This is a genomic window from Flavobacterium lacus (assembly GCF_003268815.1).
GTDB lineage: Bacteria > Bacteroidota > Bacteroidia > Flavobacteriales > Flavobacteriaceae > Flavobacterium > Flavobacterium lacus.
Map to the genome: position 1 here is coordinate 115,343 of NZ_QLSV01000006.1, position 57,671 is coordinate 173,013.

Genomic DNA, 57,671 nt, shown 5'->3' on the forward strand with positions numbered 1-57,671 from the left:
TAATACTTCCTGTTTGTTGTAAACGCATGTGTGTTTTTTGTACGCCATTTTCATCTACTCTTCTCAGTGTGATTATACCACTCAAGCCAGGAGCATTTCGAATGGGGTCTTTAAAACGCAATTTCACTCTTCTTTCATTCAAATTACATTCAGGACAAACAGGAGCTTTTCTTTTATTAATTATTGAATAACCATATATGTTGTAATCATAAATATTTGAAAAGTTTTGATTAAGATTCGACAGGCTATTAACAATGGTTTGATTGTTTACTTCATAATGATATTCACCAACAAGGTAATCTATATAAACATTTCTATCTAAATTAAAAAACTGAGTTTTTTTTACAATTGTTATTGTTAAGGTAGTGTTTGAATCGCTAAATACCCAACTTCCAATGAATTGGTCTAAATCATTGTTTAGATCTTTGTAATAGGCTCCTTGTACATTTATGCTTGCACCATAAAGTGGTAATTCTGGTGCTTGTGCCACGCAAAAACCCGAAAACAAAAGAAATAATAATAAAGTTGCAATTTGTTTCATGGTTTTACTATCAGCTTATATAACGCATTGCTAATATAATCAAAAAAACCAATTGATTTTTTAGATTTATTGCTTGATGAGTTCGTAGAAGCCTACAGGTAAATTATAGAAATCATAAGGACTCACTGTCCCATCAGCATAAGGTAATTTAAAGCCAAATATCGTCATGGTTAAAAAAATTTTTTCAATCCCATTTTCTATTTTATGTCTAAGAACCACCTCAGGTTCATAGCCAAAGATATCTCTTTCAGGATCACTGAAAGGACCTTTGACCATTACATCATTTGGTCCACAATTCGGACAAACAGCAGGATTGTTAGGAACAGGTTTGATGATGATATTAGCTACAATGTTGTATTTAAAAGGCGTAGAGTGGTTGATTAACAAATTGGAGAGTGTGTTAATTTTTTCAATTCCATTTTCAATGTAACGATATTCAGCCACTATAAAGTCCTCATAGACACTAATGTAACCATAATCAATAAATTGCATTTCTTTTTTTATAATTTTAATTATGAGTGTGTCCGATACATGTTCGTATTTCCATTCCCCAACAAACCTATTGAGGTCATCTTGCAAGTCTTTGTAATAGGCTCCTTGTACATTTATGCTTGCACCATAAAGTGGTAATTCTGGTGGTTGAGCCACGCAAAAACCTGAAAACAAAAGAAATAATAATAAAGTTGCAATTTGTTTCATGGTTTTTATCAGCTTATAACTCAATGGCTAATGTAATCAAAAAAATATTTTATTTTTAGATTTATTGCTTGATTAAAATCAGCTCTTGAAACAAGGGTAAGCTAATAGCTAAAGGTGTCGGGCTTCCTGCTACACGAGTTTCCATTCCTCTGAACATTTCTATTTTGATAGCTTCTTGTCCGTTGTGAGTACTTTTTCGCATTCTTAATTCACATGATTTACCAGTAGTAATATCTTTGATATATCCCATTAGCCACCGTTCAGATGAAGGGCACTCTTCACAAAATCCATAACCTCCTCCCGGTAGAATTAAATTGCAACTAATCACATGTTTAATCCCATTCGAAAAATTACTGCTAACATCATCTAAAACATTGGCAATTTCTATTTTGTTAATTTTTAACTGATAGCCACCTATAATCATGTCTTCAAAGTAGAAATTGTTCATGGAAGACACTTCTTTTTTCTGTAAAACAAACTTTAAATAGATGCCGTTCTCATCGTATAAATAAGTTCCAGTAAAATTATCAAAGATATTGTCTAAATCTTTGTAGTAAACACCTGTTTCAGCGTAATCAGGACCATCAATGTTTTTAATCGAGGTGTAGGATTTTGTTTGAGCCACGCAAAAACCCGAAAACAAAAGAAATAATAATAATGTTGCAATTTGTTTCATGGTTTTACTATCAGCTTGTATAACGCATTGCGTCTTCTTGGGCATTAACTCTTTTCATAGTTAACTGTTTTTTTCCAAGATGAACCCCGTTTTCCAACTCAATAGATTCTAAATCCGGTTCTGCACAGTTTGTGAAAGTGAGTATAAAAATTCCTGAAAGTAATAGTAAAGTTTTTTTCATTGAAAGGAATTAATATTATAATTATTAAGAAAAACAAATAATTACAGCTATTCTATTACAATAATATTAATTTTTTTTTCATTAAGCCAAAAAATAGTTAATAATTAATAAAATTATTATTACAAAACTAATCACAAATGATTTTATGATTTCTTGTGAAATCTATTTTAAGTGTTTTTCTTTTAATTATAAACCCGCACAATCGGTCCGTTTACCTCTACTCGGTAACGTTTCATTGGGAACTCCAGACCTTCTCCTCCCAAACCTGTAAATAAATTATATAATTCTTCATCACATGGGCAAAGAGCGTTACTTCCCTGGATAATCATGGTTGAGCATGAACTCAAAGCTTGGTTTGGGCAAGCGGCATCAAAGGCATTGTAGCCACTACCGGTATTAAAAAGAATAACTCCTCTTACGCCGGCATTCGCCTGTGAAATATACACTCCATTTCCGGCAAATTTTAACGAGCTGTAAAGTGGTAAATCCGTATTAATATCTACTGAAAAAGTAAAATTTGGTATATTGGGATTAAAATTATTAAAACGCTCGTTTTCACATCCGGAAACGAAAACACTGGCAATGAGTAGTAGAACAAATTTTTTCATCAACAAATTTTTTGAATTCACAAATTTAATTTAATTACCTTTGAGTATCCTTAAAAAGGAATAAATTTTCAAATAATTAAAAATTATACTATCTTTGTTGTAAGGAATCCTCTCAAAGGGGATTTTTTCTATTTTATATAACGCTAAAAATAACGATTTTATATAGCAAAGTTCAAGTAATATGAATTTTGAAAAAATTGAATTGCAATAAAAAACACATGAAGTTATGAGTACAGTATCGTATTACACCGCAGAGGGTTTAAAAAAACTAAAAGAAGAATTAGAAAACCTTAAACATATTGAACGTCCAAAAGCGTCACAAGCCATTGCAGAAGCAAGAGATAAGGGCGATTTATCTGAAAATGCAGAATATGACGCCGCGAAGGAAGCTCAAGGATTATTGGAAATGCGAATTTCTAAAATGGAAGAGGTTTATTCTAACGCCAGATTGATAGATGAGTCGCAATTGGATTTGACGAAAGCATTGGTTTTATCGAATGTAAAAATTAAAAACCAAGCCAACGGCATGGAAATGAAATATACCTTGGTTGCCGAAAGTGAAGCCGATTTAAAAACCGGTAAAATATCAGTAACTTCTCCAATCGGAAAAGGGTTGTTGGGAAAATCTGTTGGTGATGTAGCTGAAATTACAGTGCCAAACGGTGTTTTAAAATTTGAAGTGTTAGAAATTTCAAGAGACTAATTCTTAAAAATTTTAAGTAATGGCAAGCATTTTTACCAAAATAATCAATGGTGAAATCCCATCGTATAAAATTGCAGAAGATGAGCATTTTATTGCTTTTTTAGATGTGAATCCCAACGCTAGTGGTCATACACTTTGTGTCCCAAAACAAGAAATCAATAAGCTATTCGAAATGGAAGAAGACCATTATTTGGCTTTGATGAAGTTTTCGAGAAAGATTGCTTTGGCTTTGGAAAAAGCAATTTCGTGTAAACGAATTGGTGTTGCCGTGGTTGGATTAGAAGTGCCTCACGTGCATGTACATTTAATTCCATTACAAGAAATGGATGATATGCGATTTCAAAAGAAAGTTACCCTAACTAAAGAAGAATTTGAAGCAACTGTGCAAAAAATACAAAACGAGTTATAATTAAAATCCCGAGTTCATCGGGATTTTTTTTACAGTAAACTTTTCATTTTCACACTTTTTTAAAACTAACCAACATGGTCGTGCCTTTATCTACTTCGGATTGGTAGACTCTAATTTTTCCTTTATGGTATTCTTCCACTATTCTTTTTGTAAGTGATAATCCCAATCCCCAACCGCGTTTTTTGGTGGTAAATCCGGGTTCAAATACTTTTTTAAACTGGTTTTTCGGAATACCTTTTCCGGAATCGGTGACTAAAATTTTTACTTCTTTTTCATCTTCCATAATTGTGAGTGATAGCTTGCCACGACCTTTCATGGCGTCAATCGCATTTTTTACTAAATTTTCAATGGTCCAACTGTGAAGAATTGGATTCAAGTTAACCAATATAGTTTTGGTGGGTGCCGAAAAAGAAAACTCGATTTGCTTGGAAAAACGCGATTTCAAATAATCGAAGGATTGAATGGTTTCCGATACTAAATCTAATTTTTCTAAAACCGGCTCAGAGCCAACTTTCGAAAAACGATCGGCAATGGTTTGCAATCGTGTGATGTCTTTTTCAATTTCTTTAATAGTATTTTCTTCTACATTTTCAATTTTTAATATTTCTAACCAACCAATTAAGGAAGAAAGCGGTGTGCCAATTTGGTGTGCCGTTTCTTTTGCCATTCCTGCCCAAAGTTTGTTCTGCGTGGCAACTTTTGTACTTCTATAGTAATTGTAAACCAAAGCGGTAAATAGGATGATAATCAGAATTAACGCAATGGGATAATATTTTAATTTGTTTAGTAAAGACGAATTTCCATAATACAAATACCAAAACTTACCCGTATTGTATTCAATAACAATGGGATTGTTTTCCTTTTTTAATTTTTCTAGAAATTGAGTTAATTTTTCTTTATTAGAAATGATATTTTCATCAATGTTTCTTTGATTGATAATTGTGTCATTTTCAGTAAGGATAATCGGAATGGTTTTGTTATTGTCAATTATTTGTCGCGGAAGCTCAATGTCATCCGTGTCCGTATTGGCGTTGCTTACAGTTTTTAAACTTTCAGCCCAAAGTTCCATTTTTAATTTTTCTTCGCTTTTAAAAATTTGAAAAAAAGTATACGTATTCCAAAGAATCAGCGAAACAATCACAAAAGAAGTGAGAATCAAAAACCATCGGGTTACATTTCTGCTTTCAGAAAACTGCATAATTCTGTATTTAGGATAAAAGTAGTAAAATCTTGTTGGAATTGAAAAAATCAATCGGCAAATACTTTTCAATTTTATATATTTGTGTAAACTCAGATAAATAATGCTTAGTATTTCTCCAAAAGATGTTTCACCTTTAAAATTACAAGGTTATTTGCAAAGTTCGGTTGGTCCGAGACCCATTGCATTTGCCAGCACAGTTGATCAAAATGGGAATCCGAATTTGTCGCCGTTTAGTTTTTTTAACGTGTTTAGTTCCAATCCGCCGATTTTGGTTTTTTCACCTGCCAGAAGAGTGCGGGATAACACCATCAAACACACTTTAATTAATTGCGAAGCCACAAAAGAAGTGGTAATTAATGTAGTTAATTTTGATATTGTTCAGCAAATGTCACTTTCCAGTACAGAATATGCCGATGGCGTAAATGAGTTTCTAAAATCAGGTTTAACCATGTTGCCGTCAGAGATTGTCAAACCTTTTCGTGTGGCAGAAAGTCCGGTTCAATTTGAATGTAAAGTCAATCAAATTATTAGTTTAGGGACAGAAGGCGGAGCGGGAAATTTAATTATTTGTGAAGTGGTGAAATTGCACATTGATGAATCTATTTTAGATGAAAATGGCAACATCGATCAACATAAAATCGATTTGGTTTCTCGTATGGGAGCCAATTGGTATTCGCGTTCCAATCTTGGGCTTTTTGAAATCCCAAAACCATTGGCAACCTTGGGAATTGGAGTCGATCAAATCCCTGATTTTGTTAAAGAAAGCCCCGTGTTTAGTGGAAATGATTTAGGGATGTTAGGAAATGTAGAAAATTTGCCATCAAGCGAAGAAATTAATATATTTGTAAACGAAAATATTCAGGTGAAAGGAGTTTTGAGTTCTGCCGATGAAATGAAGGTGCATCAAAAAGCAAAAGAATTCTTGAACAAGCAAGATGCTCTTTCGGCCTGGAAAATTTTGTTAGCCAAACGAGTTTAATATAAGCCAAATTAATAATTTTTAAAATCAAGATCATGGAAGTTTCAGGAAAAATCAAAGTCATTAACGCCGAACAACAAGTTAGTGCATCATTTAGAAAAAGAGAATTAGTGGTTACCACAGATGAACAGTATCCACAACATATTATGGTAGAATTCACACAAGATAAGTGTGATTTGCTTAACTCATACAAAGTGGGTGAAGGTGTAAAAGTATCAATTAACATTAGAGGAAGAGAGTGGGTGAGTCCACAAGGCGAAACCAAGTATTTCAACTCTATTCAAGGATGGAGAATTGAGCGTTTGCAAGCAGAAGCTCCGGCAGCTCAAATGCCTCCTGTGCCTGCAGCGGAAGCTTTTGAACCGGCTACCAACTTTAATGAAGAAGAACACGACGATTTACCGTTTTAATTTGTAAAGAAGAGAATGAACAAATTCCAAATTCCAATTTTATTTTTTTTGGGATTTGGAATTTCCTATTTAGACCTTTTAAGTGATGTATTTTTTAAGTAAAGAGTTATATTTTCCACCTGTTTCAGAAGCTTCTTATGAAGGAATTTTGGCTGTGGGCGGAGATTTAAGCACAGAACGATTGCTTTTAGCATACAAAAAAGGCATTTTCCCTTGGTTTGAAGAAGACGAGCCCATTTTATGGTGGAGTCCGCCACAGCGAATGGTGGTGGATCCAAAAGAATATAAAATTGCTAAAAGCCTCCGAAATATCTTAAACCGAAAGATTTTTGAAGTTACGTTCAACCAAAATTTTTCTGAAGTAATTAAAAATTGTCAAATTATAAAACGAAAAGGGCAACAAGGAACCTGGATTACTGATTCGATGTATGAGTCCTATCTAAAACTACATGAATTAGGAATTGCAAAATCAGTTGAAGTGTGGCAAAATGATGAATTGGTCGGCGGTTTGTATGGCGTTGATTTAGGACATATTTTTTGTGGTGAAAGTATGTTTAGCAAAGTGCCCAATGCCAGCAAAGTTGCATTTGTTTCTTTAATTGAAAAGTTAAAGCAAGAAAATTATCTTTTATTAGATTGTCAAGTGCATAACGACCATTTGGAAAAATTAGGGGCGTTTGAAATCTCCAGAGATACTTATTTGAAAATTCTTAAATCTCAACGCTAATTTCTTTTCCAACAATCTAAAAAATGATCGTTTACCATTCCTGTTGCTTGCATGTGAGCATACATGGTAGTTGGTCCGATGAATTTAAAACCTCTTTTTTTAAGATCTTTACTGATTTTTTCAGCTAATGGACTGTAAGCCGGAACTTCCTTAAAGGAAGAGAAATTATTCACGATTGGTTTTCCATCCACATAACCCCAAATAAATTTAGAAAATGAACCAAACTCTTCCTGCACTTTTATAAATGCTTTGGCATTGCTGATGGCGGATTTTATTTTTAACGTATTTCGAATAATTCCGGCATCTTTCATTAATTCTTGCACTTCATAATCGCCAAATAAAGCAATTTGTTGGTAATCAAAATTAAGAAATACTTTTCTGAAATTTTCTCTCTTTTTTAGAATTAAGTGCCAACTCACTCCGGCTTGAAAAGTTTCTAAAATTAAAAATTCAAACAACTTTTGGTCATTATAAACCGGTTCGCCCCATTCTTCATCGTGATAACGGCGGTATAAATCATCTTTTTCGCACCAAGCACACCTTGTTTTAGTTTCCATATTGTTTCATTTATTTAACAAATATAAAAAATCAAAGCCATAATTTACTTTTTACATCAAAATAGGGGGTGTTAACTAATAAATTAACAAAAATAACATATGTTGATACATAAATAGGGGGTTATTAATACATTTGTATGCTAATTAGAAATAATTTAATGATGAAAATAGGGGTTCCAAAGGAAATTAAAAATAATGAAAGCCGAGTTGGGATGACTCCGGCAGGTGTTTTTGAGTTGATTAAAAACAATCATACGGTCTATGTGCAACAAGATGCGGGTTTTGGCAGTGGTTTTTTTGATACGGATTATGCCGTGGTTGGTGCGATTATAGTTCCTACGGTGGCTGAAGTTTATGCACAAGCGGATATGATTGTAAAAGTGAAAGAACCGATTGCGGAAGAATATCCATTGATAAAAAAAGGGCAAATTGTTTTTACTTATTTTCATTTTGCTTCCAGTGAAGAATTGACGATTGCAATGTTGGAATCCAAAGCCATTTGTATTGCTTATGAAACGGTGGAAGAAACAGACGGTTCATTGCCATTGCTCACTCCAATGTCTGAAGTAGCGGGAAGAATGGCGATTCAACAAGGAGCAAAATATTTAGAAAAACCAATTAAGGGAAGAGGTGTTTTGTTGGGAGGAGTTCCCGGAGTCCCACCGGGAAAAGTGTTGGTTTTGGGAGCGGGTATTGTTGGCATTCAAGCGGCAAAAATGGCTGCCGGTTTAGGTGCTCATGTTACGATTTTAGACATCAATATGAAACGTCTTCGTTACGTAAATGATGTGATGCCAAGTCATGTAGTAACTGAATTTTCGAGTGAATATAATATCAGAAGACATATAAAAAACCATGATTTAATTATTGGTGCGGTATTGATTCCAGGCGGAAAAGCTCCAAAATTAATTACAAGAGATATGTTGAAAGAAATGCATCCCGGAACGGTAATGGTGGATGTAGCTGTAGATCAAGGTGGTTGTTTTGAAACAACGGTCGCAACCACACACGAAAATCCGACTTATATTATTGATGATGTCGTGCATTATTGCGTGGCAAATATGCCGGGAGCGGTGCCATATACATCAACGTTAGCCTTAACGAATGTAACGTTGCCGTATGTTTTAAAAATCGCTAATTTAGGTTGGAAAGTTGCCACCGAGCGTTATCCTGATTTAGGCAAAGGACTCAATATTGTTCAGGGAGAAATTGTTTATAAAGAATTAGCCGAAACGTTCAATTTTAGTTAATAGGTTTTATTTGTTTGTTTGTTTAAAAATCCCATCGCAGCCAAGGTGATGGGATTTTGTATTTATTTTAAAATCGTTTCACAATATAATTCTTCCACTTTTTTTCTTGCCCAATCGGTTTTTCTTAGAAAAGTTAAACTGGATTTGATGGAAGGATTTTCGGTAAAACATTTAATTTTTATTTTCTGACCTAAAGTTTCAAAACCATAGATAGCAACTAAATGTTCTACAATGGATTGTAATGTTTTACCGTGAAGCGGGTCGTTATTTTGCATGGTGTAAATTTAATAAAAGTTGAAAGGTAAAATTCAATTATTGGCGGGTTTAATTATAACTAATCAAAATTTAAAGGTTTTTTCTTTGTTAATGATTAAAAAGTTTAATTTTCATAATTTCAAAAGAATTAATCTAAAAGCAAAGATTAATCAATTTAATTGAATTTTATGGTCTTAAAATAAGAAAAAATGAGATAAATTTATGAAGTTTTAAATTTTATACTTTTATGAGTCAAATCACTACAGTTACCTTTTTTAAGGTTGAAAGTTTTTCAAATAAATGGTGGGCATTTACGCAGATGCAATTAGGATATCGAAAATTAATAAACAATGATGGTTTGCTTTTTTATAAATTACTAGGCTCCGGTGCTAAGAACGGATTTAGTGCTACGCCTAATTTTGGCACCTATGCTCTTTTTTTAGTTTGGGAAAATGAAGATAAAGCTCAATTTTTTTTTAATCATAATTCTTTTTTTAATGCCTATAAAAAACGAAGCGTTGAGACGTTTACGGTTTATTTAAAATCAGCAGAAGCACACGGTTATTGGGATGGTGTTCAGCCATTTCAGAAAACGTCAAACTTAGAAATAGACAAACCCATAGTCGTTTTAACTAGAGCAAGAATTCATTTCAATAAACTCTGGTCTTTTTGGAGTAAAGTTGGCATCGTTAGCCAAAGTTTAGAGGGTTACAAAGGAGTTGTATTATCCATTGGAGTTGGTGAGTGGCCATTAATTCAACAAGCTACTATAAGTATATGGAAAACACAAGCAGAAATGCTCGACTATGCTTATAAAAACCCTAAGCATAGGGAAGTGGTTGTGCTAACACGAAAATTAAATTGGTATAAAGAAGAAATGTTTGCCCGTTTTGTTCCTTACAAATTTGAAGGAATTTGGGATGGAAAAAATGTTGTAAATTTTATATAATCAGCTTTTCAACACATTATCCGCTTCAATATGAAGAAGCAATTTTATTTTATATAAACTGATTTTTTCAAAACTATTTTAATGAAATTAAACCTTTATGAAATTCGGATTATGAATTTCTTTAAAAAAGGCCACTAGCTGGCAAACTGTTTTTTTAAAATTTATTGTTAAATGAATTAAATCTTCTTTTTGTTTAATATATTTGCATATAAATTAAACAAAAAAAGTGACTAGCCCAACAAATACTAAAAATGCTATTATTATTGGTTCCGGAATTGCCGGAATTGCGAGTGCTATTCGACTACAAATAAAAGGTTATTCTGTAACTGTACTTGAAAAAAATTCTTATCCTGGCGGGAAATTATCTTCATTTGAACTTGGTGAATACCGTTTTGATGCCGGACCATCGTTGTTTACTATGCCTCATTTTATTGATGAATTGTTTGAATTAGCAGGTAAAAATCCTCGCGACTATTTTCAGTATATCAAGCATGACAAATCGTGTCATTATTTTTGGGATGACGGAACTACCCTTGAGGCAGATAGTGATATTAAAAAGTTATCAAAAAAAGTGAGTGAAACTTTTCAAACGAGTGAAGGTATTATTGAAAAAAAATTAAGTAAAGCGGCTCATATTAATCGAGTAATTGGCGATTTATTTTTAGAACAGAGTTTGCATCAAATTAAGAATTTTTTGAATTTAAAAACGGCAAAAGCAATTTTAAAAATTGGAAGTCTTGACCTACATAAATCATTACACCAAGCTAATCAGGATGATGTAAAACATCCAAAGTTAGTACAGCTTTTTGATCGTTATGCTACTTACAATGGTTCTAATCCGTACAAAACTCCCGGTATTATGGGCATCATTCCCCATTATGAGCACAATGTTGGTACATTTTTTCCTGTAAAAGGCATGAACTCTATCACCACTTCCTTGGTTAAACTAGCGGAAGACTTAGGCGTTGAATTTATATATAATAAACAAGTTGATGAAATACTGCTTGATGCAACACAAAAGCGTGTAAAAGGGGTCATGATTAACGGTAAATGTCTTGAAGCAAACGTAATCGTTAGTAATATGGATGTTTATTTTACTTATAAACAATTACTTCCAAAAATAAAATCGCCTAAAAAAACTTTATCACAAGAGCGTTCAAGCTCGGCTATCATTTTTTATTGGGGAATTAAAAATGAATTCCCTGAGTTAGATTTGCACAATATTTTTTTTACCAAAAATTACAAAGAAGAATTTGATGCCATTTTTCAAAAGAAAACCATGTATAATGATCCAACGGTTTACATAAATATTACTTCTAAAATTTTAAAGTCAGACGCACCGGATAATTCAGAAAACTGGTTTGTAATGGTTAATGCTCCGGCAAATCAAGAACAAGATTGGGACAATTTAATTAGTGAAACGAGGAAAAATATAATTTCAAAAATTAATCATGTTTTAAAAACAAATATTGAAAATCTTATCGCTACCGAAGAAATTCTTGATCCAAGATCAATTGAAAGTAAAACATTATCCTACCAAGGTTCGCTTTATGGCACTTCGAGTAATTCAAAATTTGCTGCATTTTTAAGGCATCCTAATTTTAAAAGAAATATTGATGGTTTATTTTTTGTTGGTGGTAGTGTGCATCCTGGAGGAGGAATACCGCTGTGTTTACTAAGTGCTAAAATTGCTACATCTCATGCTTGATATCTTAAAAAAATATAAATTAAAAATCTCAATCACTTTGTTGATTGCTTTTTATGTTTCGGGATTAATAGGTATTTTAACAAATTCTAGCACTATTGATTTTCTTTCACTCACCCCGCTGAATCTGATTGTTAATATGGTACTGCTTTTAGCTAATCATCAATTTGGAAAAAGAAATCTGTTGCTTATTTTTTTTAGTATTGGTTTATTGGGATTTTTTATTGAATTACTAGGTGTTAATACCGGAATTATTTTTGGAGAATATACCTATGGTGAAACATTAGGATGGAAATTTTTTGAAACGCCTTTAATAATTGGTGTTAATTGGATTATGTTAACCTATGCTGTAGTATATACAATAGGGAATCGAATAATTAATAATGTTGTAAAAGCATTGGTTTGTGCGGCTATATTAGTAGCGTTGGATTTTTTGATTGAACCTGTTGCTATTGCCTATGATTTTTGGTCGTGGGAGAACGAAGTTATCCCATTAAAAAATTACATCGCTTGGTTTTGTATATCGTTTGTTTTTTGTTTTGCAATAGCTAAGTATAAAAACGAGTCAAAAAATGATTTAGCTCCTTTTTTATTATTATTTCAATTTATATTTTTCGGAATTTTTAACTTTGTATTATGGAAATAGTTCTTTACATACTAACTGCAACAGCCACTTTCTTTTTTATGGAATTTATGGCTTGGTTTACTCATAAATATATCATGCATGGTTTTATGTGGTATTTTCACAAAGATCATCACCAACATGAACCGGGATTTTTTGAAAAAAATGATGTATTCTTCTTGATTTTTGCTGTGCCAAGTTGGCTCTGTATTATGTTAGGATTGATGAATGGTAATTATTACATTACCTCTATCGGTTTTGGAATTGCTATTTATGGTTTGTCCTATTTTTTGATGCATGATGTATTCATACACCAACGTTTTAAATGGTTCAGAAACTCGAATAATTTTTATTTACTTGCACTAAGAAAAGCACACAAAATCCACCACAAACATCTTGGAAAGGAAAATGGAGAAGTTTTTGGCATGTTGATTGTTCCTTCAAAATTCTTTAAAGAAGCACGTCGGATTTTGGCAAATAAGAAATGAATTAGCTAAAGTTAGTTACATTTTTTTGTTGCGATGAAATGTAATGGCAAGCAAATCATGAAATTTTATTGATATAGTTTTTAGCTTGTAAAGCCTAATTGAAAACAGATATTTTACGTAGTTACTCTATAAAAAAAGGAAGCCATCTCCAACTTGAGACGGCTTCCTTTTTTATTTAAATCTATTTTGGATTACCCTAAAGCAACTCTTTTGAAACCTGTAATTTCAACGTTGAAACCTTTTACATAATCACTCACTTTTTTACTATCATCTTTGATGAAGTTTTGATCTAATAAAGCTTTTTCTTGATCTAAAGTTGTGTTATCAGAGATAAAACGTTGAATTTTCCCTGGAATAATTTTATCCCAAATTTGTTCTGGTTTGCCTTCCGCTTTTAATTCAGCTTTAGCATCTTCTTCAGCTTGTTTGATAACTTCCTCAGTTAATTGAGAGAAAGAAATATATTTAGGAACATTTTTTAAAGTCTTTCCTAAACGTTTTGCTTCTTCATTTTCTTTTTCGATTATAGCAATACGAGCAGCAAGTTCAGAAGCAACGAAAGCAGGATCAAAATCTTTGTAAGATAATGTATCAGCTCCCATTGAAGCAACTTGCATAGAGATGTCTTTAGTTAAAACGTCACCATTAGAAATTGGTGCAGAAATTGCGGTTAATGCAGCAATTTTGTTAACGTGAACATACGATCCAACGTAAGCACCTTCTAAAATTTCAAAACCACCGATTTCGATTTTTTCACCGATAACACCAGTTTGCTCGATTAATTTTTCGGCTACAGTAATTCCGTTGAAATCTGAAGCTAAAAATTCTTCTTTAGAAGAGAAATTGATAGCTCTCTCAACTAATTGTTTAGCTAAAGTTACAAAAGTTTCATTTTTACCTACGAAATCTGTTTCGCAGTTCAAAGTAATGATAGCTCCTTTAGTTTTGTCAGCATTTACAAAAGAAACAGCAGCTCCTTCACTAGACTCACGGTCAGAGCGGTTAGCAGCAACTTTTTGCCCTTTTTCTCTAAGGTTTTGAATAGCTTTATCGAAATCTCCTTCAGCTTCAACCAAAGCTTTTTTACAGTCCATCATTCCGGCACCTGTAGTTTGTCTTAATTTATTTACGTCTGCAGCAGTAATTGTTGCCATTTTGTATCTATTTTTAAGTTTTAAATTTTTTTTTAAAAAACAAATTCCAATAATCAAATTTCAAATTCCAATTTTATTAAATCATCAATTTTAAAAGAGACAATTTATTGGAACTTGGAATTTTTCCTATTGGAATTTATATTATTTATTCTTCCGAAGTTGTTTTAGCTTCTTCTGCTTCCACTGCTGGAGCTTCTTCCACTGCTGGAGCTTCTTCCACTGCTACTGGAGCAGCTTCTACAGCTACTACTTCTTCTACGGTATCTTCTGAAACTTCACCATCTTTTTCAGATCCTCTTTCAGAAAGACCTTCAATGATAGCACCGGTTACTAAAGATAAAATTTTATCGATTGATTTAGAAGCATCATCATTAGCCGGGATAACGTACTCAACTTGACGTGGGTCAGAGTTGGTGTCAACCATAGCAAAAACTGGAATGTTTAATTTTTGAGCTTCTTTTACTGCGATGTGTTCCGCTTTGATATCTACTACAAATAATGCAGCAGGTAATCTAGACATATCAGCGATAGAACCTAAGTTCTTCTCTAGTTTAGCACGAAGACGATCTACTTGAAGTCTTTCTTTTTTAGAAAGTGTATTAAAAGTGCCATCTTTTTTCATTCTATCAATAGAAGCCATTTTTTTCACGGCTTTACGGATAGTAATGAAGTTAGTAAGCATACCACCTGGCCATCTTTCCGTGATGTACGGCATGTTCGCGGCAGCAGCTTTCTCGGCTACGATATCTTTTGCTTGTTTTTTGGTAGCTACGAAAAGTACTTTTCTACCGGATGCTGCAATTTTTTTCAAGGCTTCGTTAGCCTCTTCTATTTTAGCAGCAGTTTTATATAGGTTAATGATATGAATACCATTACGTTCCATATAAATGTAAGGAGCCATGTTCGGGTCCCATTTACGAGTCATGTGTCCAAAATGAACACCAGCCTCTAGTAAGTCTTTAACTTCAACTTTGTTTGCCATTTTTGTACTAGTTTACGTTCTGTTGATTAGCAATGTGTTTTAAGTTTAAAAGTTTAGGGTTTAAGTGTTTAAAAGTTTAAGAGGATTCTCCATTGACCTTTTACCTATCACCATTTACCTTTTCTCAACCCATTTAGATGCTAAACTAATTTTCCGATCGCATCGGAATAATAACAACAATAACTTTTTTAATAATAATTTTAAATCTTTTACAGTTTTTGCAACTGTTTTTTGAGATACTGAAACAAGTTCAGTATTAACGTTTAGAGAATTGGAATCTCTTACGAGCTTTCTTCTGTCCAAATTTCTTACGTTCTACCATTCTTGGATCTCTTGTTAGCAATCCTTCTGGTTTCAAGATAGCTCTGTTTTCAGCTTCTACCTCACACATTGCTCTTGCAAGAGCCATTCTCACAGCTTCTGCTTGCCCTGTTGAACCACCACCATGTACATTTACTTTTACGTCAAAGTTGGTTGCATTTTCTGTCATAGACATTGGTTGCATTACTTTGTACTGTAAAGTAGCAGTAGGGAAATAGTTTTCAAATTCTCTTTTGTTTACGGTGATTTTTCCTGTTCCTTCTGAAACATAAACACGTGCCACAGCACATTTTCTTCTACCGATTTTGTGAATAACTCCCATTACTTTAGATCGTTTAAGTTAACGGTTTTTGGCTGTTGAGCTCCATGTTTGTGCTCAATACCAACATTTACATTTAAATTGCGGAATAGTTGAGCACCTAATTTGTTTTTAGGTAACATTCCTTTTACAGCCTTTTCTACTAAAGTTGCAGGGTTTTTTTGTTGCAATACTTTAGCCGTTAGGCTTCTTTGTCCACCTGGGTAACCTGTGTGACGGATGTACGTTTTGTCATCCAACTTGTTACCAGTCAGGTTGATTTTTTCTGCGTTGATAACGATTACGTTATCACCACAATCAACGTGCGGGGTATAATCAGGCTTGTATTTACCTCTCAATAGCATCGCTACTTTTGAAGCAAAACGACCTAAGTTATGACCCTCAGCATCTACAACAATCCACTGCTTATCTGCGGTAGCTTTGTTGGCTGAAACTGTCTTGTAGCTTAATGTGTTCACAATAATTTATTTTAATTAAACATTCCATCCCCAATAAAGGGGTTGCAAAAGTACAATTAATTATTATAAAAGCAAATAGCAATTTGAGATTATTTTTAATGACTTATTTTTAAGACAATAATTTTGCTAATACTACTGATTTTAAAGGTGTAAGTAATGCATTTATTTCGTCTTAATTTAGTTCATTTTAGTCTCATTTATTTGAAATTTTGATACAATTATCAATTTTCATCAGTAGATAAACGTCAAACACTATAAATCTATTTATAATTTTACTATTTTTACGTCTAAATTCGAAAGGTATGAAGCCAAAAGCAACATTAAAACAAATTTCAAAAGATTTGGGAATTTCCGTTTCCACGGTTTCTAAAGCGTTGAGCGATAGTCATGAAATTAGTGAGCCTACAAAAATTAGGGTGCAAGAATATGCTAAGCTGCAAAATTATAAGCCAAACACGATGGCTAAGAATTTAAAAAATCAGCGTACCAATACAATAGGTGTAATTATTCCAAATATTTTGAATCCGTTTTTTGCCAAAGTTTTCAGTGGAATTGAAAAAGCTGCCAATGCAAAAGGGTATAATGTGATTACCTATATTTCGAATGAATCGAACAAAAAAGAAAAACAAGCGATGGATTTGTTAAGTAACGGTACGGTTGATGGTTTTATCCTTTCTGTGGCACAAGAAACCCAAACGTTACAAGAATCAACTCATTTTAAAGAAATTCTTCGTGAAGGAATGCCAATTGTGATGTTTGATCGTATTATGGAAGATGTCAATTGCGATAAAGTGATTGTAGATGATTTTGAATCATCTGTGGAAGCGGTAAATCATTTGTTGAAATTGGGGTGTAAAAAAGTCGCCTTACTTTCCTGTATTGATAATTTAAGTGTTGGAAAACACCGTGCATTGGGTTATGAAAGAGCATTACAAGACAATAAAATAAGCATTAACGATATGTATATCATCATTACTGATAGTCAAGAAGATTTTGATGCTCGTTTGGAAAAATTATTAGCATCAAAAGAAGTGGATGGTATTTTGGCTGTAGATGAACATTCTTCCACCATGGCGATGAAAATTGCTATCCAAAAAGGAATAAAAATTCCGGAAGAATTATGCGTCATTGGATTTGCAGATGGTGTTTGGTCAAGACGATTGACACCAAGTTTATCCACCATCAGTCAACACGGACCGGAAATTGGCGAAGAAGCTGCCAAATTATTAATCGAAAAACTCGAACGAAAACAAGAAACACCAACGTATAAAACTACGGTTGTGAAAACGGAGTTGAGACAGAGGGATTCTACTAGGAGGGTTTAAGTTTTATTTGACTGGAATTCGGAAATTTATGCTAAAGCCTTGTTTTACAAGGTTTTTTTATTTGACTGGAATTCGGAAAAGTTGTTTTTTACTCAAATTGATAATTAAAAAGAATATGTAAATCCGAGATTTACAAATCCAGATAATGTATTCATTACTATTTCTTGTATCATAAAGTCATTTTGAATAAAATCATTTTTAAAGTTATTCTCTCTAATGTTTAATACATTATTTGCGTTAAGATATATGTTGATTTTATTGCTAGCTGTATAATTTATTCTTGCACCAATATCTAAGATGTTTTCAGAAGCAAACGTGCTTGATTCAAAAACATGATAAGTTGTATTAATTTTCCAATTCATTTTTTTATTAAAAAAAGTTCCGTCCAACTTTAGGAAAGGACTAATTGTTTGTAATTGATTCTTATTCTCCTCACTTAACGTTTCAAGCTTATTAAAATTACTTAAGTAGGTTAGTCCAAAATCAAAATTTGCTTTATTTTTGAAGTAAGACTTTAAACTAAAATCTATGTTATTTTGATTAAAACTGTTATTATTTATAGTATTGTTTGAAAGAGTTTTGTTTTTAGAAATTGAATTATTTGATGAAAAATTTAAACCAAGAGGAATTTTTTTGAATTTTTTACTAAAATTAGCAATGAAACTTAACGTGTTTCCAAAATCTATATATTGATATTCTTGTATTGAAATTGAGTTGCTATTGTTGGAATTTGTAACTAGTTGTTTTCTGTTTTCAGAATAAGATAAAAATAAGTTTGAAAATAAGCTTTTAGCTACATCAGTATAAAAAAATCCAGTATTGAAACTATCAGCAAGCATTTTTTCACTTATCAAGTTACTGCTTAACCATAGGGTTCTTTGATTCTCAATTAAATTACCGGAGATAAAATTATAAATAGTTGGATTATTAAGTTTTGAATTATATCCAAGGGAGTAGCTTGTTTTGTCAGAAAGTCTATAACTTAAGTGAATGCTGGGTAATACAACATTTATTGTTTCTTTGAAATTACGGTTATGTTCATGGTTGTTGTTCATTAACTCTAAACTCATTGTATATCTTAATTTTTTACCAGTGTCAGATGTGAAAATAGTGCTCAAGCTATTAGAAGTCAATAAAAAATTATCACTGAAATTATAAACTGAGCCAACATTATTTTTATTAGATAAGGTTTCATTGTCAAGGGTAGAAATAAATTTGAAATCTAGTATGTTTTTTTGTAGTTTTAGTGTAGCTTTGGTTTTAATTCCAAAACTAAGGGTTTCAAAATTTGTGTTCTGAATGACTTGGTTTTCATTAAAATCAAATCCAATAAAATTTTGGTTTGATTGATAATCTTTTAAAGATTTAGAAAAATTATAATCATTGAAAAAAACGGCTTCAAATAAAAGTTTTTCAGAATATTTTGTTTTATATTGAGCATTGAATCCGCCCTTAGCACTATTTAGCTGGGTTTTATTTTTAAAAATAGTTTCTTCTTGATTGCTTACAATTAAATTATTCAAATCCTGATTTTGGTTATCTACACTTAAAAAAAAATAGGCATTTGTTTGAAAATAAGACTTTTCATTTAATTTGTTTTCAAATTTAAATACGTTTGAAGAAAATAAAGAATTACCTATTGAAGTATAATTATCTAAGATACTTGAACTATTTCCGTCTAAAAAAGTAAGAAAATTAGAATTTTTTTCATTTAAATCTGTTTCGTTTAATATTGAAACAAACTCTATACGTTTGTTTTTGGTTGGTTTTCTTGTAAAATTTAAAGTAAAATTTTTAGAATTTATCTGTTGAATGTTATCTTGAGCAAATAAAAAGGGAGGAATGTCTTTTTCAACGGTAACTTCACGACCTAAAATCAATTTATCTTTCAATAAATTTTTACCAGTAACCTTTCTCAGCTCTAAATAATCTATTGGAGAAAACACATTTTCATTAAGATTGTTTGTATTAGCAATAAGGCTAAATTTAGTTTTACTACCAAAATTAAACAGATTTGATTGTAATTTAAATCGTTCTTTTATGCCTCCTTCTGCATCAAAATTTCCTCTAAAGGTTTCGCGGAATGATTTTTTTAATTTTATGTTTAATGCAGTTTGACTAGAGTTTTCAAATCCTTCGATACTGGACAGGTCTTGATAGTTTTTTAATAATTCTATTTTTTCTATCATATCAACTGTAATGTTTTCAGTTGCGAGTTGATGATTTTCTCGGAAGAACTCATCACCATTAATAAGTATATTGTCTAATTTATTACCATTAAATCTAATTTTTTTATTGTTGTCAATTGTCAAACCGGGTAATTTATCAATAACATCTTTTAGTTTTAATTCCGAACCAACAAGTAGATTTTTCAAATTGTAAATTAGGGTATCTTTTTTTTCTATGATATCCGGAGATTCAAATTCTAAAATAACCTCTTTGAGTTCTGTAATTCTTGGTTTTAAAACTACTTTTATTTCAATTAAATTGTCAATAGGAAATTCTTGTTTCTCATAGTTAATATGAGTTATTTTGACAATATAAGGAAATGAATATTTTTCAAGTTTGAGTATAAATTCTCCTTTCTCATTCGTTTGCGTAAATGAGATTATCTTATTTGTATTCAGGGTTAGTAACTGAACATTTGCAAGATGAATTGGAGTGTTCGTTTCATCTTTAATTATACCTTTTATCTGTTGACTAAAAATTGTATAGGATGAAAAACAAAAAAAAATCAATAGATAATAATACTTTTGCACTAATCTAATTTTTTAATTAATTTGTTTGGACTTGAAAAAGTTAGTTTCAGATTTGTGGTTATAAGATTAGTAAAGAATTAAAATCGATTTCTTTCTTTATTTTTCTTTTCAATGTATTCTTTTAGTGTTTTATAATTGTAAATTTTACCAGTAAATACAGGAGGACTACTATCAAATGGTTCATTTTTAATTGAAATAGCATGTGCAACTATTTCATTATTCTTTGAACTTGTTTTTAAAATTAAACCGGGTAAGCCCGAATACATAAATGGACCATCTGAAATTGGAATTTCATCCGTAAACCAAGCATAAGTATCTCTTCCATGGATTTTAGTAACAGCTTTTTTACAATTATAACCCAAAATCATTTCACTTTCATCTAAAATTTCCCATTTAAAAATGGCTAAACTATCCACGATACTTATTTTTTCGTCATAAAACTGCTCATTATATGATTTGTTATTTTTAAAATCTTTGTAGTAAATTTTTTCCTTAGATTTTAAATCAATTCCGCTAGATTTTGTTACAGATTTTATTGTGTCTCCAACTTCATTTATTGTTGTAGATTCATACGTTTCATCCTTGATTTTAAGATTGAATTTTGCATTTTGATATAATGAAGACTTACCATCAGTAGTTAATTTAAAAGAAAAAATATTTGCTTCGTAGGCAATTTGAACATTTTTTGGCATTAATTTAAATTGTTCTTGATCTTGAACTTTTAAATTTTCGTAATAGTTGACCTCTATAGTTTGTCCTATTGTGGTAAAACTTAGAAAGACTAAGAATATAAAATATTTTTTCATAGTAAAATTTTAAAAAACTGCCTAAACATAATATTAGGCAGTTGTTGTTTTATTCGCAAGTTGTTTCTACACTTGTACCCTTAGCTGTAATTGTGTAGCAGCTTGTACAAATCATATCAATTATAGTAACTGTTTCCCATACCTCCTCATTAGTATACATACTCATAACTTTTCTGGTTATAGTTCTGTAAAACACTAATGTAGTAGTATAATGACAAGCTACCAATTCATCAGGAGAGTTAATAACTTCTGAGGATTTGATAAAAGAAGATTCTTTTTCAACTTCATTTCCAAAGGTTAAAGTTGAAACTAACAACACTGCGATAAATAATAATTTTTTCATTGTATAAAATTTAAAGTTTATACATGCTAAACAAAAAAAAAAAAAATGATTTGTGCAAATTTTTTTACATTTATTTTTTTAACTCTGTCAAAATTCTAAACTTTCACATAGATTTTAGCAAATTATTTACCACATGAAAATGCCAGTTGAACACTAAAATCAATGAGCCTCCAACCAATTTCTCCCCATTCCCAATTCCACATCCAACGGAACATTCAATTTAAACGCATTTTCCATTTCGTGTTTAATCATGGGTTGAATTTTTTCCAATTCCGAATTGTGTACATCAAACACCAACTCATCATGCACTTGCAATAACATTTTGGATTGCCAGTTTTCTGAAGTCAATTTTTGATGAATGTTTATCATTGCAATTTTGATGATATCGGCGGCAGAACCTTGAATGGGTGCGTTTACTGCATTTCGTTCAGCACCACTTCGCACCATTGCGTTGGCGGAATTGATGTCTTTTAAATAACGTCGTCTTCCTAAAACTGTTTGTACATAGCCATGTTCTCTGGCAAAATCAACTTGGTTTGCCATATAGGCTTTCAATTTCGGATAAGTGGTATAATAGGCATCAATCAACTCCGCACTTTCTTTTCGGGATAAATTGGTTTGGTTGGAAAGTCCGAATGCCGAAACACCATAAATGATTCCGAAGTTAACCGTTTTAGCATTGCTTCGTTGTTCCTTCGTGACCTCTTCCAACGCAACATTGAACACTTTTGCAGCGGTACTTTTGTGAATATCTTCGTTGTTTTGAAACGCTTTAATCATATTTTCTTCGCCTGATAGAGCGGCAATAATTCGCAATTCAATTTGCGAATAATCGGCAGAAACTAACGTATAATCTTCATCTCTGGCAATAAATGCTTTTCGGATTAATCGACCTCTTTCGGTACGAATCGGAATGTTTTGCAAATTAGGATTATTGGAACTCAATCGTCCGGTTGCGGCAACCGTTTGCATATAATCGGTGTGCACACGTTGCGTTTTTGGATCTACTTGATTCGGCAACGCATCAATATAAGTGCTTTGTAATTTCACCATTTGTCGCCATTCTAAAATGTCTTTGACAACTTGGTGTTCGTTCACTAAATAACTCAACACCTCTTCACCGGTGGCATATTGGCCGGTTTTGGTTTTCTTTTGTTTGGCTCCACCGATTTTTAGTTTGTCAAATAAAATATCGCCTAATTGTTTTGGAGAAGCTAAATTGAATTTTTCACCCGCCGTTTCATAGATTTTTTGTTCAAATTCATTGATGTCTTTTTGCATCTCCACCGACATTTTTTTCAAAAATTCCACATCCAATCGAATGCCTTCCGATTCCATGGCGGCTAAAACAGGAACTAGCGGAATTTCAATTTCTTCAAACAATTTCTTTGTTTCGGCTTTATCTAAAATCGAACTGAAAACTTCTTTTAGTTGAAATGTAATATCAGCATCTTCTGCAGCATATTCTTTGATGTCTTCCAAATTGACGTCACGCATCGACAATTGGTTTTTGCCTTTTTTACCGATTAAGGTTTCGATGGATTTTGGCGAATATTTTAAATAGGTTTCTGATAAAATATCCATGTTGTGACGCATATCAGGATTGATCAAATAATGAGCAATCATCGTATCAAATAATTTTCCTTTGACTGAAATGCCATAATTCGCTAAAATTTTCAAATCATATTTAAGATTCTGACCAATTTTTTCAATCGTTTCATTTTCAAAAAAAGGACGGAATTTCTCCAGTAATTGTTGAGCTTCTTGTTGATTTTCCGGAAACGGAACGTAGAACGCTTTTCCTTTTTCCCACGAAAGTGCTAAACCAACTAACTCAGCATTCAAGGCATCAATGCCGGTGGTTTCCGTGTCAAAACAAACCGAAGTTTGATTCATTATATTTTGCAAAAGCAATTTCACAGGCAAATCGCCTTGCACACTTTGGTAAAAATGTTCGGTGGTTTCTAACGTGGCATAAAATGAATTGTTATGTGCTTCATCAGAATCATCATCACTAAAACCAAACAAATCAAATTGCTCTTCGTTTGATTTTTTAGCGGCTGGTTTCTTTTGAATTTGATTTTTGTCATTGTCATTGACCTCTCCATTTCCATTGGTATTAATTTCGTCATATTCTTTTCCGGAGCCAAACCACTTGTCAAATTGTGCTTTCATTTGTCTGAATTCCAATTCTTGAAAAATAGCATCTGTTTTTTCTACATCAGGTTTCGATAACTCAAAATCGGTAGCGTCAAACGTTACCGGACAATCGAGTAGGATAGTGGCTAGTTTTTTAGATAACAATCCTTGTTCGGCATTATCTTCAATCTTTTGTTTGATGGCTCCTTTGAGTTTGTCGGTATTGGCTAGAAGATTTTCCATGGAACCAAACTCCTTCAATAGTTTTTTAGCGGTCACATCACCAACACCCGGAAACCCTGGTATGTTATCGACGGCATCACCCTTCATTCCTAAAAAGTCTATCACTTGTAACGGATGTTCAATTTCAAATTTTTCCAACACTTCGGGAATTCCCCAGATTTCAATGTCATTTCCCATTCGGGCGGGTTTATACATGAAAATATTTTCGGAAACCAACTGAGCAAAATCTTTGTCAGGCGTAACCATAAAAACTTGAAAACCTTCTTTTTCGGCTTGTTTGGCCAATGTTCCAATTAAATCATCGGCTTCAAAACCTGCTTTTTCCATAATCGGAATTTGCATCGCTTTTAGTAATTCTTGAATATACGGAACGGCAATTTTGATGGCTTCCGGGGTTTCATCGCGATTGGCTTTATAGGTTGGAAATAATTCATTTCTAAAATCACTTCCGCCTTTATCGAAAGCTACAGCTAAATGATCAGGTTTCTCACGTTTAATCACATCCATGAGAGCATTCATAAATCCCATTATAGCAGAGGTATCCATTCCTTTGGAATTGATTCGTGGATTTTTGATAAAAGCATAATACCCACGAAAAATTAAAGCGTAAGCATCGAGAAGGAAAAGGCGTTTTTGCGTTGACATAATTCAAAAAATATTGAAGATTTCAAAGATACATTTTTGAATCCTAAAAAAGAAAAATGCCGAAACCAATTTCTGATTTTGACATTTTCCAACCACTAAAATAATTGTATATTTAATAAAATGAAATTCATTAAAAGTCTTTAAAAGAATTGTAAGCACGAGTTACAACCGTTAAAATTTTAATAAATACAGATCAATCCACAGTAGATGTTGTTATTTTGTATGAAAATTGAATTTGATGATTCGTTTGCTCTTTTTTGTTGCTTTTGTTTTGCTTATCGAAGTCTATGCATTTCAAGCTTTTAGAACCTTGTCTAAAATAAAATGGGTTCAGTATTCCTATATTATTTTAAGTGTATTAATTTTAGGCTACATCATTTATTCGTTTACTCAATTTGATCGAAAAATTGGTCAAACTCCGAGCACACTTCTTACTTTTGGATTGGTTTTACTAATTTATATTCCTAAAATTATTTTGACTTTGGTAATGTTTGGGGAAGATTTTTATAGAATAATTTCTGGAACGATATCACATTTTTTAGGAAATACTGACAGAAGTTCTTTTCTTCCCGAAAGGAGAAAATTTGTCAGCCAGATTGCCATCGGAGTGGCGGCCGTTCCTTTTTTATCGCTTTTATATGGAATGACCAAAGGAAAATATAACTTCAAGGTCATCAAACAAACACTTTTTTTTAGTGATTTACCCGATAGTTTTGATGGAACAACCATCACCCACATTTCAGACATTCATTCCGGTAGTTTTGATGATCCTGCAAAAATTCAATATGCAGTTGATTTAATTAATGAACAGAATTCGGATATGGTTTTGTTTACCGGCGATATTGTGAACACACACGCCAGTGAGATGCATCCTTGGGTTGATACGTTTAAAAAAATACATAATCCAAAGTTTGGAAAATATTCTGTTTTAGGAAATCACGATTACGGGGAATACATTGATTGGCCAACGCAAAAAGAAAAAGTCGATAATTTTGAAGCCATCAAAGATTTACACCGTCAAATTGATTTTAAACTCTTGATGAATGAAAATGTGAAATTGAAAAGCGGAACCGATGAAATTGCCGTCGTTGGTGTTGAAAATTGGGGGAAAAGTTTCAAAAAAGCGGGAGATTTAGTAAAAGCCTCAACCGGTTTAAATCAAAACGATTTCAAAATTTTGATGAGCCATGATCCAAGTCATTGGGAATATGAAGTAAAAAATAACGAACAAAACTTCCATTTAACTTTATCCGGTCACACTCACGGATTGCAATTTGGGATAGAAATTCCCGGTTTTATCAAATGGAGTCCGGTGCAATATGTGTACAAACAATGGGCTGGTTTATATGAAAATTTAGGTAGATATGTTTATGTAAACCGCGGTTTTGGCTTTCACGCCTACCCTGGAAGAGTAGGAATTTGGCCTGAAATTACCGTAATCGAATTAAAAAAAGCCGAAAAAGTAGCGTAATTCGTAAAATATGCTACATTTGTATTTAATATGTTAAAAAATAGGTTTAAATTTAAATAAAATTTGTCCTTATGTCAAAGTTTGGTGAACTTATTAATGATCAAGTTCCGGTGCTAATTGATTTTTACACTGAGTGGAACGAGTCATCTGTAGCGATGCATCCCGTAATTAGAGATGTGGCGGCTGCGTTGGGCGATAAAGCGAAAGTAATTAAGATAGACGTAGATAAAAATCAGGAATTGGCCGATGCTCTTCGTATCAAAGGTCTTCCTACCTTAATGATTTACAAAGAAGGTCAGATGGTGTGGAGACAATCTGGTGAGTTGGATGCAAACACAATTATTGGTTTAGTTCAAGAACAAGTCTAGCTAATTATTTCACATTGATATCCGTTCTCGGATAAAAATTGAAGCGTTTTTGGAAGTACATATTCCAAATTCGCGAAAGCTTTTATACTATCGTGAAAAACAATGATGCTGCCCGATTCTACATTTTTTAATACATTTTCTAAACATTTTTCTCTAGAAATTTCTTTTTTATAATCGGCACTCAGCACATCCCACATAATTATTTTATATCCTAACTTTCGCAGTTTTATGGATTGCAAAGGTTTTATTTTTCCATAAGGCGGACGAAAGAGCTTTGATGGAAGAGTTTTAATTGAAGTTGCTTTCATCAGCTCTTCACATTTTTCAACTTCTTTTATATAGGTTTTGTTTGGCGTATTCCATCCTTTCACATGATTGAAAGTATGGTTTCCAATAGCGTGACCTTCCGTAATTAATTGATTGAATAGTTCCGGATGCTTTTCAATATTATTTCCAATACAAAAAAAAGTAGCTTTGCAATCATACGCTTTTAATTGTTCTAAAACCCATTTCGTGATTTCCGGAGTGGGACCGTCATCAAAGGTTAAAAATACTTTTTTTTCATTATTCGGAATACTCCAAACATAGTTTGAAAAAATTCTTTTTATTATCGGATTAGTTTTTATCCAGAGTAGATCCATAAGCTTAAAATAAAAAGAGCCAACTTAATGGCTCAGTTTTTTATTCATTATCACGTTTGTATCTTTCAAATCGTTTGTTATAACCGTTAAAAATCTTTCTGTTTTTATCAAAAAAAGCAGTGTCATTTTTTCTTTTTACAACCTGAATCAATGATCGATAACGTTCAATGTTTTTAACGATTTCATACATATTATCATTTTGTTCAGAAGCTTTTAGACTAACAAAATAATTTAAATTGTCGTTATATTTTTCAACTAATTTTGTAGTTAATTCTTGAGCTTTTTTGGTTTCACCCACATCGTAATAACCGGCAATAAAAGGTTCTAACAACGTATAGAAACCGTATTTTTCTAATGGTAATTTGGTCATGGCCAAATCGATAACTTTTTTGGCTTTTTCTGTTTTTCCTTCATCAATTAATTGTTGCATTAATCGAGATAAGTTTAAACGATACGTGATGCTGTTTCGACGGGTTTCAATGTCGTGATAAATATCACCATCGCTGTTGCCCCAATCCCATTTCATTACAATATCATACATTTTGTCGCTATCAATCATTCCCATTTCCAATTGACCGTTTTCAGGATTGTATGGTGTTTTAATTGGAACTAATTTATAAACCAAACCATCCAATTGAAGGTATTGCTTCATCCATAGAAAATCCTCGTCTGTATCACTGCCGCCAGTAAAATAAATTGGTCTTTTCCAATTATTATTTTGAATGATATCAAACATCATTGTACGTGCTTTATAGATAGCTCGGTCTTTAATATCGATATCCATATAGGGAACAATAGAATCATAGAATTTTTCGGAAACCACTTTGTTTTTAATAACTGCTTCTTTGTCAATAGTATATCTAATTTTGTTGGTTGGGAAGAAATGTACACTTTGTCCACTTTGCATTTCAAGCATTGTGTTAGGGTCATCACTTTTAATAAAGTCGATGAAACTTTTTAATTCCCAACGATTTTGTGTAATCTCATTAGAAACTACATAATCTAATTTGTCTCCGGTATATTGTTCTCTTTGAAAAGAAATTGGCAAGGGCTCAGATGTATAGGCTTTTGCTTTCATCTGATCAATGTGCCAGTCCGTCATAAACAATTGTGTATTGACAACCCTTACATCTTGCCGAATTCCTTCAATTTCTTGTGCATACCAAAGTGGGAAAGTGTCATTGTCACCAATTGTAAACAAAATGGCATTTGGTTCACAGGATTCCAAATACCCTCTTGCATTGGCCAATGCAGTATATTTTCCAGATCGATCATGGTCGTCCCAGTTTTGTGAAGCAAGTAGAACAGGAGCAGCTAAAAGTGATGCTACAAAAACAATCGGCAGAACAATTTTGGGTTGCATCCATTTCCGTAAAGTATCAAAAATCGCATAGACACCAATTCCTATCCAAATGGCAAATACATAGAATGAACCAACTAAGGCATAATCTCTTTCTCTGGGTTCAAATGGTCTTTCGTTGAGGTAAATTTTTAATGCGATTCCGGTAAACAAGAATAACGCAAGCAATACATAAAAACTCTTTAAATCTTTTTTAGAATGATAAAGTAAGCCAATGATTCCTAAAATAAAGGGCAAAAAGTAATACACATTTCTTCCTTTATTGGTTAATACATCTTGGGGGAGATTTTTTTGAGAGCCTAAAAAGATTTCATCAATAAAATCAATTCCACTCAACCAATTTCCTTCGTTATCATATTTTCCTTGGACATCGCTTTGTCGTCCTACGAAATTCCACATCAAATAACGAACATACATGTAGCCAAATTGATATTCAAACATAAATTTAAAATTGTCTGATGCCTTTGGTTTTTCTACAATTAGATAATTTCCGTATCCTTTTAAAAACGAAATGTAGTCTTCGGTATCCAATCTTCCGGAGCTGTAGGCTTGTCTGAATTGAGAAACGATATCAACTAGTTCCTGCTCATGAGCATATTCTGGATCAATTTTAAAATCGACGACATTGGTGAACTCCATGTAATTTATTGCACTTTCACCATTCCACATTCTCGGCAAAAAAGCTTTGTGTGCATTGTGGCTATTCTGAGTTGCATTGATATAATTGTTGGTAATCACATACTTCCCCGTTTTGTAATCACGCTCATAGTTTGGTGCTTTGTCCAAATACGGTTCGTCTGGATCTAAACCGGCAAACATATCTGTGAATTGCGGCCCGTAAAACAACGGGTTTTGAGGATACTGTTCGCGGTTGTAATACGCCAAAACTTCACGAGCATCCGAAGGGCGGTTTTCGTTAATCACAACGTTGGCATTAGCACGAATGGGTAGCATCATCCAAGTTGAAAAACCAATAAGAACAAAAAGAATACACAGCAAAATCGTATTGTATTGCGGCAGGTTCTTAGTTCTGGTAAATTTCAATCCAAAATAGAAAAAGGCTATTAAAAACAACGTCATAAAAATTGTTCCTGAGTTAAATGGTAATCCGAAAGTGTTAACCATAAATACTTCCGTTTTTCCAAAAAGTGACATGGTTAATGGCAATAACAATTTGAAAATAAATAATAGAATAGCAACCACAACGATGTTGGCGATGATGAAGTTTTGAACGGTAATGGTTTTATAATTTTTAAAAAAGTACAATAATCCGATTGAAGGAACTGTCAACAAAGCCATGAAATGAACACCAAAAGAAAGGCCAATAACCAAGCAGATTAAAAGCAACCATTTGTTTCCACGTGGTGTGTGCATGTCGGTTTCCCAACGTAATCCGAGCCAAAATAGCAATGAAATTAGTAATGTAGCCATGGCATACACTTCGGCTTCCACGGCATTATACCAAAAACTATCGGTGAATGTAAAAGCTAAAGTACCAACTAGAGAAGCACCTAAAATAGCAACTTCATCCATTTTTGTGATCTCTTTGAATCTTAAAATAATTTTACGCATCAACAATGTTGAAGACCAAAACATAAATAAGATAGTAAACGCACTCGAAAAAACAGACATCATGTTCACCATTAAAGCCACTTTTGAAGCATCTGGTGCAAACATGGCAAAAAAGGCACCCATCATTTGGAATAACGGGGCTCCCGGTGGGTGACCAACTTGTAATTTTGCTGATGTGGAAATGTATTCGCCACAATCCCAATAGCTTACGGTTGGCTCAACAGTTAATGAAAAAGTAAATAAGGCAACGGCAAAAGCGAACCAGCCTAAAATTGTATTCCACTTATTAAAATTGAGTGTAGTCATCAGTGCGATTTATTGTTTATGCTTGAATGTAGCTACAAAGAAACTATTTTTTTATGGAAACGTATATGGCTTAACAAAATTTTGTTAATTAAGTTTAATTGAAAGCATTTTTTTTGAGCCTTAAATAGCTCGTTTTTAATCTGATGTTGGTTTTGGATAAAATATTTCACAGAAAAATCTTTTATTTATTTGCTTTAAATAAAAAATGTTATAAATTTGCACCCGCATTCAAGCATCTTTGGTCCATGGTGTAATGGTAACACAACTGTTTTTGGTGCAGTCTTTCAAGGTTCGAGTCCTTGTGGACCAACAGACAAACCCACTTTAACGAGTGGGTTTTTTGTTTTTTATAACAAAAAAAATCCCGCAAGTAAAACTAAACGGGATTAGGTACTGATATTTTTTAAAGCTTATATTTTGAAAGTTAAAACCGGTTTAACGGCGTGATTCACCAAGTCTTCACTGATACTGCCGTTAAAAAAGTGTGAAAGACCTTTGCGTCCGTGTGTACACATACCTATTAAATCTGCATTTATGCTGTTAGAAAAATTTAAAATTCCTTTTTCAACATTGGCATCGTTAAAGATGTGTGTTGAATAGCTGTTTACTTGAAATTGAGCCACAAACTTATCCATAATATCCTGAGCTACAAGGGTTGATTTAAAGCTATTGGGCGTGTTAATCATTACTAAATTTAGTTCTGCACCAAATTTATTGGCTGTTTCAACCACTTTTGCGAAAGGTTTTTTCACTTCATCCGTAAAATCTGAAGCAAAAACAAATTTCTTAATATTAAAATCAGGGATTTCTTTTTTGATGATTAATACAGGAACGTCTGAGTGACGAACAACTTTTTCTGCATTTGAACCAATAAACATATCTTTAAATCCACTAGCACCATGCGAACCCATTACGATTAAATCAATATCGTTCTTTTTGCTTAAATTAATGATTCCGTCAAAAGCCAATTCAAATTGAATGATTTCAGAAACTTTTAAGCCATCTAAGTAAGGGGCGTCCATTAAACTTTCTAATTTGTTAATCGCAGCATTTTTAAAAAACATTATTTCTGGAATTGCATGTCCACTACTTACAGCATCACCGGATTGAGTAGGTAATTCTAGCATGTGCAACAAAATGATTTCACCATTGTGCTGTTTGGCAATTTGAGCTGCAACTTTAAGAGCGTATTCTGCGTGTTGAGAAAAATCGGTTGGAATTAAAATTTTTTTCATAAAAAGTCGTGTAAAATAAATTGGTTTTTTTAGGTTGTTTCAAAAAATAAAGGTACAAATATTTTTATCATTTTGCAATGAATTTTCAATTATAAAAAAAATCACTATATTTGCACCGTTATTTGATTAAAAAGTGAATAATGAGGCACGCATTGCGTGCCTCTTTTTATAAAAATATGATATTTAAAGATAAAGTTGTTGCCTTGTTAAATCAGGGCTTGAGTGAGAAACCGTCTGTCTTTTTGATTGATTTGACCATAACAGAAGCTATGAAAATTATAGTTACATTAGATGGTGATCAAGGAGTTACGCTTCAAGATTGTATTGATTTGAACAGAGTAATTGAGAACAATTTAGATCGTGAAGAGCAGGATTTTTCGATAGAAGTGGCTTCGGCCGGAGTTTCTACGCCGCTAAAATTAGTAAGACAATATAAAAAAAATATTGGAAGAACATTAAAAGTTAAAACCGCAACAGATGTAATGGAAGCTGTTTTAGCCGATGCAAACGAAGAATTTATTACCTTGACTTGGACAGCGAGAGAGCCCAAAAAAATAGGCAAAGGAAAAGAAACGGTAGATAAAAAGATTGAGCTACCTTATTCGGAAATTAAAGAAGCAATTGTGACCATAACATTTTAAAATTATTAAGCAGATTTAGCATGGAAAATATAGCATTAATTGAATCATTTTCAGAGTTTAAAGACGATAAATTAATCGATCGTGTAACCCTCATGGCCATTTTAGAAGATGTTTTTAGAAATGCCTTGAAAAAGAAATATGGTTCAGATGAAAATTTCGATATCATTATCAATCCGGATAAAGGCGATATGGAAATTTGGAGAAATCGTGTGGTGGTAGCCGATGGAGAAGTAGAAGATGAAAATTCTGAGATTTCGTTATCTGAAGCCAGAAAAATTGAGCCAGATTTTGAAGTAGGTGAAGATGTTTCTGAAGAGGTTAAATTAATTGATTTGGGAAGAAGAGCCATCTTAGCCCTTCGTCAAAACTTGATTTCTAAAATACATGAACACGATAGTACAAACCTTTATAAGCAATTTAAAGATTTAATTGGCGAAATTTATACCGCAGAAGTGCACCATGTTCGTCCAAGAGTCGTAATTTTGATTGACGACGACGGCAATGAAATCGTTTTGCCAAAGGAAAAACAAATTCCGTCTGATTTTTTCCGTAAAGGAGACAATGTGCGAGGAATTATTGAAAACGTAGAATTAAAAGGAAATAAACCTCAAATTATTATGTCAAGAACTTCCGAAAAGTTTTTGGAAAAATTATTTGAACAAGAAATTCCTGAAATTTTTGACGGATTAATCATGATTAAAAAAGTGGTTAGAATTCCGGGAGAAAAAGCAAAAGTTGCCGTCGATTCGTATGACGACAGAATTGATCCGGTTGGAGCTTGTGTCGGAATGAAAGGGTCTAGAATTCATGGAATCGTTCGCGAATTAGGAAATGAAAATATTGACGTTATTAATTATACCAGTAATAATCAATTGTTTATAACAAGAGCATTAAGTCCTGCCAAAGTATCTTCCATCAAAATTGACGAAGAGAAAAAAAGAGCAGAGGTATTTTTAAAATTGGAAGAAGTTTCAAAAGCAATTGGACGTGGCGGACATAACATCAAATTAGCAGGATTGCTAACAGGTTATGAATTGGATGTTATCCGGGAAGGAAATGTTGCAGAAGAGGAAGATGATGTTGAATTAACAGAGTTCTCTGATGAAATCGAAGCATGGGTGATAGAAGAGTTTGCAAAAATTGGATTGGACACTGCTAGAAGCGTATTGAAACATTCTGTAGAAGATTTAGTGAGAAGAACAGATTTAGAAGAAGAAACTGTTCAGGATGTAATGAATATTTTAAAATCTGAATTTGAAGGATAAACTTCAAATAAAAAAGAACACACACAAAAAAAATATATGTCTGAAGAAAAGAATATAAGAATTAATAAAGTTTTAAGGGAATTAAATATTTCTTTGGAGAGGGCTGTCGATTATTTAAAAGACAAAGGTGTTTCTATTGAAGCAAGTCCGAACACGAAAATCTCCGAAAGTGAATATTCTATTCTTTGCAGTGAATTTGCCGGCGATAAGGGGAATAAAGAGGCTTCGAAGGAAGTGAGTGAAGAAAAACGTAAAGAAAAAGAAGCTCTCCGTATAGAAAGAGAAAAGGAATTGGAATTGCAGAAAAAGCATGAAGAGGAACTTTTAAAACAACAACAAGAGGTTATTAAAGCCAAAGCAATTGTAGCTGGACCAAAACAAGTTGGAAAAATTGACTTACAGCCCAAAAAACAACCAGCTCCAGAGGTTGAAAAAGTAGCTAAAACAGAGCCAGTTCAAGAAGTAGTTAAAAAAGAGGAGCCTGTTCAAGAAAAACCAGTTATTCAAGAGGAGAATCCGAAAGCTTCTCCGGAAAAAGTTGAGCCAAAACCGGTAGTTAAAAAAATAGAAGAGCCTAAGAAACCGGCTATAACACCAACTGCGTCAAGCCCAACAGCTCCAGCAGCAGCCGCTCCGGCGGATGAAAAGTTTGAGACTCAATATCAAAAATTATCAGGAACAACTAATACTGGGCAAAAAATTGACTTGTCTCAATTTGATAAACCAAAAAAGAAAAAAGAAGAACCAAAAATCCAACCTAGATCTGCAACACAAGCAGCTGGTTCTAATGATCCAAATAAAAACAAAAGAAAAAGAATTCAGCCAAAACCAGGAACTCCCGGAGGGCAGAATTCCGGAAATACACAAGGAGGTCCGCCTCGTCCGGGTCAAGCAATTAGACCAGGCTTTAACAAAGGTGCTCGCCCGGCAATTGTTGCCAAAGTTGAGCCTACCGAGGAAGAAGTACAAAAACAAATTCGTGAAACCTTAGAAAAACTTCAAGGTAAAGGAAATAAAAGTAAAGCGGCAAAATACCGTAGAGATAAAAGAGATTCGCACCGTCAACGTTCAGATGAAGAATTAAAAGCAATCGAAGAAGGAAGCAAAACCATCAAAGTAACCGAGTTTGTTACTGTAGGTGAAATTGCAACCATGATGGATGTGCCAATTACAAAAGTAATCGGAACCTGTATGTCATTGGGAATCATGGTAACCATGAATCAACGTTTGGATGCCGAAACATTATCGATTGTAGCAGATGAATTTGGGTATGAAGTAGAATTCATTACCTCAGACATTGAAGATGCAATCGAAGTGGTTGAAGATAAAGAAGAAGATTTGGTGCACAGAGCTCCAATTGTTACCGTAATGGGTCACGTTGACCACGGTAAAACATCCTTACTGGATTATATTCGTAAAGCAAATGTAATTGCCGGTGAGTCCGGAGGTATTACTCAGCACATCGGAGCCTACGGAGTAACATTAGAAAACGGTCAAAAAATCGCGTTCCTTGATACGCCAGGTCACGAAGCGTTTACTGCGATGCGTGCACGTGGTGCTCAATTAACCGATATTGCGATTATCGTTATTGCTGCGGATGATGACATCATGCCGCAAACCAAAGAAGCAATCAGCCATGCGCAAGCCGCTGGTGTACCAATGATCTTTGCAATCAATAAGGTAGATAAACCAAATGCTAACCCTGAAAAAATTAAAGAAAGATTAGCCGGAATGAATTTGTTGGTGGAAGATTGGGGCGGAAAAATTCAATCACACGATATTTCAGCAAAAATGGGAATTGGCGTGAAAGAATTACTTGAAAAAGTTTTATTAGAAGCAGAACTTTTAGACCTAAAAGCCAATCCAAATAAACCAGCTGTTGGTACTGTTGTTGAAGCATTTTTAGACAAAGGAAAAGGATACATTTCAACGGTTTTGGTGCAAGCCGGGACGGTTAAAATTGGAGATTATGTACTAGCTGGTAAAAATCATGGTAAAGTGAAAGCAATGCATGATGAGCGTGGCAATATCATTAAAGAAGCAGGACCTTCTACGCCTGTTTCAATCTTAGGATTAGATGGAGCACCAACTGCTGGTGATAAATTTAATGTGTTCGCAGATGAACGAGAGGCAAAACAAATTGCTGCAAAACGTTCGCAATTGATGCGTGAGCAATCGGTTAGAACGCAAAAACATATTACGTTGGCCGAGATTGGAAGGCGTATTGCATTAGGTCAGTTTAAAGAGTTAAATATTATTTTGAAAGGTGACGTGGATGGTTCTGTTGAAGCATTATCCGACTCGTTCTCTAAATTATCAACTGAAGAAATTCAAATCAAAATTATTCACAAAGGTGTTGGTGCGATTACCGAATCAGATGTATTGTTAGCTTCGGCTTCCGATGCAATCATTATCGGATTTAATGTTCGTCCTGCCGGAAATGCTAAACAATTGGCAGACAAAGAAGAAATTGATATCAAAACCTATTCCATTATCTACGATGCAATCGATGATTTGAAAGATGCGATGGAAGGAATGTTGTCTCCAGAATTAAAAGAAGAAATTTCTGGAACAGCCGAAATCCGAGAAACATTCAAAATTTCAAAAATTGGAACAATCGCAGGTTGTATGGTTATTGATGGAAAAATCATCAGAAGCTCTAAAATCAGATTAATCAGAGAAGGTGTTGTAATTTACACTGGCGAATTAGTTGCTCTAAAACGTTTCAAAGACGACGTAAAAGAAGTTTCTAAAGGATATGATTGTGGTATGCAAATTAAAGGCTACAACGACATTGAAGTAAACGATTTAATCGAATCCTTCAGCCAAGTTGAAGTTAAGAAAAAGCTGAAATAATAAGTAAAAAAAATCCCGAGCAATCGGGATTTTTTGTTTTTATAGAGGATCTATTATTTATTTGGTTTAATCAAAAAAGCATTCGGATATTTTGCCTTCAATTCCTTCAAATTTCTTTCTGCCTCAATTCGGGTTTTATAATTTCCAACCCAAACTTTGTAGACTGGCGTGTGAAATACAATGGTTGCATCAAAATCTTTGTTCTCTCTTTTAAAAGAAATGAGTTCCTTTCGTGAGTTTTCATTATTTCCGGTAAAAATTTGAATTTTCCAGCGGTCATTCACCGTCAACGAAGCGTTCACCTTTCTTTTTTCATTTAATAGTTGCTCGAATTTCGCATCTTGTTCAACAGTGGTTGTTTGTGCGAAAACTTCATTATTTGTAAATAATAAAACAAGTAAAACAAGGGAGTGAAACAGTCTTTTTCTTTCTTTTGATAACATAATGAATTGATTTTAATGCAAATGTAATGGTTATGAAATAAAACAAAACAATAAATATTATTTAGAATAAATATAAATTACGTTCTTAACCTAATTTAAGGTTTTGAGAATAGTTCTTAAGTCGTATTTTTGTGCAAGTTTTAATATAAACCATGTTTTATTAGACTCATCAGAAAAAATCGTACCAAAATTTTATTTGACAAATTATATTCTAATATATGAAAAAGGTGGGTAACCCTAATTCGATTTCAAGAATTCTACTGTTTAGTTTAGCTTTCATGCTAACTTTTTCTATTCAAATTTTTGCTCAAGATGCTGCTACTATGGTTCCGGCTGCTGATGCCCCAGTTGCAAGTGCTCCTGTAGGAGATGCTGCGGCAGGAAAAGCAATATTTAATGCTCAGTGTGCTGCGTGTCATAAATTGGACGCAAAAATGACTGGTCCTGCATTAAGAGGAGTTGGAGCAAAGTATGAAAAAGAATGGTTATACAAATGGATTCGCAACAGTGCCGAATTAATCAAGTCCGGAGACGAAAGAGCAAACAAAATTTTCAACGAGTACAATCAGTCTCCAATGAATGCGTTTCCTCAATTATCCGATGCAGATTTGGATAACATTATCGCTTATACGATGGAACCCAAGGCTGCGCCTGTAGCAACTACTGAGGTTGCCGCTGTTCCCGGTGGAAAAGTGGAAGGTGGTGGAATTTCTAATGAAGTTATCCTAGGAGCTCTTGCATTAGTTTTAGCGATGTTGGTTGTTATGCTACTTTTGGTGAATAGTGTATTAACTAAAATAGCAAAAGCCAACGGTATCGAAGCGGCTCAAAAAGAAAAAACGTTACCAATTTGGAAAGCCTTTGCCAAAAATCAATTTTTAGTTTTAGTAACCGTTATTTTTCTTTTATTATCCAGTGCTTACTTTGCCTACGGATGGTTTATGCAAATTGGTGTTGACCAAGGTTACGAGCCAATTCAACCAATTCACTATTCGCACAGAATTCATGCTGGAGATAATGGAATTGATTGTAAATATTGTCATTCCTCCGCAAGAGACAGCAAGCACTCAGGAATACCGTCTCTGAATGTATGTATGAACTGTCACAAAAGTATTGCCGAAGTAGCTGAAACTACATTAGCGGAAGGAAAAGAATTTGGTGTAGATTACAATCAAGAAATTCAAAAGTTATACGATGCTGTGGGCTGGGATGTAGCTGAACAGAAGTATACAGGAAAAACACAACCGGTAAAATGGATAAGAATTCACAACCTTCCTGATTTCGCCTATTTTAATCATGCCCAACACGTAACTGTTGCTGGAATTGAATGTCAAACCTGTCATGGTCCGGTGGAAGAAATGGAAATAATGTATCAACATTCGCCATTAACAATGGGTTGGTGTATCAATTGCCACAGAGAAACGGATGTGAAATTAAAAGACAATGATTACTACAAAAAAATTCACGAAGAACTTTCTAAAAAATATGGTGTAGACAAATTAACTGCTGCACAAATGGGAGGTTTAGAATGTGGAAAATGTCACTATTAATTAATTTATTAAGAAGCTAATATATATACAGTATGTCATCAAACAAAAAATACTGGAAAAGTGTTGAAGAGCTAAGCGATAACAGTTCTGTTGTTGAGACGTTAAGAAACAATGAGTTCGTGGAACCAATTCCTACGGATGAGTTTTTGGGAGATAAAGATAGTTTGTCTAATTCTTCTACTTCTAGACGCGATTTCTTAAAATACGTTGGTTTTAGCACCGCTGCCGCTTCATTAGCTGCCTGTGAAGGACCAGTTATCAAATCTATTCCTTATGTGGTGCAGCCGGAACAAATTATTCCCGGTATAGCCGATTATTATGCTACAACAATGTTCGACGGATTCGATTTTGCTAACATTTTAGTAAAAACTCGCGAAGGCCGTCCCATAAAAATAGAAAACAATACCATCGAAGGGGCTACTTTTAGTGCCAACGCTCGTGTTCATGCTTCGGTTTTGTCTATGTATGACAACATGCGTTTAAAGCAACCAAAGCTAAACCAAAAAGACACCTCTTGGTCTGAAGTGGATGCAAAAGTAAAAGCAAGCTTAGCCGATGCAAAAGCAACAGGTGCTCAGGTAGTTCTTTTAACTGGAACATTAGCAAGTCCTTCTACCGATAAATTAATTGCTGAATTTACAGCAAACAATCCAACAGCAACACATGTAATTTATGATACTGTTTCTTCTTCAGAAGCATTAGATGCATTTGAAGCAGTTTATGGAGAGAGAGCTTTAGCAGAATATGATTTTGCAAAAGCATCAACCATTGTTTCCGTTGGAGCAGATTTCTTAGGCGATTGGCAAGGTGGCGGTTTTGATAAAGGATATGCTCAAGGTAGAGTTCCTAAGCAAGGAAAAATGTCAAAACATATTCAGTTAGAAGCAAATATGACCTTATCCGGAGCTGCAGCAGACAAAAGAATGCCAATGTCTGTAGCGGAACAAAAGTTAGCGTTAGTTAAAATTTTCAGTATCGTTACAGGAACTTCTGTAAATGTTGGAAAATTAGCAAACGAAGCTGAAATTGTTAAAATAGCCGAGCAGTTAAATCTTTCTGGTTCAAAAGGAGTTTTAGTTTCCGGTATTGATGATAAAAATGCTCAAATGCTCGTATTAGCTATCAATGCTAGATTAAACAGCGAAGCATTCAATCCAAACCAAACACGTCAGATAAGAAAAGGTTCTAACCAAGCAGTAGCTCAGTTGGTGGCTGATTTGAATGGTGGAAAAGTGCACACACTTATTATGAGTGGTGTAAATCCGGTTTATACTTTGGCAGATGGTAAAGCATTCGCTGACGGTTTGAAAAAAACCAAACTTTCAGTAGCTATTTCGTTGAAAGAAGACGAAACAGCTTCTTTGACAACTATCGCAGCACCTGCGCCTCATTATTTAGAGAGTTGGGGCGATGTTCAAATTATCAAAGGAACGTATGGATTAACTCAGCCAACCATCCGTCCGTTATTTAATACGCGTCAGTTACAAGATAATTTATTGGTTTGGAATGGAAGTGATAAAACCTATTATGATTTCATAAAGGAATCATGGGTTAGCGGAATTTTATCCGGAAAAACTTGGAATCAAGCTATTCATGATGGAATATTTGTATCTACTACAGTTTCTGCTACAGTTGGAGGAAGTGCTGATTTTGCAGCCGCAGCCTCTGCTTTGGCTCAAGCAAAACCTAGCAAATTTGAATTAAATTTATATACCAAAACCGGAATGGGAGATGGGCAACAGGCCAACAACCCATGGTTACAAGAATTTCCCGATCCAATTACAAGAGTATCTTGGGATAACTACTTAACTGTTTCCAAAGCTGATGCAAAAGAGATAGGAATTGAAAATAAAATTGTTGCCAACGGTGGTCTTAACGGAAGTTACGTAACCGTAACCGTTGGAAATACAAAAGTTGAAAAAGTTCCTGTAATTATTCAGCCGGGTCAAGCAAAAGGAACAGTTGGTTTAGCGTTTGGTTACGGTAAAAAAGCAGCTCTTAAAGATGCTATGCAAGTGGGTGTGAATGCGTATTCTTTGTACAAAGGATTTATTGCAACACAAGCAGTATCGATTACTTTAGAGGGTGGAGAACATGAATTTGCTTCTGTTCAAGCTCAAAAAACTTTAATGGGTCGTGGTGATATTATTAAAGAAACTACGTTAACCATTTTCAATACAGAAAAAGATGCTAAAAAGTGGAATCCACCACCAATGGTTTCTTTGGATCACAAACCTATTGAAGCTACAAAAGTAGATTTATGGGAGAGTTTTGATAGATCAGTTGGTCATCATTTCAACTTGTCAATCGATTTAAATTCATGTACCGGATGTGGTGCTTGTGTAATTGCTTGTCATGCAGAAAATAACGTTCCTGTAGTTGGTAAATCTGAAATTAGAAGAAGTAGAGATATGCATTGGTTGCGTATTGACAGATATTATTCTTCTGAAGAAACATTTGCAGAAGATAACAAGAAAAAAGATGAATTTGATGGGTTATTTGGTGAAAAAGGTTCACTAGGTGGATTTGGAGAAATGGAAGATCCGTCTGAAAATCCTCAAGTTGCTTTTCAACCGGTAATGTGTCAGCATTGTAATCACGCACCTTGTGAAACAGTTTGTCCTGTTGCAGCAACTTCACATAGTCGTCAAGGTCAAAACCACATGGCGTATAACAGATGTGTGGGTACCCGTTATTGTGCAAACAACTGTCCGTATAAAGTACGTCGTTTCAACTGGTTCTTATACAACAAAAACACTGAATTCGATTTCCACATGAATGATGATTTAGGTCGTATGGTGTTGAATCCCGATGTAAATGTCCGTTCAAGAGGGGTAATGGAAAAATGTTCGATGTGTATTCAAATGACGCAAGCAACTATCTTAAAAGCTAAGAAAGAAGGGCGTCCGGTAAACAAAGATGAATTCCAAACCGCTTGTTCAAATGCTTGTTCAACAGGCTCAATGGTATTTGGTGATGTAAATGATAAAGAAAGTGATGTAGCCACATTGGTAGAAGACGATAGAATGTATCATTTACTAGAACATGTTGGAACAAAACCAAATGTATTCTATCACGTAAAAGTTAGAAATACGTAGTTAAAAATTTAATTAATAAGAAATACTATAAAGGATTATGTCGTCTCACTACGAAGCACCCATTAGAAAACCTTTAGTTATAGGTGATAAATCTTATCACGATGTAACAGTAGATGTTGCTGCTCCTGTTGAAGGAAGAGCCAATAAACAATGGTGGATTGTATTCTCAATCGCATTAACCGCTTTCCTTTGGGGATTAGGTTGTATGATTTACACCATTTCTACCGGTATCGGAACATGGGGATTGAATAAAACTGTTGGATGGGCTTGGGATATCACTAACTTTGTTTGGTGGGTTGGTATCGGTCACGCGGGAACATTGATTTCTGCGGTACTTCTATTATTCCGTCAAAAATGGAGAATGGCTATTAACCGTTCTGCAGAAGCTATGACCATCTTCTCGGTAATGCAAGCAGGTTTGTTCCCAATTATTCACATGGGTCGTCCATGGTTAGGATACTGGGTACTTCCGATTCCAAATCAATTTGGTTCGTTATGGGTAAACTTTAACTCGCCATTACTTTGGGACGTATTTGCCATTTCAACGTATCTTTCTGTATCGTTAGTTTTCTGGTGGACAGGTTTACTTCCTGACTTTGCTATGCTGAGAGACAGAGCGATTACACCTTTTACCAAAAGAGTATATTCTATTTTATCTTTCGGATGGAGCGGTAGAGCAAAAGATTGGCAACGTTTTGAAGAAGTATCGTTAGTTCTTGCCGGATTAGCCACACCTTTGGTACTTTCTGTACACACTATTGTATCATTTGACTTTGCTACGTCGGTAATTCCGGGTTGGCATACGACCATTTTTCCTCCTTATTTTGTTGCTGGAGCTGTTTTCTCAGGATTCGCCATGGTAAACACGTTGTTGATTATCATGAGAAAAGTATCTAAATTAGAAGCATACATCACCATTCAACATATCGAATTAATGAATATTGTAATCATGATTACAGGTTCGATCGTGGGTGTCGCCTATATTACAGAGCTGTTTGTGGCTTGGTATTCTGGGGTAGAATATGAACAATATGCATTCTTAAACAGAGCAACAGGACCTTATGCTTGGGCATATTGGGCGATGATGACGTGTAACGTGTTCTCACCTCAGTTCATGTGGTTCAAGAAATTAAGAACGAGTATTATGTTCTCTTTCATTATTTCAATTGTAGTAAATATTGGTATGTGGTTTGAACGTTTCGTAATTATCGTGACGTCCTTACATAGAGATTACCTTCCATCATCTTGGACGATGTTCTCTCCAACGTTTGTAGATATTGGAATTTTTATAGGAACAATCGGATTCTTCTTTGTATTATTTCTTTTATATGCTCGGTCTTTCCCTGTGATTGCTCAAGCGGAAGTAAAAACAATCTTGAAATCTTCAGGTGAGTTTTACAAGAAAAAAAGAGAAGAAGAAGGACATCACAATCATTAAGATAATTAGTAGTAAGAAATTATGAGTACTAAAGTTATACAAGCACTATATAATGATGATGACATCCTGATGGATGCCGTGAAAGAAACGCGTAAAGCACATCATCATATTGAGGAAGTTTACACTCCTTTTCCAGTTCACGGATTGGACAAGGCCATGGGGTTAGCTCCAACGCGATTAGCAATAGCCTCTTTTATGTATGGCGTTGTAGGTTTGAGTTTTGCCACTTGGATGATGAATTATATTATGATTCAAGATTGGCCACAAGATATAGGTGGAAAACCAAGTTTTAGTTATATCGAAAACATGCCGGCATTTGTGCCGATTATGTTTGAGTTAACAGTTTTCTTTGCAGCGCACTTGATGGTTATTACTTTTTATATGAGAAGTAAATTATGGCCTTTCAAAGAAGCTGAAAACCCAGATGTTAGAACAACAGATGACCACTTTTTAATGGAAGTTGCTGTTCATAATAATGAAGAAGAACTTTCTGATTTTTTAAAGAAAACAGGAGCTGTAGAAATTAAAGTAGTAGAAAAGCATTAAGATAGAAATATGAAAAGCTTATTTAAAATAGCCCTATTGTTTGGATTAGCCGTTTCGGTGACGTCTTGTTTTAACAGTAAAAGTCCAAATTACCAGTTTTTTCCTAATATGTATGAATCAATTGGGTATGAAACGTATGCCGAATCAGAAGCATTTAATGGTGAAAACCAATTAAAAGGCCAAACCGCTCAAGAACCTGCTCAGGGAAGTGTCAAAAGAGGTTTTGAAGTATATGATTATGAAAATTCGACAGCAGGATATGAGTTGTCTAAATTAAATTCTAAATCTCCATTAGATTCAATATCAGAGAAAGAGAATGTGCAGGCCAAAGAATTATACGGAATATATTGTGCCATTTGCCACGGTGACAACGGAAATGGTAAGGGAAAATTGGTTGAAAGAGAGAAGATCTTAGGTGTGCCAAGCTATGCTGATCGACAAATTACAGATGGAAGTGTTTATCACGTCCTTACTTATGGATTAAATTCAATGGGTTCCTATGCTAATCAATTATCGCAGCATGAGCGTTGGTTAGTGACTGATTATGTTCTTCAGTTAAAAAGTAAATTATAATTATTGACAACTAGATTGTATAGATATGTATACCTTTTCAAGTAAATTAAAAGTTTTTTCCTTTGTTCTAATAATCGTTGGATTGTTGGGAATTGGATATAGTTTTATTTCTGCACCAAAAACCACAGCCGATGTAGAGAAAATTCTTAAAGCTGAAGAAGACGCTCATCATGGTGCTCATGTAGCTCATGGTCATGACGCTCACGCACACGATGCTAGTAGTGCGGAAGCTCACGCTGAACATGAGGAACATTTGAATCATGTTTTACATCAGTTGCAGAATAAACCTTGGGCAGCGTTATACGTTGCGGCAATCTTTTTTATGTTAATTTCACTTGGAGCGTTGGCTTTCTATGCTATTCAAAATGTGGCACAAGCAGGTTGGTCACCCGTTCTGTTTAGAGTAATGCAAGGAATTACGGCCTATTTGCCTTGGGGTTCTGCTATATTTTTCATTTTATTAGTACTTTCGGCTTTCCATTTTAATCATCTGTTTGTTTGGATGGATCCAGAATTAGTAAATCCGGAAAGTCCTAAGTTTGATAAGCTTTTGAATGGTAAAATTGGTTATTTAAACGAATGGTTCTGGTTAATCAGAGCTGCAGTATTCATTATTGGATGGAATTTATACCGTTATTTTTCAAGGAAAAATTGTTTAGCACAAGACGAAGCTTCAGACAATGCTTTTTATAAAAAGAATTTCAATATTTCGGCGGGGTTTTTAGTGTTTTTTATTGTAACAGAGTCAATCATGTCATGGGACTGGATAATGTCAGTTGACCCACACTGGTTTTCTACCTTATTTGGTTGGTATGTATTCGCCTCGTTCTTTGTAAGTGGAATTACTGTGATTACAATGGTAACATTGTATCTAAAATCTAGAGGTTATTTAGAGCATGTAAATACAAGTCACATTCACGATTTAGCTAAATTTATGTTTGGTATTAGTGTGTTTTGGACATACTTATGGTTTTCACAATTCATGTTAATATGGTATTCTAATATACCAGAAGAGGTGACTTATTTTGTAACAAGAATAGAACAATATAATTTACCTTTCTTTGGTATGGTTGCCATGAACTTTATATTTCCATTCCTTATTTTAATTAATACCGATTTCAAACGTATTACTTGGATTTTAGTTATGGCTGGAGTAGTAATTTTATTAGGTCATTACGTTGATTTCTTCAACATGATCATGCCTGCAACAGTTGGTGATAGATGGTTTATAGGAATTGGAGAGATTGGTTCATTGCTTTTCTTCCTAGGATTATTTATTTTAATAGTGTTTACAGCTTTAACGAAAGCACCATTATTACCAAAAAGAAATCCTTTTATCGAAGAGAGTAAACATTTTCATTATTAATATTTAAAGATTTAGACAGATGACAAGTTTGTTAGTACTAGTTGTTTTAGTTTTAGTATCAGTAGCTATATGGCAATTGACCAAGATATTTGATTTAACTCAAGTAGGAGGTGACGCTGATAATTCTCAAGTAGCTAATGACAATGATAATAATGTAAATGGTTACTTGATGTTTGCCTTTTTGGTATTCATTTATATTACAACAATTGTTTGTGTAGTTAAATATGGTCATTTTCCATTAATGAGTAATTCAGCTTCAGAACATGGTGTAGAAGTAGATCGTTTGATGTGGATTTCGATGATTTTAATTTTCTTCGTTCAAACAATTACCCAAGCATTATTGCATTTCTTCGCCTACAAATACAGAGGTAAAAAAGGAAATAAAGCATTGTATTTTGCTGATAATAACAAATTAGAGATGATTTGGAGTATTATTCCTGCCATTACATTAGCCGGCTTAATCCTTTACGGATTGTATGCATGGACAAATATTATGTTTGTTGATGAAGAGGCAGAAAATCCTATGGTTGTAGAAGTATATGCTTATCAATTTGGGTGGAAAATACGTTACGCGGGAGAAGACAACGTGCTAGGCAAAGCCAATGTTCGGTATATTGAAGGAATCAATGATATGGGTGTTGATCTTGCAGATCCAAATGCGCAAGATGATATTCAAGCGAGTGAATTGCATTTACCTAAAGGAGTTAAAGTTGTTTTTAAAATACGTTCACAAGATGTTCTACACTCGGCGTATATGCCACACTTTAGAGCCCAAATGAATTGTGTTCCTGGTATGGTTACTCAATTTGCTTTTACACCCACTATCACAACGCTCGATATGAGAGAAACACCTGAAATGCAGGAAAAAGTGGCTAATATCAATAAAATTAGAGCAGATAAAAGCAAACAATTAGTGGCTGATGGTAAAGAAGCTTTAGACCCTTACACTTTTGATTTTCTTTTATTGTGTAATAAAATATGTGGGAAATCACATTACAACATGCAAATGAAAATTGTGGTTGAAAGTAAAGAGGATTTCAAGAAATGGTTGAGTGAAAAGACAACAATAGCACAAACAATTAAATCTCAGGAGAAAAAAGCTGAGGAAGGTGAAGTGGAAACAGACTCTACCAAAGTGGTTGTTGATTCTACTTTAGTTGCTCAAAAATTAAAATAAAAAAAATTAGCTAATAAAAAATTATAATTTAAGATTATGTCAGCACACGATCACGCAAACGAACACGATCACGGACAAGAGCACGATCACCACCACAAAGATACTTTTATTACAAAGTATATTTTTAGTATAGATCATAAAATGATAGCTAAGCAATACCTCATCACTGGACTGATTATGGGTATTATCGGAGTGGGAATGTCTCTTTTGTTCAGAATGCAATTAGCATGGCCAGAAGAATCTTTTAAGATTTTTAATGTATTGCTTGGAGATAATTATGCTCCTAATGGGGTAATGCGTAATGACATCTACTTGGCTCTGGTTACCATACACGGAACCATAATGGTGTTTTTTGTACTAACAGCCGGTTTAAGTGGAACGTTTAGTAACTTATTAATTCCATTACAAATTGGAGCACGCGATATGGCATCAGGATTTATGAATATGATATCATACTGGTTATTCTTTTTATCTAGTGTGATCATGTTAAGCTCTCTTTTTGTAGAATCGGGGCCTGCTTCTGCTGGTTGGACTATCTATCCTCCACTAAGTGCACTACCACAGGCAATTCCGGGTTCAGGAACGGGTATGACCCTCTGGTTGATTTCTATGGCTATATTTATTGCCTCCTCGTTAATGGGGTCTTTAAATTATGTTGTGACTGTAATCAACCTCAGAACTAAAGGTATGTCCATGACAAGGTTGCCTCTAACTATTTGGGCTTTCTTTGTTACCGCAATTATTGGTATCGTATCTTTCCCAGTACTTTTGTCGGCAGCGTTATTATTGATTTTTGACCGAAGTTTTGGTACATCATTCTTCTTGTCGGATATTTTCATAGCTGGTGAGGTCTTACATTACCAAGGCGGTTCACCTGTTTTATTTGAACACTTATTTTGGTTTTTAGGTCACCCTGAAGTATACATTGTACTGTTACCGGCATTAGGTATTACTTCCGAGATTATTGCTACCAATTCACGTAAACCAATTTTTGGCTACCGTGCGATGATTGCTTCGATTATAGCAATTGCATTTTTATCAACAATTGTATGGGGTCACCATATGTTTGTATCAGGAATGAACCCATTTTTAGGATCAGTTTTTACCTTTACTACTTTGTTGATTGCAATACCTTCTGCAGTAAAAGCGTTTAATTACATTACCACTTTATGGAAAGGTAATTTACAACTTAACCCAGGTATGCTTTTTTCAATAGGTTTAGTCTCTACTTTTATTACGGGGGGGTTAACTGGAATTATTTTAGGAGATAGTACATTGGATATCAATGTACATGATACTTATTTTGTGGTGGCACACTTCCATCTTGTTATGGGTATATCTGCATTATATGGTCTATTTGCAGGTATTTATCACTGGTTCCCAAGAATGTTCGGCAGAATGTTAAATAAAAATTTAGGTTACGTTCACTTTTGGGTAACCGCAGTTTGTGCATATGGAGTTTTCTTCCCGATGCACTTTATCGGAATGGCCGGATTGCCAAGACGTTACTACACGAACACTGCTTTCCCATTATTTGACGATTTACAAAATGTTAACGTTATTATTACCGTTTTTGCTTTAGTTGGAGGAGCTTTCCAGCTGGTATTTATTTGGAATTTCTTCTACAGTATGTTCTACGGAAAAAAGGCAGAAATGAATCCTTGGAGATCAAATACATTAGAATGGACTGCACCGGTAGAACACATTCACGGAAACTGGCCAGGTGCTCTTCCAGAAGTTCACAGATGGCCTTATGATTACAGTAAGCCCGGTCATGAAGAAGATTTCGTGCCGCAAACTGTTCCAATGGGCTCTGACGAAGAACAATTGCATCACTAATACATTATTAATTCATATTTAAAAGAGTCCTTTCATTTTTTTGAAAGGGCTTTTTTATTTGCTTAATCAAATAGGCAAATCACAGTTAACAATTATTATCTTTGCTGTTATGAATGAATATTTAGACCCAACCAACAAAGGTTTTAACCCCGAAGAACTCGACCTTGAAAAAAAGTTGAGGCCACTTTCATTTAATGATTTTGCCGGTCAAGACCAAGTTTTAGAGAACTTAAAAGTATTCGTAGAAGCCGCTAATCAACGTGAAGAAGCTCTTGATCACACACTTTTTTTCGGTCCTCCCGGATTAGGAAAAACGACATTAGCCAATATTTTAGCCAATGAATTGGGTGTTGGTATCAAAATCACTTCCGGTCCAGTGTTAGATAAACCTGGTGATTTAGCGGGATTACTGACTAATTTGGAAGATAGAGATGTTCTTTTTATTGACGAAATTCACCGTCTTAGTCCAATTGTAGAAGAATACTTGTATTCCGCAATGGAGGATTTCAAAATTGATATTATGATTGAATCCGGACCAAATGCCAGAACGGTTCAGATTAATTTAAATCCGTTTACTTTAGTTGGTGCAACCACACGGTCTGGCTTACTAACCGCACCAATGCGGGCTAGGTTCGGAATTCAAAGTCGGTTGCAATATTATAATACAGAATTACTAACCACTATTGTTCAACGCAGTTCTTCAATTCTTAAAGTGCCAATTTCCATGGAAGCTGCAATTGAAATTGCCGGAAGAAGTCGCGGAACACCGCGTATTGCAAATGCTTTATTGCGAAGAGTGCGTGACTTTGCACAAATTAAAGGAAATGGAAAAATTGACATCGAAATTGCCAGATATGCTCTAAAAGCCTTAAATGTTGATGCACATGGTTTAGATGAAATGGACAATAAAATTCTAATCACAATCATAGACAAATTCAAAGGGGGTCCGGTCGGTTTATCAACTTTGGCCACAGCCGTTTCAGAGAGTGGCGAAACCATCGAAGAGGTCTATGAACCATTCCTAATTCAAGAAGGCTTCATCATGCGAACACCTAGAGGAAGGGAAGTAACTGAAAAAGCATACAAACATCTGGGAAAGGTTAGAACCAATATCCAAGGTGGATTGTTCGAATAACGAAAAGCAATATAAAGTACTATGAGTTTACCGAGTTCAATCCCTGAAGTTTCTTTTTTTAAGTTCCTTAATCATGCGAATAATATTTTAAAAAATCCATTACCTTTTCATGCCAAAAATTTTAAAAATTTAGGCGATATTTTTCGTCTAAATATTGGTTTCGGAAAATCTGTTTTATTTTGCAGAGACGCAGGATTATTGCAACATGCACTGCAAAAAAACCAAAAAAATTACACTAAATCCTACATTCAGACAAAAGATTTAGCAAAATATGTTGGAAAAGGTTTGTTAACAGCAGAAGGCGAACATTGGCAAAAACAACGTAAATTAATTCAACCCGCTTTCCATAAAAGTCAGCTTGTTTTGTTATTAGATACTATTCAATATACGATCTTAGAGGAATTAAGAAATATCAAAACGGGAAGTCCAATGGATGTTTTCCCGGTTTTCAATGATTTGGCCTTTCAAACTGTTGTAAAATCTATTTTTAATATTGAGATTCCTGATGCTGATATTGCTTCGCTACAACATACTACCGAAGCAACACAACAAATGTTAGTGCAAGAACTGAGACAACCTTTTCTGGTTTGGTGGTTTAATTTATCAGGAAAGACAAAAAAGCATTTAGATTTAACTCAAAATTCCAGAACCATTCTGAGACGGTTAGTTGAAGAACGAAAGCTAAGTAACACAAAGCATGATGATTTGTTGGATATGCTTTTAAGTGCAAAATATGAAAATGGAACAAGCATGGAAGAAAATCAACTGGTAGATGAAATTTTAATTTTATTTGCAGCCGGTCATGAAACCACTTCCAATGCATTAACTTTTACCGCGGAATTATTAGCGAGACATCCTGAAGCTCAAGCCAAAATTTCAGATGAGATTCGCCAAATTAAAAGTGTGTCAGACGACATCATGCATTGGATAAAAAATGCAACCTACACTAGGCTAGTTATCGAGGAGTCCATGCGATTGTATCCGCCAGCCTATTTTATTGACCGAGTAAATATTGAAGAAGAAAACTTTAATGGAATGATTCTACCAAAAGGTTCCAATTTATTATTTTCTGTGTATGAAATTCATCGCCATCCCGATTTTTGGAAAGATCCGGAAGCATTTATTCCCGAACGTTTTTTAGAGGAAAACATTAAATTTTCTAAAAATTATTTCCCTTTTGGGGCTGGACCACGAATGTGTATTGGGAATAATTTTGCGATGTATGAAATGATATTAGCGATAATAGCTTTGGTAGAACAGTTTGAAATTATTGAAAAGAAAGACCCCATTCAAATAAAACCATTAATCACGTTGAAACCGCACAATGCCATTTTAGAATTTAAAAAACGGTGATGAATGCAAAAGAAAAACATAGTGTAGGCATAAAATCTGAAGCCAAACGCCTCGGTTTTCTCTCCTGCGGAATCTCCAAAGCTGGTTTCCTCGAAGAAGAAGCACCAAGATTAGAAAACTGGCTGAACAACAACATGAACGGTCAAATGAGTTATATGGAAAACCATTTTGACAAACGATTAAACCCTACGTTGTTGGTAGATGGAGCCAAAAGTGTCATTTCGTTATTGCTGAATTATTATCCTTCCGAATTTCAAAACGAAGAAAGTTATAAAATCTCAAAATATGCCTACGGACAAGATTATCATTTTGTCATAAAAGAAAAACTCAAAGAACTTTTACATTTCATCCAAACCGAAATTGGTGAAGTTTCCGGACGTGCTTTTGTCGATTCAGCTCCGGTGTTAGACAAAGCTTGGGCAGCCAAAAGCGGTTTAGGTTGGATGGGGAAAAACACTAATCTCATTACCCAAAAAGTGGGTTCTTTCTATTTTATTGCTGAACTAATTGTAGATTTAGAATTAGAATACGATGCTCCAACTACTGACCATTGTGGTTCGTGTACAGCCTGCATTGATGCTTGTCCAACCGAAGCCATTGTGGCTCCGTACGTGGTAGATGGTAGTAAATGCATTTCCTATTTTACCATCGAATTAAAAGAAAACATTCCCGCAGAAATGAAAGGCAAATTGGATGATTGGGTTTTTGGTTGCGATGTGTGCCAAGATGTTTGCCCATGGAACCGTTTTTCAAAACCGCATAGCGAACCGCTTTTTCAAGCCAATCCCGAATTACTTTCTTTTACCAAAAAAGATTGGGAAGAAATCACCGAAGATGTTTTTAAAAAAGTATTTAAAAATTCAGCTGTTAAAAGAACGAAGTTGGAAGGGGTGAAGAGGAATGCGGAGTTTTTGAAGTAAGTTTTTCATATTATTAAACAATTTTTACTTTTTAAGTAAATTTACTATATTTATTAAAGAATTTTAAAGTTGAGTAATTTGATTAAATGAATAAAACTTTTGTTCTAGTAATAATATTTACAGTAAGATACTAAAAGGATATATGAAGTCAATATACTATAAAAGCATATTCTTAATTTTTAATTTGTGTATTATATCTTGTGATTTTTTCGATCATCGATATAAATATGAGTTAATAAATAATTCCGCAATAGACATATATGTACACACGGTAGAATCAAAAAATGGACTTATTATAAATAATAAGTATTTCTATGGAGGAGGAGCCTTAATACAAAATAAAAATGATGATTTTCCAGAATGGCTTTTTCGGAAAGAAGAAATGAGAAACAATAGGATTGCACATTATAGTGATGAGGGTGAATTGTACACTGTTGTTGACCATATAATGCCACCTTATAGAATTTATAAAAAAGCTAATTCAAATATTTTGTATTTAGTTAAAAATAATGACACATTAAAATTCAAAGCTTACTAAATTTAATACTTATGAGGAGAAAAATTAGTATGATTTTAATTTTATTGTTTTCTACATCTTTTTTTATTAATTGTAATAGAAAAAAGTATGATGAACATAATTTGTATTATTTGAACTTCAAAGACAGTCTGACCATAAATGTTGAAAAAATATCTAATCACAGTAAAGCTCTAGTTTTAAATGATTCCTTAGTATTGTATAATTTTAGTGAGTTGATTTATGAAAGTCATCAACCAAAATGGTTATTCAACAATACAAAAAAAGTTAAAATTTTAGATGACTATGTTTATTGTCCTGAAATATCTGAAATTGAACCACCATATAAGTTATCGAAATCTGAAAAAACAAATGTATTCCAAGTTGTAAAAAACAAAGACACGCTTTTATTCTATTTTGAAACTTTTGATAAGGTTGATTTTATGTTTTTTTATTAATATAATTTTTAATCATTAAACATTTAAAATGAATAATTTGGAAGGGTTGAGAAGAAATATTGATTTTTTAAAAGATATTATTCTTTAAATCAGCTTTTGCCAACAATATCTAAAAAAATCATGAAACCACTTATTATAGTTTTTAGTTTACTATTTTTTAGTTGTGAAAAGAAAAGCTCTATAGATTCTAATGAATCGATAGAAGTATACTATATGCGACCTTATGTCAGTACTTATTTTAGCTATCCTTGTGGTATGATTAGCAAAGCGGCACTAAAAGATGAAATACATTTTAAAGAATTTAAAGATTCAGCTACTATTAACAAATTCATAAAAATTTACAACAACTATGAGATTGATCCTAATCCAGATGATAGATTAGATGCTAGAATTAGAGTAATTATAAATACAAAAGAAATAAAAGACACAATTTGCTTAGGTGAAAACTTTTATACTTTCATTAATGGGATAAAATATAAAGACAATAAAGAGATGTTAGATTTTATAAAAAAAATAATTGATTATGAAAATACACCTCGTCCTACATTTCCAAAATCAAATGATTAGCTCGAGTTTATATACTTCTTTTCAAGCCAATCCCGAATTACTTTCTTTTACTAAAAAAGATTGGGAAGAAATCACCGAAGATGTTTTTAAAAAAGTGTTTAAAAATTCAGCGGTGAAACGAACGAAATTGGAAGGGTTGAGGAGGAATGTGGAGTTTTTGAAGTAAATTAATCATCAAATTCATTTATCGACTTACCAATTTTTTTAAATCAATATAATCCAAAAAAAAACACCGGCAAAAACCGGTGTTGAAAAAGCAATTGTAACAAACGAAAACGTTCTACGCATAACAGATGGAAAGCAAGAAAGTATTCCAATTGCATTTTTGTTGAAAAAAATAAGAAACTAAAAACTATTTTCGTTTTTGCTAAGACTGTTTATCTTTAAAAAAATAGTCTTCTTGAGTTTTCTGTATTGGGACAAAAAGGATTCAATGTGTATTTTGAAATCCACAAAATCATTAAAGTAGAACGTTTCACACTGAATATCATCGCATTCATTCATCCCTTCTAATTTGATGGAAAAATTGTTTAAACGCGACAAAAAAACCGCATTTTCCAATTGTTTAACGTTGAGTTTTAGCATTAACTTATTAGAAATTAATTCCGGATTAGTTTTGTTTTCAGGAATTTCAAAGAAGTTTTTCAAAAAAATAATTTCTTCCTCAATTCCTTCCAATTCTTCCCGCCAAAGTTTGATGTCACGATCAAGAAATTGATGTTGAATAGTATCTTGACTGTAAAATTTCTTCAATAAATTCATATGTCAATTATAATGGTTGTTCTACTTTTGTTATTCTAATGGTGTTTAATCCCGAAGGAAACTCCCATTCCACTTCATCGTTTTCCGCATAGCCAAAAAGAGCAAGTCCCATTGGAGCCATAACAGATAATTTATTCTGCGTTAAATCACTCTTTTCGGGTGTAACTAAATGAAATTTCTTTTCGCCGCCAAAATCGGTTTTTATCGTGACCACAGAATTAAGTCGAATCACATCCAAAGGCATCTTAGACGAATCTAAAACCTTTGCGTTTTTGATTTCTTCCATCAATTTTTCAAATGATAATCGGTATGTTTTATCTTTTCCATTATGAATAGTTGAAAAAAGAGTTTTTAAAACTTCGAGTTCTTTTCTGTCAACTACTACTTTTTCGTACTTCATGATTTTTTTGATTATTATTTATGGAAAAATACCTCGTTGAATGTAGGCTGTTTCAATTCGTTTGATGGCTAAAATATATGCTGCTGTTCGATGGTCAATTTGATCTTCGTTCACCAAACTTTCTACTTTTTTGAAAACTTCGGTTAATTTCTTTTCAATTTTTACCATTACTTCGTCTAATGGCCAAAGTTCACCGTTTCTGTTTTGAAGCCATTCAAAATAACTTCCAATTACACCTCCCGAATTACAAAGAATATCCGGAATAATCGTTACACCATTTGCTAATAAAATTCGTTCACCTTCATTATTCGTTGGTCCGTTTGCTCCTTCGGCAATTACTTTCGACTTAATTTTTTCTGCATTTTTTTCGGTAATTTGATTACCTAAGGCTGCCGGAATAATGAAATCACATTCCAATCCGAAAAAGTCTTCCGGTTCCATTTCTGCTGCTCCTTCAAAACCTTTTACTGAACCTTTTCTTGGTTTGCTATGTTCGTATAAATTGGGAACTGAAATTCCATTTTCATTAATCAAAGTGGCATGAGCATCTTGAACAGCGATTAAAATTGCACCGTCTTCACTCAAGAATTTCGATGCCCAATAACCTACATTTCCAAAACCTTGCACGATGAATTTCTTGCCTTTTAAAGTTTCTTTTCGCCCTTCAAAAAGCAATCGTAAAGTAATGTAAACGCCAAAACCGGTTGCTCTGTCACGTCCCTCTAATCCGCCAGAGCCAACTGGTTTTCCCGTAACTACGTGTTTATTATTTGATCGTTCCGATGGCGATTTTGTCGACATAAATGTATCGGCAATCCAAGCCATTGTTTGCTCATTTGTGTTAACATCCGGTGCAGGAATATCATATTCTGGTCCGATATTTTCGCCTAAAGCAAACGTAAATCGGCGAGTGATTCGCTCTAATTCTCCTAAAGAATAATTTCTCGGATCAATTTGGATGCCACCTTTTGCCCCGCCATAAGGTAATCCGGCCAACGACGTTTTCCAGGTCATCCACATCGCTAAAGCTTTGGCATCATCCACATCCACAGTTGGGTGATAACGCAATCCACCTTTGTATGGACCTAATGCGTTGTTGTGTTGCACACGGTAACCGGTGAAAATTTCGATGGAACCATCATCCATTTTTACCGGAAAATGAATAATGATTTCATTGTTTGTAATTGATAAGATTTTTCGAATGTTTGGATTTAAATTCATTGAATCAGCGGTTTTATTAAACTGCTCGATTACATTGTCCAACATTGTTTTCTGTTTTTTTTCTGTTAAAATTTCCATTATCTGTTTGTTTAAATATATTCTTCACACTCAACTTTCTTGTTTTGCATCCAAACACAATTGCTGTTGTTCAAACAATTGCTGCAGATACCAACCACTATTATTTTATTTTCAAAATGAGATGAAACAGTGACTTTTTTTTCATAGTTCATTTCTGTCAATAGCATGTCCTTCCTTTTTTCAAAGGATTGGGTTTTTAGAATCTCCATAATAATTATAAACTTGTTTTCGAACCTAGACTATACAAGGTGTGTGCCAAAAGAAATTGACAGCAAAAATGTTGCTGTAAATCAATTGATTGGCGAAAATATTTAAAAGAGAGGTTGGTTTTTTACCGAGGAGTAAAGTATCGACCGGTTCATTTTTACCCGATTTTATTGAAGTTTTTGACGGAGTGTTTTCCGATCAATTTGAAGAATTTCTGCCGCTTTGGTTTTGTTGTTGTTTACAGCCGATAACACTTTTAAAATGTGTGCTTTTTCAATTTCGTGAAGTGGTTTCAAATGAGCACTTTCTGAGGGTTGTTTGTATTTTAATTGTTTCGGAATTAAGTCAACATCAATTTCGTGATCACACAGCACAATTAATCGTTGCATAATATTTTCTAATTCCCGAACGTTTCCTGGCCAATCGTGACGGGTTAGAAGGTCTATTGCTTTTGGAGTAATGGTAATGTTCGATTTTCCATATTCTTTTTCATATTTCTTTATAAAGGTATTGATTAAAGGGAGTAAATCCGATTTTCGATTTCGTAAAGGTGTCGATTCAATACTCACCACATTCAATCGATAATATAGATCTTCTCTGAAAGTTCCGTTTTTAATCATATTCTGTAAGTTGCTGTTGGTAGCAGAAATAATTCTAATTTCAATTTTTTCTGCTAGTTGAGAACCAATCCTTGTGATTTCTTTTTCTTGTAATACCCTCAATAATCTACTTTGGACGGTTAATGAGGCATTTCCAATTTCATCCAAAAATATAGTTCCGCCCGTGGCCGCGTGAAACAAACCTTTTGTCGTTTCATTTGCACCGGTGAAAGCTCCTTTTACATAACCAAATAATTCCGATTCCAGTAAAGTTTCGGGTATTCCACCACAATTTACAGTTATAAATGGTTGTGAGGCAAAACGACCATTGTAGTGAATCGCCCTTGCAATCAGTTCTTTTCCGGTTCCGCTTTCTCCTTCGATTAAAACGGTTACACGATTGTCTTTTACACGTTCAATTACATCAATTAGTTTAAAATGTTCTTCAGAATCACCTACAATTCCGCTATAAAATGGTTCTTTTAGAACTTTTTTCTCAATGGTTTGATTCGTATTTTGAACAGCATTCTTCAAACACATTTGAATGGCTTTTTTCAATTCTTCGCTGGTAAAAGGTTTAGTTAAATAGTCCAACGCCCCTGATTTTACTGCATTTATCGCCGTATCTACCGACGGAAAACCAGTAATAACCAATTTTGGTATGGAAGGAAAATGTTCCGAAGCATATTTAATTAACTCAATCCCATTAATTTCAGGCATTTGCAAGTCGGTAATCAGCAAATCAATTGAAGTAGATTTTAAAACCTCAATCGCCTCATGAACTGATGAAGCTTTGTAGGCATGAAAATTAAATGATTTCAAATTGCGTTGAAGCAGTTCTAACATATCATAATTATCATCCACAATTAGAATATTTTCTTTTTTAAGTTTCATGCTAATTATTTTAGAGGTAATTTAATGCTGAAAATAGTTCCTTTCGGTTTATTGTCCAATGCTTCAATAGTTCCTTGGTGACTTTTAATGATGCCATGCACTACGCTTAATCCTAATCCGGTTCCTTCACCAATAGGTTTTGTGGTGAAAAATGGTTCAAAGATTTTATGTTTAATTTCATCGTCAATCCCTTTTCCGTTGTCTTTAATTTCTATGACAAAATGATTTTTAGTTGAAAAAACATTTACGTGAATCTCACTTTTTGGAGGTGAGACGTAAATGGCATTTAAAAGAATATTAAACAACACTTGAGTGAGTTGAATGTTGTCAATTTGTGCTTTAATGTCATCATCCGTGCAGCTAT

General features: G+C 33.8%; 55 protein-coding genes, 1 tRNA gene and 1 pseudogene (2 of these 57 running past the window's edge). 32 read left to right on the plus strand and 25 right to left on the minus strand.

The genetic code is table 11. The features are described from left to right. The 5 genes from B0I10_RS07715 to B0I10_RS07730 all read right to left on the minus strand — a co-directional run. A protein-coding gene (locus B0I10_RS07715) for a DUF6705 family protein (RefSeq protein WP_112085932.1) crosses the window boundary here: on the minus strand, window positions 1-541 show its 5' portion. 80 nt of this gene lie to the left of the window's left edge; only the first 541 of its 621 coding nucleotides appear in the window; the start codon lies at window positions 539-541; its stop codon lies off the left edge, out of view. Between the two features lie 66 nt (window positions 542-607). Further along, on the minus strand, window positions 608-1,240 hold the full coding sequence (locus B0I10_RS07720; protein ID WP_112085933.1) for a DUF6705 family protein: 633 nt from the start codon (window positions 1,238-1,240) through the stop codon (window positions 608-610). Between the two features lie 61 nt (window positions 1,241-1,301). Then, the gene (locus B0I10_RS07725; protein WP_112085934.1) at window positions 1,302-1,916 is read right to left on the minus strand and encodes a DUF6705 family protein; all 615 of its coding nucleotides are present in this window, start codon (window positions 1,914-1,916) and stop codon (window positions 1,302-1,304) included. 10 nt (window positions 1,917-1,926) lie between these two features. Further along, complete coding sequence (locus B0I10_RS15655; RefSeq protein WP_181456916.1) at window positions 1,927-2,097, minus strand: hypothetical protein; 171 nt, start codon at window positions 2,095-2,097, stop codon at window positions 1,927-1,929. A gap of 182 nt (window positions 2,098-2,279) precedes the next feature. Beyond that, window positions 2,280-2,705: a Rieske (2Fe-2S) protein gene (locus tag B0I10_RS07730; protein WP_112085935.1), complete on the minus strand. Its 426-nt coding sequence runs from the start codon at window positions 2,703-2,705 to the stop codon at window positions 2,280-2,282. 226 nt (window positions 2,706-2,931) lie between these two features. Between B0I10_RS07730 and greA the strand changes: the two genes are divergently transcribed. Both greA and B0I10_RS07740 read left to right on the plus strand, forming a co-directional pair. Continuing rightward, window positions 2,932-3,408: a transcription elongation factor GreA gene (gene greA / locus B0I10_RS07735; RefSeq protein WP_112085936.1), complete on the plus strand. Its 477-nt coding sequence runs from the start codon at window positions 2,932-2,934 to the stop codon at window positions 3,406-3,408. Window positions 3,409-3,427: 19 nt separating this feature from the next. Next, a complete protein-coding gene (locus B0I10_RS07740) occupies window positions 3,428-3,817 on the plus strand; it encodes an HIT family protein (protein WP_112085937.1) in 390 nt (129 codons plus the stop codon). 49 nt (window positions 3,818-3,866) lie between these two features. Here B0I10_RS07740 and B0I10_RS07745 read toward each other — a convergent pair whose 3' ends face one another. Next, complete coding sequence (locus B0I10_RS07745) at window positions 3,867-5,015, minus strand: sensor histidine kinase (RefSeq protein WP_112086011.1); 1,149 nt, start codon at window positions 5,013-5,015, stop codon at window positions 3,867-3,869. 103 nt (window positions 5,016-5,118) lie between these two features. Here B0I10_RS07745 and B0I10_RS07750 point away from each other — a divergent pair, with 103 nt between their 5' ends. The 3 genes from B0I10_RS07750 to aat all read left to right on the plus strand — a co-directional run bounded on the left by B0I10_RS07750 (window position 5,119) and on the right by aat (window position 7,134). Next, a complete protein-coding gene (locus B0I10_RS07750) occupies window positions 5,119-5,997 on the plus strand; it encodes a flavin reductase family protein (protein WP_112085938.1) in 879 nt (292 codons plus the stop codon). Window positions 5,998-6,032: 35 nt separating this feature from the next. Next, a complete protein-coding gene (locus tag B0I10_RS07755; RefSeq protein WP_112085939.1) occupies window positions 6,033-6,407 on the plus strand; it encodes a DUF3127 domain-containing protein in 375 nt (124 codons plus the stop codon). A gap of 85 nt (window positions 6,408-6,492) precedes the next feature. Further along, entirely contained in the window at window positions 6,493-7,134 is a 642-nt protein-coding gene (aat, locus tag B0I10_RS07760; RefSeq protein WP_112085940.1) for a leucyl/phenylalanyl-tRNA--protein transferase, read from the plus strand. Here aat and B0I10_RS07765 read toward each other — a convergent pair. Further along, window positions 7,131-7,691 carry a DNA-3-methyladenine glycosylase I gene (locus B0I10_RS07765; RefSeq protein ID WP_112085941.1) on the minus strand — a complete coding sequence of 187 codons (561 nt, stop codon included), beginning with the start codon at window positions 7,689-7,691 and terminating at the stop codon, window positions 7,131-7,133. The two genes, aat and B0I10_RS07765, sit on opposite strands and share 4 nt — an antisense overlap. Window positions 7,692-7,852: 161 nt before the next feature. Here B0I10_RS07765 and ald point away from each other — a divergent pair, with 161 nt between their 5' ends. Further along, window positions 7,853-8,941, plus strand: a complete 1,089-nt coding sequence (gene ald, locus B0I10_RS07770) for an alanine dehydrogenase (protein ID WP_112086012.1) — start codon at window positions 7,853-7,855, stop codon at window positions 8,939-8,941. A gap of 62 nt (window positions 8,942-9,003) precedes the next feature. Here ald and B0I10_RS07775 read toward each other — a convergent pair whose 3' ends face one another. Then, the gene (locus B0I10_RS07775) at window positions 9,004-9,216 is read right to left on the minus strand and encodes a VF530 family protein (protein WP_112085942.1); all 213 of its coding nucleotides are present in this window, start codon (window positions 9,214-9,216) and stop codon (window positions 9,004-9,006) included. Window positions 9,217-9,443: 227 nt separating this feature from the next. On the opposite strand from B0I10_RS07775, the gene B0I10_RS07780 reads away from it, so the two are divergent. The 4 genes from B0I10_RS07780 (at window position 9,444) to B0I10_RS07795 (ending at window position 12,960) form a co-directional block, all read left to right on the plus strand. Further along, the gene (locus tag B0I10_RS07780; RefSeq protein ID WP_112085943.1) at window positions 9,444-10,145 is read left to right on the plus strand and encodes a DUF3291 domain-containing protein; all 702 of its coding nucleotides are present in this window, start codon (window positions 9,444-9,446) and stop codon (window positions 10,143-10,145) included. A 226-nt stretch (window positions 10,146-10,371) separates the two neighbouring features. Beyond that, complete coding sequence (gene crtD, locus B0I10_RS07785; protein WP_112085944.1) at window positions 10,372-11,853, plus strand: 1-hydroxycarotenoid 3,4-desaturase CrtD; 1,482 nt, start codon at window positions 10,372-10,374, stop codon at window positions 11,851-11,853. After that, window positions 11,846-12,496 (plus strand): carotenoid biosynthesis protein, encoded by a 651-nt coding sequence (locus B0I10_RS07790; protein ID WP_112085945.1) that lies wholly within the window; start codon window positions 11,846-11,848, stop codon window positions 12,494-12,496. The genes crtD and B0I10_RS07790 overlap by 8 nt, the downstream gene beginning before the upstream one ends. Then, complete coding sequence (locus tag B0I10_RS07795; protein ID WP_112085946.1) at window positions 12,487-12,960, plus strand: sterol desaturase family protein; 474 nt, start codon at window positions 12,487-12,489, stop codon at window positions 12,958-12,960. The genes B0I10_RS07790 and B0I10_RS07795 overlap by 10 nt, the downstream gene beginning before the upstream one ends. A 191-nt stretch (window positions 12,961-13,151) precedes the next feature. Here the strand turns inward: B0I10_RS07795 and tsf are convergent, their stop codons facing one another. From tsf to rplM, 4 genes are all read right to left on the minus strand, one after another. After that, a complete protein-coding gene (gene tsf / locus B0I10_RS07800) occupies window positions 13,152-14,114 on the minus strand; it encodes a translation elongation factor Ts (RefSeq protein WP_112086013.1) in 963 nt (320 codons plus the stop codon). Between the two features lie 145 nt (window positions 14,115-14,259). After that, on the minus strand, window positions 14,260-15,096 hold the full coding sequence (gene rpsB / locus B0I10_RS07805) for a 30S ribosomal protein S2 (RefSeq protein WP_112085947.1): 837 nt from the start codon (window positions 15,094-15,096) through the stop codon (window positions 14,260-14,262). 256 nt (window positions 15,097-15,352) lie between these two features. Next, the gene (gene rpsI / locus B0I10_RS07810; RefSeq protein ID WP_112085948.1) at window positions 15,353-15,739 is read right to left on the minus strand and encodes a 30S ribosomal protein S9; all 387 of its coding nucleotides are present in this window, start codon (window positions 15,737-15,739) and stop codon (window positions 15,353-15,355) included. Next, window positions 15,739-16,194 carry a 50S ribosomal protein L13 gene (rplM, locus tag B0I10_RS07815; protein ID WP_112085949.1) on the minus strand — a complete coding sequence of 152 codons (456 nt, stop codon included), beginning with the start codon at window positions 16,192-16,194 and terminating at the stop codon, window positions 15,739-15,741. The genes rpsI and rplM overlap by 1 nt, the downstream gene beginning before the upstream one ends. A gap of 302 nt (window positions 16,195-16,496) precedes the next feature. Here rplM and B0I10_RS07820 point away from each other — a divergent pair, with 302 nt between their 5' ends. Continuing rightward, complete coding sequence (locus B0I10_RS07820; protein ID WP_112085950.1) at window positions 16,497-17,519, plus strand: LacI family DNA-binding transcriptional regulator; 1,023 nt, start codon at window positions 16,497-16,499, stop codon at window positions 17,517-17,519. Between the two features lie 104 nt (window positions 17,520-17,623). Here the strand turns inward: B0I10_RS07820 and B0I10_RS07825 are convergent, their stop codons facing one another. The 4 genes from B0I10_RS07825 to polA form a co-directional block, all read right to left on the minus strand. Then, the gene (locus tag B0I10_RS07825; RefSeq protein ID WP_181456917.1) at window positions 17,624-20,278 is read right to left on the minus strand and encodes a peptidase associated/transthyretin-like domain-containing protein; all 2,655 of its coding nucleotides are present in this window, start codon (window positions 20,276-20,278) and stop codon (window positions 17,624-17,626) included. Window positions 20,279-20,355: 77 nt separating this feature from the next. After that, window positions 20,356-21,084, minus strand: a complete 729-nt coding sequence (locus B0I10_RS07830; RefSeq protein WP_112085952.1) for a GLPGLI family protein — start codon at window positions 21,082-21,084, stop codon at window positions 20,356-20,358. Window positions 21,085-21,133: 49 nt separating this feature from the next. Further along, on the minus strand, window positions 21,134-21,427 hold the full coding sequence (locus tag B0I10_RS07835; protein WP_112085953.1) for a hypothetical protein: 294 nt from the start codon (window positions 21,425-21,427) through the stop codon (window positions 21,134-21,136). A 159-nt stretch (window positions 21,428-21,586) separates the two neighbouring features. Next, window positions 21,587-24,454, minus strand: a complete 2,868-nt coding sequence (gene polA, locus B0I10_RS07840) for a DNA polymerase I (protein WP_112085954.1) — start codon at window positions 24,452-24,454, stop codon at window positions 21,587-21,589. A 235-nt stretch (window positions 24,455-24,689) separates the two neighbouring features. Between polA and B0I10_RS07845 the strand changes: the two genes are divergently transcribed. Continuing rightward, window positions 24,690-25,925: a metallophosphoesterase gene (locus B0I10_RS07845; RefSeq protein ID WP_394336184.1), complete on the plus strand. Its 1,236-nt coding sequence runs from the start codon at window positions 24,690-24,692 to the stop codon at window positions 25,923-25,925. A gap of 71 nt (window positions 25,926-25,996) precedes the next feature. Beyond that, on the plus strand, window positions 25,997-26,293 hold the full coding sequence (locus tag B0I10_RS07850; protein ID WP_112085956.1) for a thioredoxin family protein: 297 nt from the start codon (window positions 25,997-25,999) through the stop codon (window positions 26,291-26,293). On the opposite strand, the gene B0I10_RS07855 is transcribed toward B0I10_RS07850, so the two are convergent. Beyond that, complete coding sequence (locus B0I10_RS07855) at window positions 26,290-26,934, minus strand: polysaccharide deacetylase family protein (protein ID WP_112085957.1); 645 nt, start codon at window positions 26,932-26,934, stop codon at window positions 26,290-26,292. The two genes, B0I10_RS07850 and B0I10_RS07855, sit on opposite strands and share 4 nt — an antisense overlap. Before the next feature lie 40 nt (window positions 26,935-26,974). Further along, a complete protein-coding gene (locus tag B0I10_RS07860) occupies window positions 26,975-30,172 on the minus strand; it encodes a glycosyltransferase family 117 protein (protein WP_112085958.1) in 3,198 nt (1,065 codons plus the stop codon). A gap of 239 nt (window positions 30,173-30,411) precedes the next feature. On the opposite strand from B0I10_RS07860, the gene B0I10_RS07865 reads away from it, so the two are divergent. Next, a tRNA-Gln gene (locus B0I10_RS07865) sits at window positions 30,412-30,482 on the plus strand. Window positions 30,483-30,582: 100 nt separating this feature from the next. On the opposite strand, the gene B0I10_RS07870 is transcribed toward B0I10_RS07865, so the two are convergent. Continuing rightward, window positions 30,583-31,407: a universal stress protein gene (locus B0I10_RS07870; protein WP_112085959.1), complete on the minus strand. Its 825-nt coding sequence runs from the start codon at window positions 31,405-31,407 to the stop codon at window positions 30,583-30,585. A 176-nt stretch (window positions 31,408-31,583) separates the two neighbouring features. Here B0I10_RS07870 and rimP point away from each other — a divergent pair, with 176 nt between their 5' ends. The 3 genes from rimP to infB are packed head-to-tail and all read left to right on the plus strand — an operon-like array spanning window position 31,584 to window position 36,169. Beyond that, a complete protein-coding gene (rimP, locus tag B0I10_RS07875; RefSeq protein WP_112086014.1) occupies window positions 31,584-32,048 on the plus strand; it encodes a ribosome assembly cofactor RimP in 465 nt (154 codons plus the stop codon). Window positions 32,049-32,068: 20 nt separating this feature from the next. Next, a complete protein-coding gene (gene nusA / locus B0I10_RS07880; RefSeq protein WP_112085960.1) occupies window positions 32,069-33,313 on the plus strand; it encodes a transcription termination factor NusA in 1,245 nt (414 codons plus the stop codon). 36 nt (window positions 33,314-33,349) lie between these two features. Continuing rightward, on the plus strand, window positions 33,350-36,169 hold the full coding sequence (gene infB / locus B0I10_RS07885) for a translation initiation factor IF-2 (protein ID WP_112085961.1): 2,820 nt from the start codon (window positions 33,350-33,352) through the stop codon (window positions 36,167-36,169). Between the two features lie 53 nt (window positions 36,170-36,222). Here infB and B0I10_RS07890 read toward each other — a convergent pair whose 3' ends face one another. Then, window positions 36,223-36,612 (minus strand): SPOR domain-containing protein, encoded by a 390-nt coding sequence (locus B0I10_RS07890; protein ID WP_112085962.1) that lies wholly within the window; start codon window positions 36,610-36,612, stop codon window positions 36,223-36,225. 218 nt (window positions 36,613-36,830) lie between these two features. Between B0I10_RS07890 and B0I10_RS07895 the strand changes: the two genes are divergently transcribed. From B0I10_RS07895 to B0I10_RS07965, 15 genes and pseudogenes are all read left to right on the plus strand, one after another. Beyond that, window positions 36,831-38,162, plus strand: coding sequence for a c-type cytochrome (locus B0I10_RS07895; protein WP_112085963.1), 1,332 nt, complete (start codon window positions 36,831-36,833; stop codon window positions 38,160-38,162). 32 nt (window positions 38,163-38,194) lie between these two features. Further along, a complete protein-coding gene (locus B0I10_RS07900) occupies window positions 38,195-41,260 on the plus strand; it encodes a TAT-variant-translocated molybdopterin oxidoreductase (RefSeq protein ID WP_112085964.1) in 3,066 nt (1,021 codons plus the stop codon). 37 nt (window positions 41,261-41,297) lie between these two features. Beyond that, the gene (nrfD, locus tag B0I10_RS07905) at window positions 41,298-42,698 is read left to right on the plus strand and encodes an NrfD/PsrC family molybdoenzyme membrane anchor subunit (RefSeq protein WP_112085965.1); all 1,401 of its coding nucleotides are present in this window, start codon (window positions 41,298-41,300) and stop codon (window positions 42,696-42,698) included. Between the two features lie 21 nt (window positions 42,699-42,719). Then, window positions 42,720-43,244 (plus strand): DUF3341 domain-containing protein, encoded by a 525-nt coding sequence (locus B0I10_RS07910; protein WP_112085966.1) that lies wholly within the window; start codon window positions 42,720-42,722, stop codon window positions 43,242-43,244. A gap of 9 nt (window positions 43,245-43,253) precedes the next feature. Further along, window positions 43,254-43,817: a c-type cytochrome gene (locus B0I10_RS07915; RefSeq protein ID WP_112085967.1), complete on the plus strand. Its 564-nt coding sequence runs from the start codon at window positions 43,254-43,256 to the stop codon at window positions 43,815-43,817. 25 nt (window positions 43,818-43,842) lie between these two features. After that, the gene (locus tag B0I10_RS07920; protein ID WP_112085968.1) at window positions 43,843-45,183 is read left to right on the plus strand and encodes a quinol:cytochrome C oxidoreductase; all 1,341 of its coding nucleotides are present in this window, start codon (window positions 43,843-43,845) and stop codon (window positions 45,181-45,183) included. Between the two features lie 19 nt (window positions 45,184-45,202). Next, window positions 45,203-46,360: a cytochrome c oxidase subunit II gene (locus tag B0I10_RS07925; protein ID WP_112085969.1), complete on the plus strand. Its 1,158-nt coding sequence runs from the start codon at window positions 45,203-45,205 to the stop codon at window positions 46,358-46,360. A 36-nt stretch (window positions 46,361-46,396) separates the two neighbouring features. After that, window positions 46,397-48,199 carry a cytochrome c oxidase subunit I gene (locus tag B0I10_RS07930; protein WP_112085970.1) on the plus strand — a complete coding sequence of 601 codons (1,803 nt, stop codon included), beginning with the start codon at window positions 46,397-46,399 and terminating at the stop codon, window positions 48,197-48,199. A 109-nt stretch (window positions 48,200-48,308) separates the two neighbouring features. After that, window positions 48,309-49,334 carry a Holliday junction branch migration DNA helicase RuvB gene (ruvB, locus tag B0I10_RS07935; protein ID WP_112085971.1) on the plus strand — a complete coding sequence of 342 codons (1,026 nt, stop codon included), beginning with the start codon at window positions 48,309-48,311 and terminating at the stop codon, window positions 49,332-49,334. Window positions 49,335-49,355: 21 nt separating this feature from the next. Beyond that, complete coding sequence (locus B0I10_RS07940; protein WP_112085972.1) at window positions 49,356-50,687, plus strand: cytochrome P450; 1,332 nt, start codon at window positions 49,356-49,358, stop codon at window positions 50,685-50,687. Next, on the plus strand, window positions 50,687-51,607 hold the full coding sequence (gene queG, locus B0I10_RS07945) for a tRNA epoxyqueuosine(34) reductase QueG (protein WP_181456918.1): 921 nt from the start codon (window positions 50,687-50,689) through the stop codon (window positions 51,605-51,607). Before B0I10_RS07940 ends, queG begins: the two co-directional genes overlap by 1 nt. 142 nt (window positions 51,608-51,749) lie before the next feature. Beyond that, on the plus strand, window positions 51,750-52,145 hold the full coding sequence (locus B0I10_RS07950) for a hypothetical protein (RefSeq protein ID WP_112085974.1): 396 nt from the start codon (window positions 51,750-51,752) through the stop codon (window positions 52,143-52,145). Between the two features lie 11 nt (window positions 52,146-52,156). Continuing rightward, on the plus strand, window positions 52,157-52,579 hold the full coding sequence (locus B0I10_RS07955) for a hypothetical protein (RefSeq protein ID WP_181456919.1): 423 nt from the start codon (window positions 52,157-52,159) through the stop codon (window positions 52,577-52,579). Window positions 52,580-52,699: 120 nt separating this feature from the next. Continuing rightward, on the plus strand, window positions 52,700-53,146 hold the full coding sequence (locus tag B0I10_RS07960; protein WP_112085976.1) for a hypothetical protein: 447 nt from the start codon (window positions 52,700-52,702) through the stop codon (window positions 53,144-53,146). Window positions 53,147-53,165: 19 nt separating this feature from the next. Then, window positions 53,166-53,312 (plus strand): annotated as a pseudogene (locus B0I10_RS07965) (tRNA epoxyqueuosine(34) reductase QueG); the annotation flags it as partial. 179 nt (window positions 53,313-53,491) lie between these two features. Here the strand turns inward: B0I10_RS07965 and B0I10_RS07970 are convergent. The 5 genes from B0I10_RS07970 to B0I10_RS07995 form a co-directional block, all read right to left on the minus strand. Continuing rightward, entirely contained in the window at window positions 53,492-53,899 is a 408-nt protein-coding gene (locus B0I10_RS07970; RefSeq protein ID WP_181456920.1) for a hypothetical protein, read from the minus strand. Between the two features lie 16 nt (window positions 53,900-53,915). Then, the gene (locus B0I10_RS07975; RefSeq protein WP_112085978.1) at window positions 53,916-54,308 is read right to left on the minus strand and encodes a GreA/GreB family elongation factor; all 393 of its coding nucleotides are present in this window, start codon (window positions 54,306-54,308) and stop codon (window positions 53,916-53,918) included. Between the two features lie 18 nt (window positions 54,309-54,326). Then, window positions 54,327-55,607: a Glu/Leu/Phe/Val family dehydrogenase gene (locus B0I10_RS07980; RefSeq protein WP_112085979.1), complete on the minus strand. Its 1,281-nt coding sequence runs from the start codon at window positions 55,605-55,607 to the stop codon at window positions 54,327-54,329. A 374-nt stretch (window positions 55,608-55,981) separates the two neighbouring features. Continuing rightward, on the minus strand, window positions 55,982-57,307 hold the full coding sequence (locus tag B0I10_RS07990) for a sigma-54-dependent transcriptional regulator (protein WP_112085981.1): 1,326 nt from the start codon (window positions 57,305-57,307) through the stop codon (window positions 55,982-55,984). Window positions 57,308-57,312: 5 nt separating this feature from the next. After that, window positions 57,313-57,671 carry the final stretch of a sensor histidine kinase gene (locus tag B0I10_RS07995; protein WP_112085982.1) on the minus strand. Its footprint extends 733 nt past the window's final position, so 359 of the gene's 1,092 nt are visible here — the last part of the coding sequence; the start codon falls outside the window, past its right edge; its stop codon occupies window positions 57,313-57,315.

What these genes read in the sequence shown, in the direction of transcription:
- B0I10_RS07990 (WP_112085981.1), bottom strand. Translation starts at nt 57,307, where the DNA reads ATGAAACTTAAAAAAGAAAATATTCTAATTGTGGATGATAATTATGAT.
- ald (WP_112086012.1), top strand. Translation starts at nt 7,853, where the DNA reads ATGAAAATAGGGGTTCCAAAGGAAATTAAAAATAATGAAAGCCGAGTT.
- B0I10_RS07790 (WP_112085945.1), top strand. Translation starts at nt 11,846, where the DNA reads ATGCTTGATATCTTAAAAAAATATAAATTAAAAATCTCAATCACTTTG.
- B0I10_RS07920 (WP_112085968.1), top strand. Translation starts at nt 43,843, where the DNA reads ATGTATACCTTTTCAAGTAAATTAAAAGTTTTTTCCTTTGTTCTAATA.
- B0I10_RS07915 (WP_112085967.1), top strand. Translation starts at nt 43,254, where the DNA reads ATGAAAAGCTTATTTAAAATAGCCCTATTGTTTGGATTAGCCGTTTCG.
- B0I10_RS07720 (WP_112085933.1), bottom strand. Translation starts at nt 1,240, where the DNA reads ATGAAACAAATTGCAACTTTATTATTATTTCTTTTGTTTTCAGGTTTT.
- B0I10_RS07955 (WP_181456919.1), top strand. Translation starts at nt 52,157, where the DNA reads ATGAGGAGAAAAATTAGTATGATTTTAATTTTATTGTTTTCTACATCT.
- B0I10_RS07860 (WP_112085958.1), bottom strand. Translation starts at nt 30,172, where the DNA reads ATGACTACACTCAATTTTAATAAGTGGAATACAATTTTAGGCTGGTTC.
- B0I10_RS07765 (WP_112085941.1), bottom strand. Translation starts at nt 7,691, where the DNA reads ATGGAAACTAAAACAAGGTGTGCTTGGTGCGAAAAAGATGATTTATAC.
- ruvB (WP_112085971.1), top strand. Translation starts at nt 48,309, where the DNA reads ATGAATGAATATTTAGACCCAACCAACAAAGGTTTTAACCCCGAAGAA.
- B0I10_RS07755 (WP_112085939.1), top strand. Translation starts at nt 6,033, where the DNA reads ATGGAAGTTTCAGGAAAAATCAAAGTCATTAACGCCGAACAACAAGTT.
- B0I10_RS07890 (WP_112085962.1), bottom strand. Translation starts at nt 36,612, where the DNA reads ATGTTATCAAAAGAAAGAAAAAGACTGTTTCACTCCCTTGTTTTACTT.
- rpsI (WP_112085948.1), bottom strand. Translation starts at nt 15,739, where the DNA reads ATGGGAGTTATTCACAAAATCGGTAGAAGAAAATGTGCTGTGGCACGT.
- B0I10_RS07855 (WP_112085957.1), bottom strand. Translation starts at nt 26,934, where the DNA reads ATGGATCTACTCTGGATAAAAACTAATCCGATAATAAAAAGAATTTTT.
- B0I10_RS07830 (WP_112085952.1), bottom strand. Translation starts at nt 21,084, where the DNA reads ATGAAAAAATATTTTATATTCTTAGTCTTTCTAAGTTTTACCACAATA.
- aat (WP_112085940.1), top strand. Translation starts at nt 6,493, where the DNA reads ATGTATTTTTTAAGTAAAGAGTTATATTTTCCACCTGTTTCAGAAGCT.
- B0I10_RS07850 (WP_112085956.1), top strand. Translation starts at nt 25,997, where the DNA reads ATGTCAAAGTTTGGTGAACTTATTAATGATCAAGTTCCGGTGCTAATT.
- B0I10_RS07940 (WP_112085972.1), top strand. Translation starts at nt 49,356, where the DNA reads ATGAGTTTACCGAGTTCAATCCCTGAAGTTTCTTTTTTTAAGTTCCTT.
- B0I10_RS07975 (WP_112085978.1), bottom strand. Translation starts at nt 54,308, where the DNA reads ATGAAGTACGAAAAAGTAGTAGTTGACAGAAAAGAACTCGAAGTTTTA.
- B0I10_RS15655 (WP_181456916.1), bottom strand. Translation starts at nt 2,097, where the DNA reads ATGAAAAAAACTTTACTATTACTTTCAGGAATTTTTATACTCACTTTC.
- B0I10_RS07900 (WP_112085964.1), top strand. Translation starts at nt 38,195, where the DNA reads ATGTCATCAAACAAAAAATACTGGAAAAGTGTTGAAGAGCTAAGCGAT.
- B0I10_RS07835 (WP_112085953.1), bottom strand. Translation starts at nt 21,427, where the DNA reads ATGAAAAAATTATTATTTATCGCAGTGTTGTTAGTTTCAACTTTAACC.
- B0I10_RS07980 (WP_112085979.1), bottom strand. Translation starts at nt 55,607, where the DNA reads ATGGAAATTTTAACAGAAAAAAAACAGAAAACAATGTTGGACAATGTA.
- B0I10_RS07740 (WP_112085937.1), top strand. Translation starts at nt 3,428, where the DNA reads ATGGCAAGCATTTTTACCAAAATAATCAATGGTGAAATCCCATCGTAT.
- polA (WP_112085954.1), bottom strand. Translation starts at nt 24,454, where the DNA reads ATGTCAACGCAAAAACGCCTTTTCCTTCTCGATGCTTACGCTTTAATT.
- nusA (WP_112085960.1), top strand. Translation starts at nt 32,069, where the DNA reads ATGGAAAATATAGCATTAATTGAATCATTTTCAGAGTTTAAAGACGAT.
- B0I10_RS07870 (WP_112085959.1), bottom strand. Translation starts at nt 31,407, where the DNA reads ATGAAAAAAATTTTAATTCCAACCGATTTTTCTCAACACGCAGAATAC.
- B0I10_RS07950 (WP_112085974.1), top strand. Translation starts at nt 51,750, where the DNA reads ATGAAGTCAATATACTATAAAAGCATATTCTTAATTTTTAATTTGTGT.
- B0I10_RS07925 (WP_112085969.1), top strand. Translation starts at nt 45,203, where the DNA reads ATGACAAGTTTGTTAGTACTAGTTGTTTTAGTTTTAGTATCAGTAGCT.
- B0I10_RS07910 (WP_112085966.1), top strand. Translation starts at nt 42,720, where the DNA reads ATGAGTACTAAAGTTATACAAGCACTATATAATGATGATGACATCCTG.
- nrfD (WP_112085965.1), top strand. Translation starts at nt 41,298, where the DNA reads ATGTCGTCTCACTACGAAGCACCCATTAGAAAACCTTTAGTTATAGGT.
- B0I10_RS07795 (WP_112085946.1), top strand. Translation starts at nt 12,487, where the DNA reads ATGGAAATAGTTCTTTACATACTAACTGCAACAGCCACTTTCTTTTTT.
- B0I10_RS07820 (WP_112085950.1), top strand. Translation starts at nt 16,497, where the DNA reads ATGAAGCCAAAAGCAACATTAAAACAAATTTCAAAAGATTTGGGAATT.
- B0I10_RS07745 (WP_112086011.1), bottom strand. Translation starts at nt 5,015, where the DNA reads ATGCAGTTTTCTGAAAGCAGAAATGTAACCCGATGGTTTTTGATTCTC.
- B0I10_RS07725 (WP_112085934.1), bottom strand. Translation starts at nt 1,916, where the DNA reads ATGAAACAAATTGCAACATTATTATTATTTCTTTTGTTTTCGGGTTTT.
- B0I10_RS07930 (WP_112085970.1), top strand. Translation starts at nt 46,397, where the DNA reads ATGTCAGCACACGATCACGCAAACGAACACGATCACGGACAAGAGCAC.
- queG (WP_181456918.1), top strand. Translation starts at nt 50,687, where the DNA reads ATGAATGCAAAAGAAAAACATAGTGTAGGCATAAAATCTGAAGCCAAA.
- B0I10_RS07775 (WP_112085942.1), bottom strand. Translation starts at nt 9,216, where the DNA reads ATGCAAAATAACGACCCGCTTCACGGTAAAACATTACAATCCATTGTA.
- tsf (WP_112086013.1), bottom strand. Translation starts at nt 14,114, where the DNA reads ATGGCAACAATTACTGCTGCAGACGTAAATAAATTAAGACAAACTACA.
- B0I10_RS07730 (WP_112085935.1), bottom strand. Translation starts at nt 2,705, where the DNA reads ATGAAAAAATTTGTTCTACTACTCATTGCCAGTGTTTTCGTTTCCGGA.
- rimP (WP_112086014.1), top strand. Translation starts at nt 31,584, where the DNA reads ATGATATTTAAAGATAAAGTTGTTGCCTTGTTAAATCAGGGCTTGAGT.
- B0I10_RS07960 (WP_112085976.1), top strand. Translation starts at nt 52,700, where the DNA reads ATGAAACCACTTATTATAGTTTTTAGTTTACTATTTTTTAGTTGTGAA.
- B0I10_RS07750 (WP_112085938.1), top strand. Translation starts at nt 5,119, where the DNA reads ATGCTTAGTATTTCTCCAAAAGATGTTTCACCTTTAAAATTACAAGGT.
- rpsB (WP_112085947.1), bottom strand. Translation starts at nt 15,096, where the DNA reads ATGGCAAACAAAGTTGAAGTTAAAGACTTACTAGAGGCTGGTGTTCAT.
- B0I10_RS07780 (WP_112085943.1), top strand. Translation starts at nt 9,444, where the DNA reads ATGAGTCAAATCACTACAGTTACCTTTTTTAAGGTTGAAAGTTTTTCA.
- greA (WP_112085936.1), top strand. Translation starts at nt 2,932, where the DNA reads ATGAGTACAGTATCGTATTACACCGCAGAGGGTTTAAAAAAACTAAAA.
- B0I10_RS07895 (WP_112085963.1), top strand. Translation starts at nt 36,831, where the DNA reads ATGAAAAAGGTGGGTAACCCTAATTCGATTTCAAGAATTCTACTGTTT.
- infB (WP_112085961.1), top strand. Translation starts at nt 33,350, where the DNA reads ATGTCTGAAGAAAAGAATATAAGAATTAATAAAGTTTTAAGGGAATTA.